At 64.7% G+C, this 55,703-nt stretch carries 56 protein-coding genes (2 of these 56 running past the window's edge); 21 read left to right on the top strand and 35 right to left on the bottom strand.

From position 1 onward, the window contains the following. Window positions 1–1,724, bottom strand: partial view of a transglycosylase domain-containing protein gene (locus CCC_RS14445; protein WP_041041943.1) — the 5' portion only. It extends 397 nt beyond the left edge of the window; 1,724 of the gene's 2,121 nt are visible here — the first part of the coding sequence; its start codon is at window positions 1,722–1,724; its stop codon lies off the left edge, out of view. A gap of 96 nt (window positions 1,725–1,820) precedes the next feature. Between CCC_RS14445 and CCC_RS14440 the strand changes: the two genes are divergently transcribed. Continuing rightward, a complete protein-coding gene (locus tag CCC_RS14440) occupies window positions 1,821–2,024 on the top strand; it encodes a ribbon-helix-helix protein, CopG family (RefSeq protein ID WP_009870954.1) in 204 nt (67 codons plus the stop codon). Between the two features lie 86 nt (window positions 2,025–2,110). On the opposite strand, the gene CCC_RS14435 is transcribed toward CCC_RS14440, so the two are convergent. The 4 genes from CCC_RS14435 to CCC_RS14420 form a co-directional block, all read right to left on the bottom strand. Next, window positions 2,111–3,508: an NAD(P)H-dependent flavin oxidoreductase gene (locus CCC_RS14435; protein ID WP_009870955.1), complete on the bottom strand. Its 1,398-nt coding sequence runs from the start codon at window positions 3,506–3,508 to the stop codon at window positions 2,111–2,113. A 105-nt stretch (window positions 3,509–3,613) separates the two neighbouring features. Next, entirely contained in the window at window positions 3,614–4,321 is a 708-nt protein-coding gene (gene ugpQ / locus CCC_RS14430) for a glycerophosphodiester phosphodiesterase (protein WP_009870956.1), read from the bottom strand. Next, on the bottom strand, window positions 4,318–5,532 hold the full coding sequence (locus CCC_RS14425) for a glycosyltransferase family 9 protein (protein ID WP_041041942.1): 1,215 nt from the start codon (window positions 5,530–5,532) through the stop codon (window positions 4,318–4,320). The genes ugpQ and CCC_RS14425 overlap by 4 nt, the downstream gene beginning before the upstream one ends. A 10-nt stretch (window positions 5,533–5,542) precedes the next feature. Beyond that, the gene (locus tag CCC_RS14420; protein WP_009870958.1) at window positions 5,543–7,030 is read right to left on the bottom strand and encodes an ArnT family glycosyltransferase; all 1,488 of its coding nucleotides are present in this window, start codon (window positions 7,028–7,030) and stop codon (window positions 5,543–5,545) included. Between the two features lie 146 nt (window positions 7,031–7,176). On the opposite strand from CCC_RS14420, the gene CCC_RS14415 reads away from it, so the two are divergent. Next, window positions 7,177–7,521, top strand: a complete 345-nt coding sequence (locus tag CCC_RS14415; protein WP_041042419.1) for a hypothetical protein — start codon at window positions 7,177–7,179, stop codon at window positions 7,519–7,521. 1 nt (window position 7,522) lies between these two features. Here CCC_RS14415 and CCC_RS14410 read toward each other — a convergent pair whose 3' ends face one another. From CCC_RS14410 to CCC_RS14380, 7 genes are read right to left on the bottom strand one after another with little or no spacing between them, the layout of a single operon-like run. Then, entirely contained in the window at window positions 7,523–10,090 is a 2,568-nt protein-coding gene (locus CCC_RS14410) for a nitrate reductase (protein ID WP_236686391.1), read from the bottom strand. After that, window positions 10,083–10,418, bottom strand: coding sequence for a nitrite reductase small subunit NirD (gene nirD / locus CCC_RS14405; RefSeq protein ID WP_009870961.1), 336 nt, complete (start codon window positions 10,416–10,418; stop codon window positions 10,083–10,085). Before nirD ends, CCC_RS14410 begins: the two co-directional genes overlap by 8 nt. A gap of 4 nt (window positions 10,419–10,422) precedes the next feature. Continuing rightward, a complete protein-coding gene (gene nirB / locus CCC_RS14400; RefSeq protein ID WP_009870962.1) occupies window positions 10,423–12,882 on the bottom strand; it encodes a nitrite reductase large subunit NirB in 2,460 nt (819 codons plus the stop codon). Continuing rightward, window positions 12,879–14,102 (bottom strand): CmpA/NrtA family ABC transporter substrate-binding protein, encoded by a 1,224-nt coding sequence (locus tag CCC_RS14395; protein ID WP_009870963.1) that lies wholly within the window; start codon window positions 14,100–14,102, stop codon window positions 12,879–12,881. Before CCC_RS14395 ends, nirB begins: the two co-directional genes overlap by 4 nt. A gap of 12 nt (window positions 14,103–14,114) precedes the next feature. Next, window positions 14,115–14,909 carry an ABC transporter ATP-binding protein gene (locus CCC_RS14390; protein WP_009870964.1) on the bottom strand — a complete coding sequence of 265 codons (795 nt, stop codon included), beginning with the start codon at window positions 14,907–14,909 and terminating at the stop codon, window positions 14,115–14,117. A gap of 14 nt (window positions 14,910–14,923) precedes the next feature. Next, a complete protein-coding gene (gene ntrB / locus CCC_RS14385; protein WP_041041941.1) occupies window positions 14,924–15,784 on the bottom strand; it encodes a nitrate ABC transporter permease in 861 nt (286 codons plus the stop codon). A 14-nt stretch (window positions 15,785–15,798) separates the two neighbouring features. Beyond that, a complete protein-coding gene (locus CCC_RS14380; protein ID WP_009870966.1) occupies window positions 15,799–17,094 on the bottom strand; it encodes a CmpA/NrtA family ABC transporter substrate-binding protein in 1,296 nt (431 codons plus the stop codon). 85 nt (window positions 17,095–17,179) lie between these two features. Here CCC_RS14380 and CCC_RS22210 point away from each other — a divergent pair, with 85 nt between their 5' ends. Further along, a complete protein-coding gene (locus CCC_RS22210) occupies window positions 17,180–17,413 on the top strand; it encodes a hypothetical protein (protein WP_152619784.1) in 234 nt (77 codons plus the stop codon). Between the two features lie 12 nt (window positions 17,414–17,425). Here CCC_RS22210 and CCC_RS14375 read toward each other — a convergent pair whose 3' ends face one another. Beyond that, on the bottom strand, window positions 17,426–18,004 hold the full coding sequence (locus CCC_RS14375; RefSeq protein WP_009870967.1) for an ANTAR domain-containing response regulator: 579 nt from the start codon (window positions 18,002–18,004) through the stop codon (window positions 17,426–17,428). 157 nt (window positions 18,005–18,161) lie between these two features. Here CCC_RS14375 and CCC_RS14370 point away from each other — a divergent pair, with 157 nt between their 5' ends. From CCC_RS14370 to CCC_RS14360, 3 genes are all read left to right on the top strand, one after another. Next, the gene (locus CCC_RS14370) at window positions 18,162–18,755 is read left to right on the top strand and encodes a hypothetical protein (RefSeq protein WP_152619783.1); all 594 of its coding nucleotides are present in this window, start codon (window positions 18,162–18,164) and stop codon (window positions 18,753–18,755) included. A gap of 78 nt (window positions 18,756–18,833) precedes the next feature. After that, the gene (locus tag CCC_RS14365) at window positions 18,834–19,205 is read left to right on the top strand and encodes a hypothetical protein (RefSeq protein WP_009870969.1); all 372 of its coding nucleotides are present in this window, start codon (window positions 18,834–18,836) and stop codon (window positions 19,203–19,205) included. 54 nt (window positions 19,206–19,259) lie between these two features. After that, window positions 19,260–21,401, top strand: coding sequence for a TonB-dependent receptor (locus CCC_RS14360; protein ID WP_009870970.1), 2,142 nt, complete (start codon window positions 19,260–19,262; stop codon window positions 21,399–21,401). Between the two features lie 154 nt (window positions 21,402–21,555). On the opposite strand, the gene CCC_RS14355 is transcribed toward CCC_RS14360, so the two are convergent. Beyond that, a complete protein-coding gene (locus CCC_RS14355) occupies window positions 21,556–22,167 on the bottom strand; it encodes a histidine phosphatase family protein (RefSeq protein ID WP_009870971.1) in 612 nt (203 codons plus the stop codon). A 103-nt stretch (window positions 22,168–22,270) separates the two neighbouring features. Then, window positions 22,271–23,047: an adenosylcobinamide-GDP ribazoletransferase gene (gene cobS / locus CCC_RS14350; protein WP_009870972.1), complete on the bottom strand. Its 777-nt coding sequence runs from the start codon at window positions 23,045–23,047 to the stop codon at window positions 22,271–22,273. Window positions 23,048–23,085: 38 nt separating this feature from the next. On the opposite strand from cobS, the gene cobT reads away from it, so the two are divergent. From cobT to CCC_RS14325, 5 genes are all read left to right on the top strand, one after another. Next, entirely contained in the window at window positions 23,086–24,123 is a 1,038-nt protein-coding gene (cobT, locus tag CCC_RS14345) for a nicotinate-nucleotide--dimethylbenzimidazole phosphoribosyltransferase (protein WP_052473239.1), read from the top strand. Window positions 24,124–24,160: 37 nt separating this feature from the next. Further along, window positions 24,161–24,451, top strand: a complete 291-nt coding sequence (locus CCC_RS14340) for an accessory factor UbiK family protein (RefSeq protein ID WP_009870974.1) — start codon at window positions 24,161–24,163, stop codon at window positions 24,449–24,451. A gap of 395 nt (window positions 24,452–24,846) precedes the next feature. Then, window positions 24,847–25,350: a type III secretion system chaperone family protein gene (locus CCC_RS14335; RefSeq protein ID WP_009870975.1), complete on the top strand. Its 504-nt coding sequence runs from the start codon at window positions 24,847–24,849 to the stop codon at window positions 25,348–25,350. A 60-nt stretch (window positions 25,351–25,410) separates the two neighbouring features. Next, complete coding sequence (gene proC / locus CCC_RS14330) at window positions 25,411–26,202, top strand: pyrroline-5-carboxylate reductase (RefSeq protein ID WP_009870976.1); 792 nt, start codon at window positions 25,411–25,413, stop codon at window positions 26,200–26,202. Between the two features lie 132 nt (window positions 26,203–26,334). Continuing rightward, window positions 26,335–26,772, top strand: coding sequence for a phasin family protein (locus CCC_RS14325; RefSeq protein WP_009870977.1), 438 nt, complete (start codon window positions 26,335–26,337; stop codon window positions 26,770–26,772). Between the two features lie 91 nt (window positions 26,773–26,863). Here the strand turns inward: CCC_RS14325 and CCC_RS14320 are convergent, their stop codons facing one another. The 5 genes from CCC_RS14320 to CCC_RS14300 form a co-directional block, all read right to left on the bottom strand. Further along, on the bottom strand, window positions 26,864–28,513 hold the full coding sequence (locus tag CCC_RS14320; RefSeq protein ID WP_009870978.1) for a sensor histidine kinase: 1,650 nt from the start codon (window positions 28,511–28,513) through the stop codon (window positions 26,864–26,866). A 183-nt stretch (window positions 28,514–28,696) separates the two neighbouring features. Further along, the gene (locus tag CCC_RS14315; protein WP_009870979.1) at window positions 28,697–29,320 is read right to left on the bottom strand and encodes a ParA family protein; all 624 of its coding nucleotides are present in this window, start codon (window positions 29,318–29,320) and stop codon (window positions 28,697–28,699) included. Window positions 29,321–29,355: 35 nt separating this feature from the next. Next, window positions 29,356–30,681, bottom strand: a complete 1,326-nt coding sequence (locus tag CCC_RS14310) for an ATP-binding protein (RefSeq protein WP_041041935.1) — start codon at window positions 30,679–30,681, stop codon at window positions 29,356–29,358. 12 nt (window positions 30,682–30,693) lie between these two features. After that, window positions 30,694–31,377 (bottom strand): response regulator, encoded by a 684-nt coding sequence (locus CCC_RS14305; protein WP_009870981.1) that lies wholly within the window; start codon window positions 31,375–31,377, stop codon window positions 30,694–30,696. Between the two features lie 4 nt (window positions 31,378–31,381). Continuing rightward, window positions 31,382–31,888 (bottom strand): MarR family winged helix-turn-helix transcriptional regulator, encoded by a 507-nt coding sequence (locus CCC_RS14300; protein ID WP_009870982.1) that lies wholly within the window; start codon window positions 31,886–31,888, stop codon window positions 31,382–31,384. A gap of 120 nt (window positions 31,889–32,008) precedes the next feature. Between CCC_RS14300 and CCC_RS14295 the strand changes: the two genes are divergently transcribed. From CCC_RS14295 to CCC_RS14285, 3 genes are all read left to right on the top strand, one after another. After that, window positions 32,009–32,881 carry a branched-chain amino acid aminotransferase gene (locus CCC_RS14295; protein ID WP_009870983.1) on the top strand — a complete coding sequence of 291 codons (873 nt, stop codon included), beginning with the start codon at window positions 32,009–32,011 and terminating at the stop codon, window positions 32,879–32,881. A gap of 152 nt (window positions 32,882–33,033) precedes the next feature. Next, on the top strand, window positions 33,034–34,740 hold the full coding sequence (locus CCC_RS14290) for a methyl-accepting chemotaxis protein (RefSeq protein WP_236686390.1): 1,707 nt from the start codon (window positions 33,034–33,036) through the stop codon (window positions 34,738–34,740). Between the two features lie 86 nt (window positions 34,741–34,826). Further along, on the top strand, window positions 34,827–35,015 hold the full coding sequence (locus CCC_RS14285; RefSeq protein ID WP_009870985.1) for a hypothetical protein: 189 nt from the start codon (window positions 34,827–34,829) through the stop codon (window positions 35,013–35,015). A gap of 4 nt (window positions 35,016–35,019) precedes the next feature. Here the strand turns inward: CCC_RS14285 and CCC_RS14280 are convergent, their stop codons facing one another. Beyond that, entirely contained in the window at window positions 35,020–36,045 is a 1,026-nt protein-coding gene (locus CCC_RS14280; RefSeq protein WP_236686389.1) for an HD domain-containing phosphohydrolase, read from the bottom strand. Window positions 36,046–36,414: 369 nt separating this feature from the next. Between CCC_RS14280 and CCC_RS14275 the strand changes: the two genes are divergently transcribed. Beyond that, window positions 36,415–38,112 (top strand): methyl-accepting chemotaxis protein, encoded by a 1,698-nt coding sequence (locus tag CCC_RS14275; RefSeq protein WP_041041931.1) that lies wholly within the window; start codon window positions 36,415–36,417, stop codon window positions 38,110–38,112. Window positions 38,113–38,285: 173 nt separating this feature from the next. Here CCC_RS14275 and CCC_RS14270 read toward each other — a convergent pair whose 3' ends face one another. Beyond that, on the bottom strand, window positions 38,286–39,488 hold the full coding sequence (locus tag CCC_RS14270; protein WP_009870988.1) for a pyridoxal phosphate-dependent aminotransferase: 1,203 nt from the start codon (window positions 39,486–39,488) through the stop codon (window positions 38,286–38,288). Window positions 39,489–39,693: 205 nt separating this feature from the next. On the opposite strand from CCC_RS14270, the gene CCC_RS14265 reads away from it, so the two are divergent. Continuing rightward, window positions 39,694–40,839, top strand: coding sequence for a tetratricopeptide repeat protein (locus tag CCC_RS14265; protein WP_009870989.1), 1,146 nt, complete (start codon window positions 39,694–39,696; stop codon window positions 40,837–40,839). On the opposite strand, the gene CCC_RS14260 is transcribed toward CCC_RS14265, so the two are convergent. Continuing rightward, complete coding sequence (locus tag CCC_RS14260; RefSeq protein WP_009870990.1) at window positions 40,816–41,247, bottom strand: Hpt domain-containing protein; 432 nt, start codon at window positions 41,245–41,247, stop codon at window positions 40,816–40,818. The genes CCC_RS14265 and CCC_RS14260 overlap by 24 nt on opposite strands. A 6-nt stretch (window positions 41,248–41,253) precedes the next feature. Beyond that, entirely contained in the window at window positions 41,254–41,673 is a 420-nt protein-coding gene (locus CCC_RS14255; RefSeq protein WP_082036630.1) for a response regulator, read from the bottom strand. A 181-nt stretch (window positions 41,674–41,854) separates the two neighbouring features. On the opposite strand from CCC_RS14255, the gene CCC_RS14250 reads away from it, so the two are divergent. Then, a complete protein-coding gene (locus CCC_RS14250) occupies window positions 41,855–42,391 on the top strand; it encodes a hypothetical protein (RefSeq protein WP_009870992.1) in 537 nt (178 codons plus the stop codon). Between the two features lie 72 nt (window positions 42,392–42,463). Beyond that, window positions 42,464–42,688 carry a hypothetical protein gene (locus CCC_RS14245; RefSeq protein ID WP_009870993.1) on the top strand — a complete coding sequence of 75 codons (225 nt, stop codon included), beginning with the start codon at window positions 42,464–42,466 and terminating at the stop codon, window positions 42,686–42,688. On the opposite strand, the gene CCC_RS14240 is transcribed toward CCC_RS14245, so the two are convergent. Beyond that, entirely contained in the window at window positions 42,685–43,083 is a 399-nt protein-coding gene (locus CCC_RS14240) for a 4a-hydroxytetrahydrobiopterin dehydratase (RefSeq protein ID WP_082036629.1), read from the bottom strand. The two genes, CCC_RS14245 and CCC_RS14240, sit on opposite strands and share 4 nt — an antisense overlap. 10 nt (window positions 43,084–43,093) lie before the next feature. Between CCC_RS14240 and CCC_RS14235 the strand changes: the two genes are divergently transcribed. Both CCC_RS14235 and CCC_RS14230 read left to right on the top strand, forming a co-directional pair. Continuing rightward, a complete protein-coding gene (locus CCC_RS14235; RefSeq protein WP_009870995.1) occupies window positions 43,094–43,489 on the top strand; it encodes a metallopeptidase family protein in 396 nt (131 codons plus the stop codon). Further along, complete coding sequence (locus tag CCC_RS14230) at window positions 43,489–44,535, top strand: extracellular solute-binding protein (RefSeq protein ID WP_009870996.1); 1,047 nt, start codon at window positions 43,489–43,491, stop codon at window positions 44,533–44,535. Before CCC_RS14235 ends, CCC_RS14230 begins: the two co-directional genes overlap by 1 nt. Before the next feature lie 4 nt (window positions 44,536–44,539). Here CCC_RS14230 and CCC_RS14225 read toward each other — a convergent pair whose 3' ends face one another. Beyond that, the gene (locus CCC_RS14225; protein ID WP_009870997.1) at window positions 44,540–45,064 is read right to left on the bottom strand and encodes a hypothetical protein; all 525 of its coding nucleotides are present in this window, start codon (window positions 45,062–45,064) and stop codon (window positions 44,540–44,542) included. 80 nt (window positions 45,065–45,144) lie between these two features. Here CCC_RS14225 and CCC_RS14220 point away from each other — a divergent pair, with 80 nt between their 5' ends. Then, window positions 45,145–45,975 (top strand): alpha/beta hydrolase, encoded by an 831-nt coding sequence (locus CCC_RS14220; RefSeq protein WP_009870998.1) that lies wholly within the window; start codon window positions 45,145–45,147, stop codon window positions 45,973–45,975. Here the strand turns inward: CCC_RS14220 and CCC_RS14215 are convergent. From CCC_RS14215 to CCC_RS14175, 9 genes are all read right to left on the bottom strand, one after another. Then, window positions 45,953–48,157: an ATP-binding protein gene (locus CCC_RS14215; protein WP_009870999.1), complete on the bottom strand. Its 2,205-nt coding sequence runs from the start codon at window positions 48,155–48,157 to the stop codon at window positions 45,953–45,955. The two genes, CCC_RS14220 and CCC_RS14215, sit on opposite strands and share 23 nt — an antisense overlap. A gap of 148 nt (window positions 48,158–48,305) precedes the next feature. Further along, window positions 48,306–49,511 (bottom strand): vWA domain-containing protein, encoded by a 1,206-nt coding sequence (locus CCC_RS14210; RefSeq protein WP_009871000.1) that lies wholly within the window; start codon window positions 49,509–49,511, stop codon window positions 48,306–48,308. A gap of 8 nt (window positions 49,512–49,519) precedes the next feature. Continuing rightward, window positions 49,520–49,909, bottom strand: a complete 390-nt coding sequence (locus tag CCC_RS14205) for a bacteriohemerythrin (protein WP_009871001.1) — start codon at window positions 49,907–49,909, stop codon at window positions 49,520–49,522. Next, window positions 49,909–50,754 carry an AAA family ATPase gene (locus CCC_RS14200; protein WP_009871002.1) on the bottom strand — a complete coding sequence of 282 codons (846 nt, stop codon included), beginning with the start codon at window positions 50,752–50,754 and terminating at the stop codon, window positions 49,909–49,911. Before CCC_RS14200 ends, CCC_RS14205 begins: the two co-directional genes overlap by 1 nt. A gap of 253 nt (window positions 50,755–51,007) precedes the next feature. Further along, window positions 51,008–51,358 carry a phasin family protein gene (locus tag CCC_RS14195; protein WP_009871003.1) on the bottom strand — a complete coding sequence of 117 codons (351 nt, stop codon included), beginning with the start codon at window positions 51,356–51,358 and terminating at the stop codon, window positions 51,008–51,010. Between the two features lie 180 nt (window positions 51,359–51,538). After that, window positions 51,539–51,970: a CBS domain-containing protein gene (locus CCC_RS14190; protein ID WP_009871004.1), complete on the bottom strand. Its 432-nt coding sequence runs from the start codon at window positions 51,968–51,970 to the stop codon at window positions 51,539–51,541. 117 nt (window positions 51,971–52,087) lie between these two features. Next, the gene (pgmG, locus tag CCC_RS14185; RefSeq protein ID WP_009871005.1) at window positions 52,088–53,470 is read right to left on the bottom strand and encodes a phosphoglucomutase/phosphomannomutase PgmG; all 1,383 of its coding nucleotides are present in this window, start codon (window positions 53,468–53,470) and stop codon (window positions 52,088–52,090) included. 1 nt (window position 53,471) lies between these two features. Continuing rightward, window positions 53,472–55,100, bottom strand: coding sequence for an alpha-D-glucose phosphate-specific phosphoglucomutase (locus CCC_RS14180; protein ID WP_009871006.1), 1,629 nt, complete (start codon window positions 55,098–55,100; stop codon window positions 53,472–53,474). A gap of 124 nt (window positions 55,101–55,224) precedes the next feature. Beyond that, window positions 55,225–55,703 carry the 3' portion of a UDP-glucose dehydrogenase family protein gene (locus tag CCC_RS14175; protein WP_041041928.1) on the bottom strand. It continues 829 nt past the right edge of the window, so only the last 479 of its 1,308 coding nucleotides appear in the window; the start codon falls outside the window, past its right edge — the gene reads right to left on this strand; its stop codon occupies window positions 55,225–55,227.

The raw sequence follows: 55,703 nt of genomic DNA, 5'->3' as shown, positions 1-55,703 counted from the left end.
ATCATGTCATGCATGCGCGCCAGCGCGGAGGCCGAGATCACCTGACCAAAGCCGCCGCCTTGGCGCTGGAACAGCACCTTGCCGGAAGGATCGGTGATATGGGAGACGCCGAAGGAGGTGACTCCGTATCCGCCATTGGCGAAGGCGGCATAGGCGGTGGTCATCTCCAGCAGAGACACTTCACTGGTGCCCAGCGCCAAGGTGGCGTCGTTCCTGAGGTCAGAGGTGATCCCTAGGCGCCGCGCCGTGGCGATGACGCGCCCGGGACCGACCTCCTCCACCAGACGCACGGCAACGGTGTTCACCGATTCGGCCAGGGCCTGGCGGAGCGTAATGGGGCCGAGATATTTGCCGGTGTAATTGCCGGGGCTCCAATTGCCCAGGCGGATGGGCTTGTCTTCGACCTCGTCGTCGGGGCTGCGGCCCATTTCCACGGCGGTGAGATAGACGAAGGGCTTGAACGACGAGCCGGGCTGGCGCAGCCCCTGCGTGGCGCGGTTGAACTGGCTGTCGTCGTAATCCTTGCCGCCGGTCAGCGCCCGGATGGCGCCATCGGGGCTCATCACCACCACCGCGCCCTGGGAGGCGTTGGCCTTAGCGCCGGGACCGGTGATCATGGTCTTGAGGTCAGCCTCCACCTTGCGCTGAAGGCTGATGTCGAGCGTGGTGTGGACCACGATGTCCTTGCCCGCCACCTCGCCGAACTGATCCAGATTGCCCATCACCCAGTCGGCGAAGTAGCGTCCGGCGGGAATGGGGCGGCGCACCAACTGGGCGGCGCCGGTCACCTGGACGGTGTCGGCGGTCTTCTGGTCGATATAGCCAGCCTTGACCATGTTGGAGAGCACGTCACTGGTGCGCTTGCGCGACGCCTCGGGGTCGTTCAAGGGCGAATAGCGCGACGGCGCCTTCAAGAGGCCCGCCAGCACGGCGGCTTGATAGACATCGACCTTGCGGGCCGAGATATCGAAATAGCGCTTGGCGGCGGCATCCACGCCAAAGGTGCCCGAGCCCAGATAGACCCGGTTGAGGTAAAGCCCCAGGATCTGATCCTTGGAGAAGCGCTTTTCCAGCCACAAGGCCATTAGCACTTCCTGCACCTTGCGCTTCATGTTGCGCTCAGGCGTCAGGAACAGGTTCTTGGCCAATTGCTGGGTGATGGTCGAGCCGCCCTGCACCGTATGCCCGGCCCGCAAATTGACGAACAGGGCGCGCAGCAGTCCGATGGGATCCACGCCCCAATGGCTGTAGAAGCGGCGGTCCTCGGTGGCCAGAACCGCCTGGGCGATGAAAGGCGACATTTCGCCCAGATCCAGGGGCTCGCCGTAAAGATCGCCATAGGCGGCGAAGACTTCGCCCTCCACCGACTGGAAGACCACGCTGGGCCGCCGCGTCTGGGCGGTCATGCGGTCGATATCGGGAAGGTCCAGGGCGTAATAGGCCACCACGCCGCCTAAGCCGATTCCGACCCAGATGGCCAGGGTCAGGCCCCACAGCAGCAGGCGTTTCGCCCATTTGCGGCCCTGGCCGTTGCCGGAACCGCCCTTCTTCGCTGCCTTGGGCTTTCGGGGCTCCTTGGGAGCCCGGGGGTGGGCAGGGGGCGGCGGCTCGCGCGGCGGCGGAGGCTCGCCCCCCGAACCGCTGGGCAACAGCCGGTCGGCGGGGTCGATGGAAAGCTTGAACGGATTGCCAGCGCCCTTGGGGCGCGAAGGAGGAACTGCCATGAGGGCCTTCTACCACGGGGCGGGGGTTGCTCGGAACTGGCAACATCCGTTCATTGGATGTAGAGTCCGCTCGAATTCATCAATGAGGCCCAGATCATGGAAACCCTGTCCGTCGCCGTTCCGCCCGAACTGAAGCAGCGCCTCGAGGCGCTGGCCGCCGAAACCGGGCAGACGCTGGGGGAATGCCTGGCCGTCGCCGTCAAGGAATACGTTGAGAATTGGGAGACCCATCTCTCCGACGTGCACCAGATCGACGAACACGAGGCCCGTGCCGTTCTCAAGGCTGTGGTCAACGACTAGCGCCATGGGGGCCATCCCAACGCAAAACGCCGCCCGGCTTGGGCGGCGTTTTCGTTTGTGGGCCCGGATTGTGGCCGAATTGGGGTCTATTCACCCGTGGCGATACGGTCCACAAGCTGCTTCACGGTCGGGATGAAGCCGTTCTTGTAGAACGGATCAGCGCCGAAGCGATAGGCGTTGTGACCGGCGAACATCAGTTCGTTTTCCACATCGCCGCCATGGCCGATATTCTGCAGGGTCTTCTGGATACAGAAGCTGCGGGGATCGGCCTTCTTGCCGGTGGTCCCGGCCTCGTTCTGGGCCCAGTTGGAGAACATGCACTGGGACAGGCAGCCCATGCACTTGACTTGATCGACGCGGATTTCCTCGGCCTTATCGGGGGTAACGAAGATCAGGGTCGAATCGGGGGTGCGCAGAGCCTCGGTAAAGCCCTCGTTCATCCAGCCCAGCGCGCGGTCGCGGTCATGGGGGGTGACCCAGACGATACGCTTCCTGGCGCCGATGGGCAGCTCGGCCTCGTGGTCGCCGACGCATTCGCTGGAATAGGGGATCTGGTGGTCCAGGCGCTGGCACAGCTCGTTGATGAAGTCGTTCTTCACCGCCGAGGAGTAGAAGCCGGTGGGGCTGAAGTGGTGCAGCAGCACATCGCCGGGCTTGAGAGTCAGCAGGCGCTGCTTCCAGGCGTCGGAAATGGGGCTTTCCTGGGTCAGCAGCGGGCGGGTGCCGTACTGGAAGGCGATGGGGCCCAGTTCGGGATTGCCGATCCAGTCCTCCCATTCCTTCAGCCACCAGACGCCGCCCGCCATGAAGATCGGCACATTGCCCAGGCCGCATTCCACCATGGTCTTGCGCAGCTCGGCGACACGGCCATAGGGAGGTTCGGGCTTTCTCGGGTCTTCGGAATTGGACAGGCCGTTATGGCCGCCCGCCAGCCAGGGGTCCTCGTAGACCACGCCGCCCAGCAATTCGCCGTATTTGTGATAGGCGCGCTTCCACAGGGCGCGGAAGGCCCGCGCCGATGAGACGATGGGGTAGTAGTAGACGCCATAGCGCGCCGCGATCTCGGCCACGCGGTAGGGCATGCCCGCGCCGCAGGTGACGCCGTGGATCAGGCCCTTGGCCCCGTCCAGCACGCCTTCGAGAATCTGCTCGGCCCCGCCCATCTCCCACAGCACGTTCATGTGGATGCGGCCGTTGCCGCCAGCGATGTCATGGGCGATGCGGGCCTGGGCGATGCCGCCCCGGATGCCGTAGGCGATCAGCTCGTGATGTTTCTCGGTCCTGGTCTTGCCGTGATAGACCATGTCGATGCGGTTGCCGTTCTCGTCATAGAGATCGGCATTGACCCCGGAGAAGGTGGCGACGCCACCGGCAGCCGCCCAGGCGCCAGAGCTTTCGCCGTTGGAGACATTGATCCCCTTGCCACCCTCGACCAGGGGCAGGACCTCGCGACCGGAAATCAGGATAGGATCGAGCGGTTTCACGTCAGGGGTAACTCCTCGGGGTGACTACGGCGGGCTCTCCCAGGCCTGCCGATGACGGCACATATATAGCCCTTTGTCGTTACGCGCCACAGTGACGTTACGATCTCATGACGAATGAGGATAATCGCTGAAAATTGCGGCCACGCCCCAGTCTTGCAGCAACCGGGCGCGAACGGGGTCGTTGACCGTATAGGCGCGCACCGCGAGGCCTGCCGCCATGGTCTCGGCGATCTGGGCGGCATCCAACGCGCCATGGTCCAGATGCAGAGCCGTCGCCTCCAGTTGCCCGGCCATTTGGCGCCAGTCGCCGGGCCGATCCTCGGCCAGAATGGCACGCGGCCAAAGGGGAACGATGCGGTGCGCGACCTCCAGGCAAACGGTCTCGAAGCTGGAGATCACGGGCGGCGGTGCCGCATGGGGCCAGACCGAGACAGCCAGGGATAGGGCGGCCAGGGCGGTCTCGGCCTCGCGGCCCCGATCGGGCTTGATCTCCATATTGACCGACAGCCCCAAATCCAGGCACTGGCGCAGCACCTGTTCCAGGCTGGAAATGGGTTCCCCGGCGAAGGCGGGGGCGAACCAGGACCCGGCGTCCAGGCGCGAAAGCTCGGCCCAGCCGTACTCGGCCACCGGGCCGGAGCCGTCGGTGGTGCGATCCAAACTGTCGTCGTGGAAGACCAGGGGAACGCCGTCTTTGGACAGCCGCACATCGAACTCGACCATGGTAAGGCCATGGGCCGCGGCGGCGCGGAACGACGCCAGGGTATTCTCGGGGGCGAGACCGGCCAGTCCGCGATGGCCGATCAGGATCATCCCAGCAAACGCCGCATGGTGGCGTGAACCTGCTCCACCGTGATGGCGCGCATGCAAGCGGGATCGGTGCAAGCCGTGCTGCGGTGGTTCATGGCCGAGACGCAGGGCGAACAGGCCAGCCGGGCGGTGAGGAACTCGGCCTTGTCGTTGAGCGCGCCGTATAGGGCGGGCGTCTCGGGGCCGAACAGCACCAGGGTGGGCAGGCCCACGGGGGCGGCGAAATGGGCCGGGCCGGAATCGTTGGTGACCATGGCCTTGGACAGGGCATAGAGGGGGATCAGATCCTCCATGCGGGTGAACCCGGCCAGATTGACGGCACGGTCCGAGCCTGTGGCTTCGACCAGGGTCTGCGCCTCGGCTTTCTCTGACGCGACGCCGGTGATGATGACGGCGAGAGACTCGTCCTCGGCCAGCAGGCGGCGCGCCACCTCCATATAGCGGTCGTAGGGCCAGCGCCGCAGCGGCATCAGTTCGCTGGCATTGGGGTTGAAGATGACCCAGCGATCCACCCGGCGCAGCACCGGATAGGCCTCGAACAGGCGGGCCTTGAACGCTTCGAGCACGTCAGGCGTCGGGATTACGGGTGCGAGGCGGATCTCCTCGTCGGTGACCAGGACCTTACCGTGGGGCGTGGTGCCCTCGGGCTCGGTCAGGGCATGGACCAGGGCCATGAAGCACTTGGCCACATGCTGGTGCGGGTTGTAGGGCACCCGATGGGTCAGCAACTCGCCGCGGTAAAGTCCTTCGGTATGGAACCGGTGAAAGCCCACCCGCTTGGGCGCGCCCGACAGGAAGGTCAAAAGCGCCGAGAAGCGGGAAAACATCTCCAGGTCGATGGCCGCCATCAGATCCAGCGAACGCATCTTGCCGATCATGCGGATGGTGTCGATGGCCAGGGTGAACAGGCTGTCGGCGCGGATGGTCAGCATGTTCTCGCGCGCGATGGTGCCCATGATGTCCAGGCTGGGGCGGTTCTTGGCGAAGATCAGGAAATAGACCTTGGCCTCGGGGAACAGCGCGCCCGCGCGCTTTAGCGCCGCGTCGGCGATGACGGCGCTGCCCATCTCGGACAGTTCGATGAACAAGATGTTCTTGGCCGATGACGGCGCGGGCGGGCTGAAGAAGCAGCGGATCCGCCAATACAGCGTCATCAGGAAAGCCAGAGGCACCCCCGCCCAAAAATCGATCTGCCGCATTCTGTCGACGTTCACGACCGCCTCGCTAATTCTTGAAGGTGCCCGAGCCATAAGACCCGGCCAGCCAGATTTCATACCGATCGACCACCTTGCCGCCCCAACGCCGTTCCACGGTGGTCAGCAGCGTCAGACTGCGAAAGGACGGGCCGATGTCCTTGAGGGCGTAAAATCCATCCTTGACCACGAACAGTCCATCCCGTCCGGCCAAGGCGGCCACATCGCGCGCATCATACGAAGGAATTCGGGGAAAGCCAGCCGAACCGGTCAGGAAGACGACGGGATGGCCGGGAAGGTAATAGGTCAGTAGACCCGCCACCTCATGCTTGGAGGCAAAGAGGAACGCATCGGGACGCTTGACCCGTTCGGCCTGGACCGCGCGGGCCAACTCGTCCCAACCACCCAGACGGCTCATGGCGTCGGATTTCAGCGGGATGGGAAGGCTTGCCGAGGACATCTGCACATAGGTGGCGGCGACCAGCAGCCCTCCCAGGCCCAGCGCGGCCATCCAGGCTCCGCGCAATATCCGGCCCCAGGACGGGCTCAGACTCACCCAGGCCCCGGCCGTTGCGATGGCGGCGCCCAAATAGGCAGGGCCCGGCCAATGGGGCTGCACCAGACCGCCCAGGCTGTGGCGCAGGAAAAAGACCAATAGGGGGGCGGATGTGGCGCCCAGCAGGAACCATGTGGGCTTTCCGCGACGCCAGCCCGCCCACAGCGCCCAACCCATGCCCCATAGCATGAAACCGAAGATCAGCGGGGTCATCACCCCCAATTGGGTGCCAATGAAGGAGGACAGGCTTTTCAGCGGATCGCTCACCGGCACGTCGAAGGAATGCGACATCTGCTTCTTGATGGAGACCCAATCGTGCTGGGCATTCCAGACCAGCACCGGGGCGGTGCAGGCCAAAGCCAAAACGATGGCGGCCCAGAAATGCGGATTTTTCCACCAGCGCCGGGTCTCGGGAAACAGGGCGAAGACCGCCAGGATGCCGGGAGCGATCAGCACCATGGTGTATTTGGAGGTAAAGCCCAGCCCCAGCGACACCCCCAGTAGGTAAAGCCAGCGTACCCGCCCATCCTCCAACAGCCGGACCATGGCCCACAAGGACAGGGACCAGAACACCAGCAGGGGCGAATCCGGAGTGACGAGGACGCCCGCAGCGGCGAACAGGATGGTGGCGTTGAGAAGGCCCACCACCCACCATCCGGCGCGGATATCTCGGAAAGCAAGGCGGGCGATGTCGAAGGCCAGAACGGTGACGCCCGCGACGGCCAGGATTGCGGGCAGGCGGATAGCCGCTTCGGACTCGCCGAACAGGGCTGTGGTGGCCGCCATCCACCAGGCCATCATGGCCGGATGGTCGTAATAGGACAATTGCAGGCGACGCGACCATAGCCAGTAATAAGCTTCGTCGCCCGATAGCAAGGTGCCGCCCGCCAGCCACAGATGCACCAGCGCGGCCAGCCCGACCAGCCCGGCCAGCAGGATCTTGTCCTTGGATCGAAAGGTCATCGCATCTGGCGCCACGCGGAACTCCGGCTGCGTGGAAAAAGGGGCGACGGGCAAATAGCACGAAACGCCTATCCACTACCAGTCGCCAGCTTGCCGCGTGGTCGGCAGGCCGCTATACCCGAGGAATGATGGATGGAGGATATCAGATGTCGCGTTTCAGCCTTGCCCGGTCGTTTGTTGTGGTTTCGTCCGCCTGTCTGGCCCTGGCGGCGTGCAGCGGCGAGCCCTCGGAATCCGACATGAAGGCCGCTGTCGAGCAGGCCTATGGCAGCGTCAACGCGCAGTTGGGCGGCGTTGGCAAGCTGATCGGCAAGGACCTGTCCACCAAGGTCAAGAGCTTCAAGAAACTGGCCTGCTCCGAGGCCAAGGGTAATCCCGGCTTCGCCTGCGATTTCCAGATGGTGGTCGATGGCCCCTTGGGCGAGAAGACCGAAAATGCCTCGGCCCGTTTCGTCAAGGGCGACAAGGGCTGGGCCATCTTCGGGATGTAGTTCACGCCACCTTGGGAGCGGCCTCGGTCAGGATCGCTCGGATTTCCGGCACGCAGGAACCGCAATTGGTTCCGGCTTTCAGCATGGCGCCGACTTCCGCCGCGCTGGACAGGCGGTGATCGCGGATGGCGGCGCGGATGGCCGAGAGCCCTACATTGAAGCAGGCGCAGACCGTCTTGTCGCGGCCCCGGTCGCCGCCGGGCGGCGCACCGGCCACCAGAGTGGCGCGCTCGTCGCCAGCGATGGCGGCACGGCCGAAGGCGGCGGCCACCCAGTCGGGTGAGAAATCCATGGCCCAGGGAAAGACGAACAGTACCGCATCCAGGCGGCCTTCCACCAGCCGGGCGCCCCGGTAATGGCCGCGATTAGGGTCGAGGAATTCGATCCACTCGCCATCCGTGCCCAGCCATTGCTTGGCGGTTATGGGCCAGTCCTCGCCCGCTTCGCCCGCCAGACGCCAGATGGAATGGGCAGCGCCGCTCGCCTTGGCCCAATAGAAGGATCGGGGCAGGTCCACAGGGTTGCGCGACAGCAGCACGCCATGCCAGGCGGCCTCCAGAGGCTCGACCAAGACGGGGGCCTGCTTCAGTTCGGGCTGGCCCGAATGGGGGTCGGTGGCGGCGTCGATCAGGCTACCGATGACGGCGCTCGACGCGGTTTGGTCGTTCCAGTGGATGGGGGCGAAGACTTCTCCTATGCGCTGGCCGGGGTCAAGGGCCACGCGCAGGACCACGCTGGTCCGGTTCCCCGAGACTCGGGCCAGACCGCCATCACTCAGGCGAAAACGCAGGGCGTCCTTGGGATGAACCAGCAGCACCGGTTCCGGGGCATGGGCGGCCAGCCGGGCCGCGCGGCCCGTGCGGGTCATGGTGTGCCACTGGTCGCGCATGCGGCCCGTATTGAGGATCAGGGGAAAGGCCAAGTCGGCGGCCCGTGCCGGGGGCCTCGGCGTGATGTCGAGCATCCTGGCCTTGCCATCCGCGTGATAGAAGCGGCCATCGGCGAAGAGGCGCGCCGTGCCCTGGCCGGGTGCGCGCACCGGCCATTGAATGGGCTCGATGGCGGCGTAATCGGCGCCCACCAGACCGCTCAGATCAAGATCGCGGGTGCTAGCATTCTCGAAGGCGGTAAGGCGGCAGAACTCGTCGAAGATTTCGCCGGGGCCATTCCAGGCGAAGGCCGGGCCGAAACCCATGCGCCTCGCCACCTGGGTGATAATCCACCAATCGCCTTTCGCCTCGCCCGGCGCGGGCAGGAAGGGACGCTGGCGCGAAATGCGGCGTTCGGAATTGGTGACGGTGCCGTCCTTCTCGCCCCAGGTCAGAGCCGGAAGCTTCACATGGGCCAGACGCGCCGTATCTGTGTTGGCCTCGCATTCCGAGATGACCACGAAGGGGCAGGCCGCGATGGCGGATTTGACCAGATCGGCCTCGGGCATGCTGACCGCCGGATTGGTGCACATGATCCACAGGGCCTTGATCTTGCCCTCGGCCACCGCCTTGAACATATCGACGGCTTTCAGGCCCGGCTTGCCAGCCATTTGGGTCGCGTTCCAGAAGCGTCCGACCCTGTCGATACTGGCTTCGTCAAAGCCCATATGGGCCGCCAGCATATTGGCCAGTCCTCCCACCTCGCGCCCGCCCATGGCGTTGGGCTGGCCCGTCAGCGAGAACGGCCCCATGCCGGGCCGCCCGATGCGTCCCGTCTGGAGGTGGCAGTTGATGATGGCGTCCACCTTGTCGGTGCCCGACGAAGACTGGTTGATGCCTTGGGACCAGACGGTGACGGTCTTTTCCGTATCGGCGAACCAGGAGAAGAACTGAACGATCTGGTCCAGGGGCACGCCCACGTCCAACTGGGTCTCCTCGCCTTTCAGATGGGCAAGCAAACCGTTGAACAGAATGGCGTCCGAACCGGGGCGGATGGCCAGATGCAGATCGGCGCATTCGGCGGTGGCGGTGCGGCGCGGATCGACGACCACGATTCGCATTTCGGGGCGACGCGCCTTGGCGGCCAGGGTGCGCTGGAAGGCCACCGGGTGGCACCATGCGGCATTAGAGCCCACCAGCACCACCAGATCGGCCAGATCCAGATCCTCGTAGCAGCCGGGCACGGTGTCGGAGCCGAAGGCCCGCACATGACCCGCCACGGTGGACGACATGCATAGCCGGGAATTGGTGTCGATATTGCCCGAGCCGATGAAGCCCTTCATCAGCTTGTTGGCGGCGTAATAATCCTCGGTCAGCAACTGGCCCGAGACGTAGAAGGCCACGGAATCGGGGCCGTGCTCCCTGACGGCGGTTGAGAACGTCTCCGCCACCAGATCCAGCGCTTCGTCCCAGGACGCCCTATTGCCGCTGATCAAGGGATGAAGCAGGCGGCCGTCCAGGTCCAGGGTCTCGGCCAGGGCCGAGCCCTTGACGCAAAGCTTGCCGTAATTGGCGGGATGCTCGGGATCACCCTTCACCGTCCATGGCGCGGATTGGTCCAGGCGGGCGGCGATGACGCCGCAGCCGACGCCGCAATAGGGACAGGTGGTGCGGATGATCTCGGGCATCGATTCAGCCATGGGCCACCTTTTTCGCGGTTTCCAGCTTCAGCCAGACCTGACCGTCGACGACCTTGGACTCCACGGGCCGGGTGCAGCCCTTGTCGGGCGCGGTGGCCTGGCCGGTTTCCAGGTCGATGGTCCAGGAATGCAGCGGACAGACCACCACGTGGCCCGAGACGATGCCTTCCGACAGCGGCCCGCCCTTGTGGGGGCAGCGGTTGAACAGGGCGAAGATGTCGTCGTCCGAAGTGCGGAACACCGCCACGTCGCCCTTTGCCGTCTGGACGGTGCGCGCGCCTAAGCGGGGGATGTCGTTCATGTGTCCGATCTTGATCCAGTCCTGCATGGCGTCAGCCCACCTCGGCCAGGGTTTTGAATTCGTGCGCGTCGACTGCGCCTGAGGCCCGTTCGGCCCAGGGGTCCGTTTGCGCGTATTTTTGCGAGAAGAGGAACCGGGCATGGGCGGCCTTGCGGCCTTCTTCATCCTCGACCACGCGTTTGGTCACGTAATCCATGCCGACCCGCTCGACCCAGGGCGCGGTGCGCTCGAGATAGTGGGCTTCTTCCCGGTAGATCTGCATGAAGGCGGCGCAATATTCCAAGACCTCGGCCTCGGTGGCGACGCGGACCAGATGGTCGGTGCCGCGCAACTCGATGCCGCCATTGCCGCCCACCGAAATGTCGTAGCCCGCCTCGACACAGACCACGCCCATATCCTTGATGGTGGCCTCGGCGCAGTTGCGCGGGCAGCCCGACACCGCCAGCTTGACCTTGTGGGGCGTCCACGAACCCCACATCATCTTCTCCAGCTTGACGCCGAGGCCGGTGGAATCCTGGGTGCCGAAGCGGCACCATTCCGAGCCGACACAGGTCTTCACCGTGCGCAGACCCTTGGCATAGCCGTGGCCCGAGACCAGCCCGGCTTTGCCCAGATCGGCCCAGACGGCGGGCAGGTCCTCTTTTCTGACCCCCAGCAGGTCGAGGCGCTGGCCGCCGGTGACCTTGACGGTGGGGATCTTGAACTTGTCCACCACATCGGCGATGGCGCGCAGTTCGGTGGGATTGGTCAACCCGCCCCACATGCGCGGGATCACCGAATAGGTACCGTCCTTCTGGATATTGGCGTGGGCGCGTTCGTTGATGAAGCGGCTTTGATAGTCGTCCACATATTCGGCGGGCCAGGCGCAGAGCAGATAGTAGTTCAGCGCCGGGCGGCACTTGGCGCAGCCGTCGGCATGGCGCCAGCCCAGCGCGGAGCGCACCGCGTCCTGGTTCTTCAATTCCTGGCGCAGGATTTCCTTCCTGACCTCGTCATGGGACAGATCGGTGCAGCCGCACATTCCGGCGGCCTTGGATTCCACCACCTCGCCGGTGACATGGGCTAAGATGGCCTGGACCACCGAGGCGCATTGGCCGCACGACGCCGAGGCCTTGGTGTGGGCCTTGACCTCGTCGAGAGAGGTCAGGCCCTTCTCGGTGATGGCCTTGACGATGGCGCCCTTGGAAACGCCGTTGCAGCCGCAGACCTGGGCGTCGTCGCTCATGGCGGCGACGTTGACCCCGCCCCCATGGCCCTTGCAGCCGGTGTCGGCATAGGCCTGGCCGAAGATCATGCGGTCGCGGATGGCGGAGACATCGGCCTTCTCGCGGATCAGCTGGAAGTACCAGGAGCCGTCGGCCACGTCGCCATACATGACGGCGCCCACCACACGGTCCGACCGGATCACCAGCTTCTTGTAGATGCCCCGGGCGGTGTCGCGATAGACCAGTTCCTCGTCGGCTTCGTCCTGGGCGGCCAGTTGCCCGGCCGAGAACACGTCGATGCCGGTGATCTTGAGCCGGGTCGACAAGGGCGGCGTCTCGTAATGGGCCTCGTCACGGCCCGCCAGGCGCGAGGCGCAGACCTTGGCCTGTTCCCAGATGGGGGCGACCAGACCAAAGATCTGGCCCCGGTGCTCGACGCATTCGCCCACCGAAAAGATGGCGGGGTCCGAGGTGGCCATGTCGTCGCCCACCTCGATGCCCCGGTTGATGTCCAGGCCCGCCGCCTTGGCCAGATCCACATTGGGGCGGATGCCGATGGCGACCACCACCAGATCGGCGGGGATCTCGCGGCCATCGGTGAGCTTGACGCCCTTGGCGCAGCCTTCCTCGGCGCCCATGATCTCCTCGGTCTGGCCCGAGGTGAAGAAGTGCAGGCCGCGCTCGGTCAGGTCCTTTTGCAGCAGGCCGCCCGCCTCCACGTCCAACTGGCGCTCCATCAAGGTGGGCATCAGATGGACCAGGGCCACGGGCATGCCGCGCCGCTTCAAGCCCCAGGCGGCCTCCAGGCCCAGCAGCCCGCCGCCGATGACCACGGCGCGCTGCTGCTTTTCGGCGGCGTCGAGCATCTTCTCCACATCGGCGATATCGCGAAAGGCGACCACGCCGGGCAGGTCGAGGCCGGGCAGGGGCGGCATCAAGGGCTTGGAGCCGGTGGCCAGCAGCAGCCGGTCATAGGTCACCACCAGCCCGGTGGCCGAACTCACCGTCTTGGCGGCGCGGTTGATGGCGACCACCGGATCGCCGGTGTGAAGGGTGATGCCGTTCTCGGCATACCAGGCGCGGCTGTTGATGACGATGTCGTCCACCTGCTTTTCCCCGGCCAGGACCGAGGACAGCATGATGCGGTTGTAATTGGGGTGGGGCTCGGCGCCGAACACCGTGATGTCGTAGCGCGCCGGTGCGATGGCCAGCAGCTCCTCGACGGTGCGCATGCCGGCCATGCCGTTGCCGATGACGACCAGCTTCTGGCGGGGTACAGCGTTCATGAGAGATCTCCTGATTCGGTCATGGCCGTCCGGGGAAGATCGGCGACGCGGGAGGCGAAGGGATCGAACGTGCCGCCGCCCAGCATCAGGTCGGGACCCATTTCCACGGGCTGAGTGGCCTTGAGCAGCGTCCAGGGGGCGGCGTGGGTGCCTTCGGTCTTGTAATCGGTAAGCGGCACGCGAAGGCCCAGACCCAGGGCGGCGACCCGGTAGAGGTCGGGGCGAAACACGTCCTCGGCGGCGGCGCGGGAATCAAGGGCGGCGGGCGCCAGCCCCCAGCGCTTCATCATCTCCAGATACCACATGGCCTGGGACCGCCAGGGGAAATTGGCGGCATGGTTGTGGAAGGTCAGCAGATCCTTGGGCAGGCCGTTTTCGCCCAGGAGAGGCGCCATCAGGGCGTCCACGGGGGCATTGACGTATTGCGGCTGGGCCAGCAGCTCGGCCAGCTCGCAGCGGTTCTCGTCGCACCATCGGGCCGCGCTGATCAAGGCCTGGAGTACCGCCAGATGAGTCTCGGGATGGTCCTCGGCCCAGCTTTGAGTGACGGCGAAGACCTTCTCCAGCCGCCCGGCGAAGATGTCGCGGCTGGTGGCGGCGATGCGCCCCAAATTCATGCGCACCGCCAGACTGCCCCAGGGTTCGCCCACCGAATAGCCGACGATATTGCCCGCCGACAGGAAGGAGATCATCTGGGGCGGCGGCACCACGGTGAGCTGGACGTCCTTTTCGGTGTCGATGCCCGCCGCCTCCATCCACAACCGCAATTCGGCGGCGTGGGGGGAATAGGGATAGACCGTGGCAAATGTCATGGGCGGCTTGCCCAGCGCCTTATCCTGATCGATCACCGCTTTCAGCGCCCGGGCCGAGATGGGCTTGGCGGCCATTGATTCGGGGTCGGCGGCCTGCATGCGCTCCCACAGGGCATTGCCGATGGTGATGGTGTTGCCGCCCAGATTGAGCGCCATTCCCACCGCCATGGAGATCTTCAGCGGCGACAGGCCCAGGCTCATGGCCAGCGGCATGGGGGCCAGCATCTGGGCGCCGTCCAGCGCGCCCACCGCCACCTTGTCGCGGATGGAAGCCCAGGAGGCTTCGCGGGACAACTCCACCTCCAGGCCCATTTCGGCGAAGAAACCGCGCTCCTTGGCCACCACCAGGGGGGCCGCGTCGATCAGCGGGACCATGCCGAGCTTCAGGCGGATCTTTTCCAGGCTCATGGTCGCTCCCCCTCAGGCCGCGTGGCTGGCCGGAGCGTGGCCATGCAGGAAGCGCAGGACCTCGGCCCGCAGGAGGTTGTAATGAGGGTCGGCGGCCAGATCGACGCGGCGGCGCGGACGTTCCAGGTCGATCTTCAGGATCTGCCCGATGGTGGCGGCCGGGCCGTTGTTCATCATGACGATGCGGTCCGACAGCAAGACGGACTCATCCACGTCGTGGGTGATCATGATCACCGTATTGCCCAGGCGGTGATGGATCTCCATCAGGCTGTCCTGGAGATGGGCGCGGGTCAGCGCGTCGAGAGCGCCGAAGGGTTCGTCCAGCAGCAGGACTTTGGGCTCCATGGCCAGCGCGCGGGCGATGCCGACGCGCTGCTTCATGCCGCCCGAGATCTCGCCCGGCTTCTTGTCCTTGGCCTGATCCATGCGCACCAGGGACAGGTTGTGCATGGTCCAGTCGTGGCGCTCGGCCTTGGTCTTGGTCTTGCTCAGGACCTTGTCCACCGCCATGCGCACATTGTCGTAGACCGACAGCCAGGGCAGCAGCGAGTGGTTCTGGAACACCACGGCGCGGTCGGGGCCGGGGCTGTCCACCTCGCGGCCTTCCAGCAGCACGCCGCCCTCGGTGGCTTGAAGCAGCCCGGCGACGATGTTGAGAAGGGTGGACTTGCCGCAGCCCGAATGGCCGATCACCGAAATGAACTCGCCCTTTTCGATGCGGAGCCGGACGTCGTCCAGGGCGCAGAACGACCCCTTGTCGGTCTTGAAGGTGATGCCGACATTCTCGATGGAGAGATAGGCGCTCATGACGGGAATCCTTTCTAGCTCGAGAACTTCTGGCCGATGAAGGTGATCATGCGGTCCAGCATGAAGCCCACCAGGCCGACATAGATCAGGGCCAGGATGATTTCGCTCATCAGCGAGCTGTTCCAGGCATCCCAGATGAAGAAGCCGATGCCCACGCCGCCGATCAGCATCTCGGCGGCCACGATGGCCAGCCAGGAAAGGCCGATGCCGATCTTCAGGCCGGTGAAGATGTAGGGGACGGTGGCGGGAATGACGATCTTGAAGAAGAACTCCAAGGGCGACAGGCGCAGAACGGCGGCGACGTTGCGGTAATCCTGGGGGATGTTGCGCACGCCGACGGCGGTGTTGAGGATGATCGGCCAGACCGAGGTGATGAAGATCACGAAGATGGCCGACGGATCAGCCTGGCGAAAGGCGGCCAGCGAGATGGGCAGCCAGGCCAGCGGCGGTACGGTGCGCAACACCTGAAAGATGGGGTCCAAGGCCCGGTAGGCCATGGTGCTCTGGCCGATCAACACGCCCAGGAACACGCCCGCCACCGCCGACAGGCTAAAGCCCACCGCCACGCGCTTCAACGAGGCGAAGAGGTGCCAGAACAGGCCCTTGTCCACGCCGCCGTGATCGAAGAAGGGATCGACGATCAAGGGCCAGGTGTCGTGCACCACCTTGGCCGGGCCGGGCAGCATGGCGTTGGGGCCGGAACAGGCCAGTTGCCAGATGCCAAGAACCACCGCTAGTCCGATCATGGGCGGCAGGACGCGGCCAGCGATCTCCCTGGCCTTCTTGGTGGCGGCGCTGGGATGCGGAGCCAGCTTGGCCGGGGTGGAGGTGGCGGGATCGGCGGTCACAGGCGGGATTTTTCCAACCATGGTCATGTCATCCTCCTCGGTCAGACCGCCGCGCGCTTGATGGCGAGGCTCTTCAGATAAGCGGTGGGGTTGGCGGGATCGAAGCTCTTGCCGTCGAAGAACTTCTCGATGCCGCGCGAGGTGGAGGTGGGGATCTGCGCGGCCGGGATGGCTAGATCCTTGGCGGCGGCGCGCCAGATGTCCTCGCGGTTGACCTGATTGATCAATGCTTTGGTGTCCAGATCCATGGGCTGGTAGCCCCAGCGCTGGTTCTCGGTCAGGAACCACAGATCGTGGCTCTGGAAGGGATAAGAGGCGAAGTCCTTCCAGAACTTCATGACATGCGGGCTTTTTTCCACCAGACGGCCGTCGCCGTAATTGATGAAGCCCGAGGCTCGCGCGACGATATCTTCCACCGGAACCTTGAACCATTCGCGGCCCGAGACGATCTTGCACATCTCCTCGATATTGGCCTCGCACCACTGGGCGGCTTCCATGACCGCCATGGTGACGGCCTTGGCCGCCTTGGGGTTCTTCTCCACCCAGTCGCCACGCATGGCCAGGCTCTTTTCCGGATGGTCTTTCCACAATTCGCCAGTGGTCACGGCGGAGAAGCCGATGCCCTGATGGGCCAGTTGGTCGTTCCACGGCTCGCCCACGCAGAAGGCCTCCATGGTGCCCACCTTCATGTTGGCGACCATCTGGGGCGGCGGCACCACGATGGTCGAAACATCCTTGTCGGGGTCGATGCCATTGGCGGCCAGCCAGTAGCGCAGCCACATATCGTGGGTGCCGCCGGGGAAGGTCATGGCCACCTTGATCTCCTTGCCCGCCGCCCGGCCCTTGGCCAAAGCGGGGCCGAAGGCCCTGGCCTCGGTGGTGAGCTTCAGGTCCTTATAGGCGTTGGAGACCGAGATGCACTGGCCGTTGGTGTTGAGGCGGGCCAGGATGTTCATGGGCACTTTGGTGTTGTTCTTGGTGACCCGGCCCGCCGCCATCAGGTAGGGCATGGGGGTCAGGATATGGGCGCCGTCGATGCCGCCGCCGCCCGAGCCCAGTTCCAGATTGTCGCGCGTCGTGCCCCAGGAGGCCTGCTTGAGCACCTGCACATCGGGCATGCCGTATTTGGTGAAGAAGCCCTTTTCCTTGGCGATGATCAGCGGCGAGGCATCGGTGAGAGCGATGAAGCCGAACGTGGCGCCCTTGACCTCGGGAGCATCCCCGGCCGCCGCCCAGGCACCGCCCGGCAGGGCGGCGCGGGCGGCGGCCAGCACGGCGGCGGAGGCCAGGACGGAACGGCGGGAAATACCCTTGGTCGAGGTGCTGTTGCTGGTCATGGTCGTCGTGTCCTTGCTGTAGTCAAAACGCAAAAAAGGCGTCCCGCGGCATCACGCATCCCGAGGAGAAAGGGAGCGCAAATCCGTGGAACGCCTTTGTTCCTTGAAAGGCCGGACCGGCATCGTCGCCGGGCTGGCCATCTGTCATTTCGTGGGGCGGGGCCTCGCCATTGAGGGGATCCGCCGTCATGGGCAGATGCAACGCAATCAGCGTGCCAAAGGGGTGAAGTTCCGGCTTTCGGGCATCTGGGATATTGCGGTGCGGCAAAGATGCGCGGACAATGCACAAATTTTAATCTGTAGTTTAGATCCAGATTAAAAAGTGGGCAGGTTAGCCCAGCAGTTCGGCGGCTTCGATGATCTTGTTGGCCACATCGATCAGGCGCTGCTTCTGGTCCATGGCCATGCGCCGCATCAGGCGATAGGCCTCGTCCTCGTCGATCTTTCGGCGTTTCATCAAGATGCCCTTGGCCTTTTCCACCTGCTTGCGCTCGGCGAGCGTGGTGCGCGCCTTGTCCAGCTCGCCGCGCAGGGACTGGAACTGGGCAAAGCGGGCGATGGCCACGTCGATCACCGGACGGACCCGGTCGGGCTTCAGCCCGTCCACCACATAGGCGGACACTCCGGCATCCACGGCGGCCCGGATGGTCTCGGGCTTGCCGTCCTGGGCAAACATCACCACCGGGCGGCCCTGATCTATGCCGACGCGGCGCATGTCTTCCAAGGTGTCGCGGTCGGGCGAATCGATATCGACGATGATGATGTCGGCGGCCAGTTCGGCCACGCGGGCGGGCAGCCCGGCCCCGCTGCCGAACACCGCCACCACGGTGAAGCCTTGGGCTTTCAGCGCGTCGCGGACCATTTCGGCCCGGTCTCTTTCATCGTCCACCACGATGACCCGCAATCCCACATCCTTCCTCGCTGCGCCGTCCGCAAAACAAGCATGTATCATGCCAGTTCCGGTGCCGCTCCGTCTCACACCGAAGTTGGGGGCTTCGCCGGGCATTGCAATGGCTGCCGGGGGGTGCTTAGCTTCACGAGACTGGCGGATGAGGAGCGTGACCGAAGTGACCCGATCGATCTTGGTGGCGGCTCTGCTCGTGGGCCTGGCGGCGGTTCCGGCCCAGGCTGGCGGCAAGAAGGAAGGCGGCAGCAGCGGTAGCGGTGGTGAATCCCAGGGCGCCATGTGGGCCGGTCTGCCGGGGGTGCGCGAGATGTCGGTGGACCCGCCTCAGGTCAGCGACAGCCTGGGTGTCGTGTCGGTCAACGCCACCATGTGGGCCGGTTCCGGCTCGGCCAAGTGCCGGGTCAATTTCACCATCGAGAACTACTCCTCGGCCAATGTGTCCCTGGGTTTTGTCGGCCGCACCTTTGGGGTCAAGGACGAAGTGGTGGACAATTGGGCGGTGAGCGTCGCCACCCTGGCGCCCAATGAGCGCACCGGGCGGCTGTTCTCCTGCGCCCTGGGGGCCGTCGAGTTCATGATGGTTCCCCTGTCCAGCTTCGACTGGCCGCCGGTCAAATGCGTCAACGCCGCCGGGGAGGCCGAGCCCTGTTCGCTGACTCTCAAGATCAAGTCCACCGTCCCCATCATCCTCAAGAAGGAAGAGAAGAAGGACGACGGCAAGGACAAGAAGCCAGAGAAGAAGAGTGGGCACTAACCCCTAGACTTTTGCCAGCCTTGCGACCAAGCCGATCCGATCATAGGGTCGCTGATCGAAAAGTGGGAACTGGTACGCATGTTACCGTGTCCGGTCAGTGGGTGGATCAGGAAGGCCGCGGCTTGGCTGCTGGCCGCCGCTCTGCTCTTGGGCTCGGCCCCGCCGGTTCCGGTGTTGCCGGGCGCCGACGGTCCTGATTCCTTTGTTGCCGCCGACCTTTGCTCCACCGCGCATCAGGAGGCCGATCCCGCCAAGGGTGGCGGAACCGCCCATGATTGCGTCAGCCATTGCTGCGTCCAGACCGGCTCCTATGTGCCGCCCGCGCCGCTGTCCTTGCGGCCGCTCGGCCTTGTCGTAGCCGTTCAGGTTCCGCCGACGCCCTTGCCCGCGCCGGACGAGCCCTCTCTTTCCGTCCACCCCGCCCGCGCGCCTCCGTTCCTCGCCGCCTGACCTCCCGCCCGTTTGATCGGGCAGTCGCAAGCGATTCAGTCTTCGAGGAACATCATGACCTGCCACGCGATTCATCGTGGCGGATACCGGCATGGCCGCATCCGCCTGTTTGCCACGACCTTCCTGACCAGCATCGTTTTTGCCGGGGCTATTCCCGCCTGGGCCGAGGATATTCCCGAGGTGGTGATCACCGCCCCTCGCTTCAGCGTTCCCGCCGAATCCAAGCTGGACGCGGCGGGTGATACCGCCCGGCTGCTGTCGCGCACGCCCGGCTTCAACCTGATCCCCAATGGCGGCGTTTCCAGCCTGCCCGATATCCACGGACTGGGCGACGACCGCCTCAAGGTCCTGGTGGACGGCATGGAGATCACCTCGGCCTGCTCCAACCACATGAACCCTCCGCTCTCCTATATGGACTCCTCCAAGGTGGAGAAGATCGATGTGTGGAGCGGCATCACCCCGGTCAGCGCAGGCGGCGACAATATCGGTGGCGTCATCTCGGTGAAGTCGGCGCCGCCCGTCTTCGCCGGGCCGGGCGAGGGCTATAAGCTGGGCGGGTCCGCCTCGGCCTTCTTCAAGAGCGTCAATACCGGCATCGGCGGTTCCCTCAATCTGCACGGGGCCGATGATTCCTACAGCATCGGCTATGACGGATCTTGGAGCCGGGGGTTGAACTATCAGGCGGGTGGCGATGGCAAGACCATCCATTCCACCCGCTATGAGTCGCGCAACCACGAACTCACTCTCGGCGCCCGCGGCAATGCGGGCCTTCTTGTGCTGAAGGCGGGGCAGCAGGACATCCCGTTCCAGGGCTTCGCCAATCAGCGCATGGATATGACCGGCAACAAGGGCTATCACGGCAACGGCCGCTATGAAGGCGAGTTCGGCTGGGGCAAGCTCGAGGCCAAGGCCTATTGGCAGCAGGTCAAGCATTCCATGGATCAGGCCGCCAACGAAAAGGGCGGTCAGATGCCCATGCGCACCGATGCCACCGATTTCGGCTATGCCGTCAAGGGCGACATCCGGGTTTCGGACAGCAAGACCATCCGCATCGGCCAGGAATTCCACCGATTCATGTTGGACGACTGGTGGCCGCCGGTGGCGGGCAGCGGCGGCATGATGGACCCGCTCTCCTTCAAGTCCATCAACAACGGTACCCGCGACGTGATCAGCGCCTTCGCCGAGTGGGAGGAGAAGTGGTCGCCGCAATGGACCACCCTGCTGGGTCTGCGCAGCGATACGGTGGTGATGAATACCGGCTCGGTCCAGGGGTATGGAACCAGCGCCATGATGAATGGCTCGGAGATCGCCGATTCCAAGCTCTTTAACACCAGAAACCACGGCAAGATCGACGCGAATTTCGATATTACCGCCCTGGTCCGCTACGAGCCCGATGCCAGTACCACCGGCGAATTGGGCTATGCCAGGAAGTCGCGCTCGCCCAATCTCTACGAGCGCTATTCATGGTCGACCACGGGCATGGACAGCCAGATGATCAACTGGGCGGGTGATGCCAACGGCTATGTGGGCAATCTCGACTTGAAGCCCGAAGTGGCCCACACGCTTAGCACATCCTTCGGCCTCCATGACGCGGGCCGCAAGGACTGGGCCGCCAAGGCGACGCCGTACTTCACCTATATCGCCGATTACATCGGAGTGGATTTCGTCACCAACAGAACTTCCAACAGTTCGATTTTCCCGCTGCTGAAATTCGCCAACCACGACGCCATGATGTATGGCATGGACTTCTCGGGCAGCACCTTCGTGGCCCGTGATACCGGCTATGGCGACTTCAAGCTGGCGGGCACCATCGGCTGGCTGCATGGCGAGATGGTCAATACCGGCAAGGCCATGTACCACGTCATGCCCATCAACGGCAAAGCAGCCATCGAGCATGGGCTGGGCGGCTGGACCAACGCCATCGAGGCCCAGTTGGTGGGAACCAAGGCCGGAGTCGATGCCGTGCGCCACGAACCCAAGACGCCGGGTTACGCTCTGCTCAATCTGCGCAGCGGCTATGGCTGGGATGCGGTACAGGTCAATCTGGGCATCGATAACCTGCTGGACAAGCGCTATTACCATCCGCTCGGCGGTGTCGACTACGCCAATTGGAAGCGAAGCGGCAGCACCGGTCAGGTCGGCGCGCTTCCCGCTCCCGGCCGGTCGTTCAATGCTGGGGTGACCGTGACCTTCTAGAGGGACCCGCACCAGATCCCGATGAGTTCGACTCATCGGGATCTGGTTAGGCCCAAGGGGCCGCGCCGCTTATGCGGCGGGAGGCAAGGACGCACAGCGTCCGCCCGCCGTCTGAGGGTGATCCCGATGAGTTCGACTCATCGGGATCCTTGTATCATGCATAGGGCTGGGCGTTGACCATCTCGACGCGCCAGCCCGATGCCGTGGCGTCGAGGCGGGTGAGCGACAGCGGTTTGACCGCGAAACGCAAGGCCTGTTCGGGCTTCAGGTCCAGGGCCACCGCCAGGGCGGCGCGAACCGTTCCGGCGTGAACCACCGCCAGGATATCGCGGCCCGCCTGGGCGGCGGTGATCTGTTCCAGCGAGGCCCGCACCCGTTCCACCATGGCTGCGAAGCTTTCGCCGCCGGGCGGCGTGGCCAGGGCCGGGTCCGCCCAGAAGGCGGCCAGATCGGGGTCTTTGGCCGCTTCCAGATCCATCCACGAACGGCCCTGCCAGCGCCCGAAATCCTGCTCGGCCAGATCGGGCTCGACCATGGGCGGCGGCAGCAACAGCCCGGCAGACTCCAGAGCCCCGGCGGTCTGGCGGCAGCGGATCAGGCCGCTTTCCACCAGGACCGGATTGACGGGCAGGGCACGGGCCAGGGACTGAAAGACCTCGTCTTCCGATGTGTCGCAGGCCACGTCCAGGCGTCCGGTGATACGGCCATGGGGACAGGGAACCGGGGCGTGGCGCAGCAGCCACCAGCGGGTCGCATTCTGGCTCATCTTTTCTGCCCTTCAATCGCCGGGCGGGTTTCTCCGAAACCCTTGGCTTTCCTCCGCTTCGCTTCGGGCGCCTCAATGGCGCCGCGCTTCGCCTTCGCCTCGCTCATGACAGCATTCCCGCGGCGGCCAGCAAGATTCCGATCTCGGTCGCCTGCTGCACGGCGCCCAGCACGTCGCCGGTATAGCCGCCCAGCGCGCGCCGCGCCGTCCATACCACCGCGCCTCCCGCCGCCAGGGCGGCGATCAGGGCGCCCAGCGTTCCAGACAGGCCCAGCCCCGCCAGACAGGCCAGCAGGCCGAGACCGGCGGCGGTGGCGGCGATGGTGGCGTCGGGACAACCTGCCCCGGCTCCCAATCCGTCGCCGCGCGCCGGCCCCATCACCTGCATGGCGGCGGGGATCAGGGCGCGTGACAGGGAACAGGCGGCCACCAATGCGGCGCATTGACTCCAGCCCAGCGGAATGGCCGCCAGGGCGGCGGTCCGAAGGCCGACGGAGAAGATCAGGGCCAGGACGCCGAAAGCGCCCGTGCGCGAATCGCGCATCACCTCCAGACGCTTGTCGCGGTCGCCGCGCGCCCCCAGTCCGTCGGCCAGATCGGCCAGCCCGTCTTCGTGCAGGGCGCCGGTGGCCAGGACCAGGGACAGGACGCAGAGCAGAGCGGCGGCCAGAGGCGGCAGGACGCTTCCCGCCGCCCAGGCGATGGCGCCGCCGCCCAGGCCGAGGCCCAGACCGATCAGGGGAAAGGCGCGCATGGACCGCGCCAGATCACCCATGCCCGCATCAGGCAAGGGCAGTCGGGTCAGGAAGACCGCCGCCAGATGGACGTCGCCCAGCCAGGAGCGCGGCGGAATCTCGTCGATGAAAGGTGACTTGCTCATGGCGATGGGTTATAGGACGGATAAGACGAAACCGCAATATGTTGGGGAGTGTTTCCTTGAACTCGTCTATTTCTAGTATTGCCCAGATACGCTCCCTGCTGGCGAACCTGCCGGGCCCCGATGCGGCGGCTTCAAGCGCCTGGGCGGCGCGCGAACCCCAATTGACCAAGCCGGCCGGTTCGCTGGGGCGTCTGGAAGAGGTCTCCGCCTGGCTGGCCGCCTGGCAGGGACGTCATCCTCCCACCATGACCCGTCCGGTGGCTCGGATCTTCGCGGGCAATCACGGCGTCGCTGCGCTGGGCGTCTCGGCCTTTCCCGCCGAGGTCACGGCGCAGATGGTGGCCAATTTCCGCCGTGGCGGCGCGGCCATCAACCAGTTGTGCAAAACCTTCGACATCGAGCTGGATGTGCTGGCCTTGGAGCTTGACCAGCCCACCGGCGACTTCACCAGGGGTCCGGCCATGGAAGAGCTGGATTTCGTCGATGCCTTCCGTCATGGCATGGATGCGGTGCCCAACGGCATCGATGTTCTGGTCATCGGCGAGATGGGGATCGGCAATACGACACCGGCGGCCGCCGTCTCGGCGGCGCTGTTCGGGGGCGAGGCGGCCGACTGGACTGGGCGCGGCACCGGAATCGAGGGCGGCGCCCTGGCCCGCAAGATCCAGGTGGTGGGGCAAGGCGTGGCTTTGCACAAGGGGCATATGCCGCTCGATATTCTCCGCCGTCTGGGGGGGCGTGAACTGGCGGCCATGGCGGGCGCGGTGCTGGCGGCGCGTTTCAAGCGCGTTCCGGTGCTGCTGGACGGCTATGTCACCACGGCGGCGGTGGCCGCCCTGGAGGTGGAGTGCAAGGGCGCGCTGGACCATTGCATGGTCGGCCATGTCTCGGTGGAGCCGGGACACAAGCGGCTGCTGGCGGCCTTGGGCAAGACAGCGCTGTTCGATCTGGGCATGCGCCTGGGCGAGGGGTCTGGAGCCGCGCTGGCGGTGGGGGTTCTCAAGGCGGCGGCGGCCTGCCATGCGGGCATGCACACCTTCGCCGAGGCCGGAGTCAGTGACAAGGACGGGTCATAGGCCCATAATAGAACTTCGTTTTTTCCAAGAGGCCATCATGCAAAGCCAGAAACCCTTCTTCGATGATCTCGCCCGTGTCGCTTCCGGTGCGCTGGGCGCGCTGTCCGGCCTGCGGGCCGAGATGGAGGCCATGATCCGCCAGCAGTTCGAGCGCTTCACCGCCAGCCTGGACATGGTGCCCAAGGAGGAGTTCGAGGTGGTGCGCGCCATGGCCATCAAGGCCCGCGAGGAAAACGAGGCCCTGGCCGCCCGCGTCGCCGCGCTCGAGGCCGCCTTCGTCGCCGCTCCTCCCGCCAAGACCAAAGCTGCGCCCAAACCCAAGGCCTGAGGTCCGCGACGTTACTCCCACGCCCCAGCGGGGCGTGGTAGGCCCAAGGGGCCGCGCCGCTTATGCGGCGGAAAGCCAAGGGCGCTCGCGCCCGCCCGGCGCCTGAGGGGCGGCATACTGATCCCCAAGGGGCCGCGCCGCTTATGCGGCGGAAAGCCAAGGGCGCTCGCGCCCGCCCGGCGCCTGAGGGGCGGCGTACTGATCCCCAAGGGGCCGCGCCAAAGCGGCCGCTTCACTTATCCACATGATTTCATAAATACTCCGCAAATAAAGCCTTGCGCCTGCTATTGGCGTTTGGTTAGGCTACCCCTTGTGTAAATTCTGCGGGCGCGAACACAACCGTTTGATTCAAGCCGGTGGAATCGACGGCCGCCATGCCAAGGGAGGGCGCAGGCATGACCTTGACCGCCACGTATCAGGAAGAGCCCCAGATCAATCCCGTCGATCTTGTCGAGCAAGTCGTCGCCGCCAACGACTGGGCCTTTGACCGTCGCAATGACGAGGAATTGGCCGCCGAAGCGCCTGGCCAGTGGTGTAATTACAGCCTTTATTTCGCCTGGCGCGAAGATATGGGGGCCATGCACTTCACCTGTGCCTTCGACATGAAGATTCCGCCCGCCCGCCGGGCCATGGTCCACGAATTGCTGGCCACCTTGAACGAGAAGCTGTGGCTCGGCCATTTTGGCCTGTGGGATGACGAGGGTGTGCCCATGTTCCGCCATACCTCGCTGCTGCGCGGCGGGGCGGGTTTTTCGCCCGAGCAGGTAGAGGATCTGGTCGATATCGCCGTCACCGAGTGCGAGCGCTTCTACCCTGCCTTCCAGTTCGTCATCTGGGGGGGCAAGACCGCCGCCGAGGCCATCGCCGCCTCGCTGCTGGAGACCGTGGGCGAGGCTTGACTTCGCTTATCTCCCCGTGCCATGCCACGCCCCTGGCATTGGTGCGAGGGAGGTTTTTCCATGACCAAGATTCTGCTGGTCGGTTGCGGCAAGATGGGTTCGGCCATGCTGGCGGGCTGGCTCGAGCGCGGCACGTCGCCCGGTGACGTGGTGGTGGTCGAGCCGTCTTGCCCCGATCTGGGGTCGGTGCGGGTGGTTGCCTCCCATGCGGCGATCCCAGAGGGTTTCGTCCCCCATGTGGTGATCTTCGCCGTGAAGCCGCAGGTGATGGCCGATGTGGTGCCGCCCTATGCCCGCTTCGGAACCTCCCTGTTCCTGTCCATCGCCGCGGGCAAGACCATCGCCTTCTTCCGTTCGCTCCTGGGGCCCGACGCCGTCATCGTGCGGGCCATGCCCAATACCCCCGCGGCAGTGCGGCGCGGCATCACCGTGTGCTGCGCCGAAGCCTCGGTACCGGCGCAGGCCCGCGACCTGTGCGGGTCGCTGCTGGAGGCGGTGGGAGAGGTCGGCTGGGTCGATGACGAGGCGCTGATGGATGTGGTGACCGCCGTCTCGGGCTCGGGCCCCGCTTATATTTTCCTGCTGGCCGAAGCCATGGAGGCGGCCGGTTTGGCCCAGGGCCTGCCGCCCGCCCTGGCCGAACGCCTGGCGCGGGCGACCGTGGCGGGGGCGGGGGAATTGCTGCGGCTATCTTCGGAAACCACGCAACAACTGCGCCAGAACGTGACGTCGCCGGGGGGGACAACGGCGGCGGCACTTGCGGTGCTGATGGCTGAAAAGAACGGTATTCCCGGGCTGATGAGCGAGGCGGTGGCGGCCGCAACTCGCCGTGGGCGAGAACTTGCCGGTTAGTCTGTTCGTTAGGGGCGAGTAGGCATTTTGTTAATATCCGGTGAACTACGCACAACTCCATTTGACTCGAAGGCGCTCCCTCGCTTATCTTGCTGCACCGCAACATAGAACACCCAAGGTTGGAGATATAACATGGCCGCCAAGCAGACTGAGCAGTTCTTCGATTTCGACGTGTCCAAGTATCTGGGCGACTTCAAGGTTCCCGGCGTGGACGTCGAGACCATCGTCGCCAATCAGCGCAAGAATATCGAGGCCTTGACCCAGGCGAACAAGCTGGCCTTCGAGGGCCTGCAGAACGTCGTGAAGCGTCAGGTCGAGATTCTGCGTCAGACCATTGACGAGGTTGCTCAGGTTTCCAAGGACTTCGCCGAGCCCGGTTCGCCCCAGGACAAGGCCGCCAAGCAGGCTGAATTCGCCAAGGACGCCTTCGAGCGCGCCCTGGGCAATGCCCGTGAACTGGCCGAGATGATCGCCAAGGCCAATTCCGAGGCTTTCGACCTGCTGAACAAGCGCTTCACCCAGAGCCTGGACGAGGCCCGCGAGGTCTTCACCAAGGCTGGCAAGAAGTAAGCTTTCCGTCCGTTCGGACAGAAATGGCGATGGCCGCCCCTGACTGGGGGCGGCCATTTCTTTTCGGGGGCCTGTTCGCCGCCGGTCGGCGTTATGGCAAGGGACGAGACAGAGGCAAGCTGATCGTGACCGTGGTGCCGCGTCCCGGAATGCTGGTGACTGACAATGTCCCGCCCAGTAATTCGGTCAGGCGCTTGGACAGCGGCAGACCCAGGCCGGTTCCGGCCTCCCGTCTGGCCAGATCCGAATCGTTTTGCCCAAAGGGGGTCAAGGCCACGGCGATTTCCTCTTGGGTCATGCCGATGCCGGTGTCATTGACGGTCAGGGCCAACTGGCCACTGTCGCACTCCGCCTCCAGGATGATCCGCCCGCCCTCGGGGGTGAATTTGACCGCGTTGGACAACAGATTGAGCACAATCTGGCGCAGACGGCGGGAATCGGTCGTCACCATAAGGTCTTGGTCAGGTCCGGCCAGGGCAACGGAGATGTTCTTGGACTCGGCCTTGGCCCGCACGATTTCCAGGCATTCCGTGATCAGCAGCGCCAAGGGTGTCGGGGCCAGGGCGATCTCGGTCGATCCGGCCTCGATCTTTGACAGGTCGAGAATGTCGTTGATCAGCGACAGGAGGTGACGGCTCGAGGTTTGGACATGGCCAAGATAGTCCTGGCAGCGCGACTGGCAGGTATGACCCGGAATCCCCACCAGCAGCGCATCCGAGAAGCCGATGATGGCATTCAGCGGCGTGCGCAGCTCGTGGCTCATATTGGCCAGGAAGGCGGACTTGGCGCGGTTGGCGGCATCGGCCTCACGGCGCGAGCGGGCCAGTTCGCTCAAGGTGCGGTCCATGCGCTCCAACTGACGGGCCAGGAACAGGGCCAAGGCGCCGATGATCAGCCCGACCAGAAGGGCCGACGCGACCAGAGTCATGCTGTGGAGGCGCCATTCCCTCAACTGCGCTTCCTGGTCGTGGGAGGCGACGGCGATGACCGGATGACTGGAAGCCTTGTGGAAAGCGTAAAGCCGTTTGCGTCCATCCAGGGGAGAGAGGATTTCGCCGCTTCCTTCGGGCGCGGTCCTTGCTGTTTCAAAGGCCGGTTGTCCCGCCAGCGACTTGCCCACATAGCGGACGTGATCAGGACTTCTGGCCAGGATGGTGCCGTCAGGCGAAACCAGCAGGGCGGAATCGCTGGAGTCGGGGGCGGCCGCGTCAAGGATGGAGGCAAGCTGTTCCAGGTTGATGGTGGCGGCCACCACTCCGGCGAAGGCGCCATCGGGCGTTTCGATCCGGCGGCTCAGCACCATGATCCAATGGTCGTCATTGCGGCTCTGGATCACTCCGCTGACATACAAGGTGCTGGGCCCGCCATTGCGGTGATGCAGGAAATACGGACGGTCCGAAAGATCGATGGCTCTATGGGGATCGGGCAGGTTGGTGGCCAGCCGGGACATGCCGTCGGGGCCGATGACCAGCAAGGCGCGGGCGGTGGGGGCCTGGGCCAGTTGGCGGCGCAGGAATTGCAGCAATCGGCTGGGATCGTCTTGCCGCGCGGCGATTTCGGCGGTTCCCATCAGAACTTTGTCGATGGAAAGGAAGGTGGAGGCCGCCACTTCCGCCAGGAGGTGGGAGGTGTGCCTCAATTCGTTATCGGCGTCTCGGAGTTCTTCACTGCGCGAGGAGATGACCGAAAACAAGGTGCTGCCAACCAATGCCGCCAGGAAGACGACAATCAGCCCCCCCATCAGGAGGCGAATCCGACGATATGTCGGCACGTATATATCGGGAACGGGTGGGAGATGGGCAAGGGTAGGGGGCAAGTGCGCCAATCTCCGTCATTATGCGTATGGCGGAGAGTCTAGCCTATGATTGGGGCTGACGGAATTGATGAAACCGAAAATCAATAGCGATGCGGTTCAACCGGAGGGTCAACGCCCTTCGATCAAGGCCAGAAGCGGTTCCCATTCGGCGGCATAGGATCTGGCGCGGCGGTCGCCAGCTTCGATCACCGTCGAACCCGCAGCGGCGACGGCGGTGTAGATTTGGCTGTCGCGCAGGCGGGCGACCACGGGAAAGCCCAATCCGCCGAAAAATCCATCCAGATGGTCGCTGGCCTTGGTGCCGGGGCGCAGGCGGTTTCCCACCACGGCCACCACACGCTTGTTCTTGCGCACCGCTTTGACCTTGGCGAGGCGCTCGAGGAAATGGGCGGTGGCATCCTCGTCAAAGGCGCCGGGCAGAACGGGGACCACGACCACTTCCGAGATGCCGATCAGGTCCTCCACATCCTTGTGATGCATGGCCGCCGGGGCGTCGATGACCAGCCGGTCGAGGCCCTTAGGCGGCGAGCCGACATCCTTGGACCAATCCAGGCCGGTGATGGGGGCTAGGCCCGCCGGGCGGCGGCGCAGCCAGTTGAGGCTGGATCTCTGACGGTCGCAATCGGCGATGGCGGTGACCAGTCCCTGGCCCGCGAAGGCCGCGGCGATATGGGTCGAAAGGGTCGTCTTGCCGCAGCCGCCTTTGATATTGCCTACCAGTACAGTCTTCATGACCCGTTTCCCCTAAAACCGTCAGGCGAAATCTATCACAAGGGCAGCCGTACGCGCGCCCGCAATCCGCCGAGCGGCGAGTCTTCCAGCACCACGTCGCCGCCATGGGTGCGCACGATATCGCGCGCGATGGTCAACCCCAGCCCGACGCCGCCGGTCGCCAGATTGCGCGAGACCTCCAGGCGGGTGAAGGGTTTGAAAACCTCTTCACGGCGGTCGGGGGGGATCCCGGGGCCGTCATCATCGATCAAAACCTCGGCCGCCTCGGCGCGGCGTCCCACCCGGACCCAGACATGACCGGCATAGCGCGACGCGTTGCCGATCAAATTGCCCAGCGCGCGGGCCAGGGAATCGGGGCGCAGCGGCATGACGATCTCGCCTTCGTGATGCAGGTCGATGACGCTGCCCTGGCGGCGGAAGCGGGTGACCACCTCGTCCACCAGGGCCCGCAGATCCACCTGTTCCGGCTGTTCGCTGCCTTCGCCGCGGGCGAAGGCCAGATAGCCTTCGACCATGCGTTCCATTTCGGCGACGTCCTCGTCCAACTCGGCGCGCCCGTCCATGTCGCCCATGATGGCCAGTTGCAGCTTCATGCGGGTGAGCGGCGTGCGCAGGTCGTGGGAGACCCCGGCCAGCATCTCGGTGCGCTGCTGGATCTGGCGCTGGATGCGCTGGCGCATCAGATTGAAGGCCTGGGCCGCTTGACGGACCTCGCGCGCGCCTTCCGGCTTGAAATCGGCCACGTCCTGGCCCTTGCCGAAACGGTCGGCGGCCACCGCCAGCTTGCGCACGCTGCGCACCTGATTGCGCATGAACAAGGTGGCGATGCCGAACAGCAGCATGGCGGTGCCCAGCATCCACAGGATGAAGACATAGGTGGTGGAACTGAACAGCCGTTTCTTGGGGGCGAAGACCTCCAGCATGCCGTCGGACAGTTGTACGCGGATGACCACTTCGCGCTCCAAGGTCTCCGCGTCGATACGGTAGGGGCGCTGGACCCGCTCGTCCAGGGCCTCGGCCAGGGCGCGTTCGAGGAAGCTGCTGGGCGCGCCCTTGGGCTGGTTGGGCAGGATGGCGTCGGGCAGGAAACGGGTGTCCAACTCCATCTTGTTGGCGGCGATGGCGAGGATGACGCCCCGCTCCGGAACGCCGGGAAAGGCGCGCATGGATTCGATGATATAGCCGATATCACCCGCCAGCCCCTTGGCCAGGCGCTTGGCGACGGTCTCCCAGTGGCTGCCGTAGAAGACATAGGCCGAGACCAGTTGCAGCACCACCAGCGGCATGACGATGATCAGCAGCGAACGTCCCAGAAGGCCCTGGGGCGCCAGACGCTTCAGCCAAAGGCCCATTTGGGGCATGGAGCAGCTTCCTCAGTCGGGGCGCAGCATGTAGCCCATGCCGCGCACTGTCTGAAGATAGCGCGGCATTTTGGGGTCGTCCTCGATCTTCTTGCGCAATCGCGTCACCTGGACATCGACGGTGCGGGGATTGGCCGAATTTCCCGTCCGTGCGGCCAGATCATCACGCGACACACCCTGGCCCGCCACTTCGGCCAGGATGGACAGAAGATCGCGTTCGGCCTGGGTGATGTGGACGGGTTGACCGTCCTGGCGCAACTCGGCGCGGCCCATATCCCAGACGAAGGCGCCCAGGCGGAGTTCATGGGCCGGTTCCGGCTCGTCGCGGGGGCTGCGGCGCAGAATGGAGGCGACGCGCAGCAGCAATTCGCGCGGTTCGAACGGTTTCGACAGATAGTCATCGGCGCCCGATTCCAGGCCCCTGATGCGGTCGTCCACCTCGCCGCGTGCCGTCAACAGCAAGATGGGCAGGGTCTTGCCTTCGGCCCGGAGCGAGCGGGTCAGCGACATGCCGTCCTCGCCCGGCATCATGACGTCGAGGACCATCATGTCGAAGGCCAGGCCCGCCATGCACTGGCGCGCCTCGGCGGCATCGGCGGCGGTGGCCACCAGATAGCCGTTGTCGGAAAGATATTTGCGCAGCAATTCCCGCAAGCGCCGGTCGTCATCCACCACCAGGATGTGGGCGTCGTCCATGGCCCTAGCCCCCCCGGCGCAGTCCGGGGGCGCGGGCGGGGAAGCGGCCGCGATCAGCCTCGTCCACCAGGCCCAGCATCACCTTGCGGAAGCCCTCCACCGCCTCGGCCCCGGCTTCGCGATAGGTTCTGGCGATGCGGGCGCGCTGACGCTCGGTCAGCAGGCGTTCCAGTTCCACGCCCTTTTCGGTCAGTTCCAGCAGGCGCTGGCGGCGATCACGCAATCCGGGGCGCTGGACGATGAATTTCTCGGTGACCAGCTGACCCAGCACGCGTGACAGGCTCTGCTTGGTGATCCGCAGAATCTCCAGCAAATCGCTGACCGTGATGCCGGGATGGCGGCCGACGAAATAGATGACCCGATGATGGGCGCGGCCAAAGCCGTACTCGCCCAGGATGGCGTCGGGCTCGGCCGTGAAGTCGCGATAGGCGAAGAACAGCAGCTCGATCCCCTGACGCAGTTCCTCCTCGCGCAGGAACAGCGGGTTGATGCCGGTCTTGATGTCGCTCATGATGCGGTTACGTCAGTCATGTTGACATATATGGCCTATAAATGTTACGCCATGCAAGAGAGATTGGTAATTTTCCAACCTCACGCCCTGCTGCCACCTCATAATTGGAACGGAACGACCATGTCAGTCCTCCCCTTCGACGACCGCGACGGCTTCATCTGGTTCGACGGCAAGCTGGTCCCCTGGCGCGACGCCAAGATCCACACGCTGACCCATGGCCTGCATTACGGATCTTGCGTGTTCGAGGGCGAACGGGTGTATGGCGGCAAGGTGTTCAAGCTGCGCGAGCATTCCCAGCGCCTGATCGATTCGGGCCGCATTCTGGGCTTCGAAGTGCCGTGGACGGTGGAAGAGATCGACGAGGCCACCATGGCCACCGTCAAGGCCAACAATATCGTCGACGGCTATGTCCGTCCGGTGGCCTGGCGCGGCAGCGAGATGATGGGTGTCGCCGCCCAAAGCTCCAAGATCCGCTTTGCCGTGGCCACCTGGTCCTGGCCCAGCTATTGGAGCCCGGAAGCGCGCATGAAGGGCATCCGTCTCAACGTCTCCACGTGGAAGCGTCCCCATCCCGAGACCGCTCCCACCGCCTCCAAGGCCGCCGGTTTGTACATGATCTGCACCATGAGCAAGCATAAGGCCGAGGGCGAAGGATACGAGGACTCGATGATGCTGGACTGGCGCGGCCAGGTCGCCGAGGCCACCGGCGCCAATATCTTCTTCGTGTATGGCAAGGAACTGCATACGCCGACCCCGGACTGCTTCCTGAACGGCATCACCCGCCAGACGGTGATCGACCTTGCCAAGAAGCGGGGCATCACCGTGGTGGAACGGGCCATCTTCCCGGAAGAACTGGCCAAGGCCTCCGAGTGCTTCCTCACCGGGACCGCCGCCGAGGTGACACCTGTGCGCGAGATTGGGTCTTATACATTTACGCCGGGGGATATAACCCGGCAGTTGATCGCTGACTATGATGCATTAGTACGTTCGTAATATCTCTGTGGTCGCGGCGCCCGCCGTTTTCCTGTGTCATGCGAAAACCCGGTATTTTCTTTTCCCGACTTTCGTAATAGTCTTCGCTGGGGAATCGGAATGGGCGCTGCGGTCGGATCGGGTCGGCCGCGTTGAAACGGATGGGAGTTTCCGTGTCGTACGCGTGGCGGAACTTGCGGCTGTCCAGCCGCTTCATGCTGATCGTAGGGGCTGGCGTTGTTTTTCTGATCGCCGCCGTGGTCCTCACGATTGCCCGGTTCGAGCGCGCCGAAATGGAGCGCCAGTTGCGGCAGCTTTCGGCCAACGAGATGACCTCGTTGCATGCGCTGATCCTCAACGTCATGGCCAAGAGGCCGGAGGATGCCGACAATATCGGCATCACGGTTTTCAACAACTGGTTCGATTCGCGCAATATCCACTATCCCGGCAAGGTGTGGAGCGCCTGGGGCCCCAAGGTCGCCGCCTATATGAAGGAGGCCGACCCGGACAAGCCCGCAAAATTGCCCAAGGACGACATCGACCGCGAGGCATTCGACACCAAGGTGGCGGTCGGCCGCTTTGACGGCGGTTTCTACCGGTATTCCCTGCCCATCGTCCTTGGCGTCACCGATGGCGCAAAGGAAGAAGTGTGCCACGCCTGTCACGGCGGCATGGGCATGGTCGATGGCGATGTCATCGCCGTGCTGTCCTCCACGTTGTCCACGTCTGAATCCGAGGCCCGGCTCAACCAGGTGCTGACCTGGCTGGTGGTGGGCGGCATCATTGCCACCATCCTTGCCGTCTTCGGCGTCCGCCTGATCCTCAAGCGCATCATTGCCGATCCCATCGAGGATATGACCGTGCGCATGGAGCAGTTGGCGGGCGGCGACACCTCCGTTTCCGTCCCGGCCCTCGAACGCCAGGACGAGGTGGGCGACATCGCCCGCGCCGTGCAGGTCTTCAAGGACAACACCATCGCCAAGCAGAAGATGGAGGGCGAGGCGCAGGCCGCGGCCGCCGCGCGGGAACTGCGCATGCATCGCCTGGAAGATCTGATCGCAGCCTTCGACAAGGCGGTGACGGCGGTGCTCGATTCCGTCTCGGCTTCGGCGCAGCAGATGATCCAGACCGCGCGGAGCATGGTCGAATCCGCCGATCAGGCCCTGGAACGGGCCAATTCCGCCGCCCGCCAGGCCAGCGAGGCCAATCAGAACGTCAGCACCGTGGCGTCCGCCGCCGAGGAGCTTTCGTCCTCCATCAGCGAGATCGCCCAGCAGGTCGGCATGTCCAATCAGGTGGCGGTCTCCGCCACCAAGGAGGCCGACTCGGTCAATACCCGCGTTCAGGGTTTGGCCGGAGCCGCCGATAAGATCGGCGAGATCGTCGAGATGATCACCGGCATCGCCGAGCAGACCAACCTGCTGGCGCTCAACGCCACGGTGGAGGCGGCACGCGCCGGCGAGGCGGGCAAGGGCTTCAACGTGGTGGCGTCGGAAGTGAAGAATCTGGCGCGCCAGACGGTGGGCGCCACCGAGGACATCGCGTCCCAGGTCAATACCATCCAGCAGGAGACCGACAAGACGGTCCGTGCCATCCGCGGCATCAACACCACCATCTCCTCCATGGACGGCATCACCACCGCCATCGCTTCGGCCATCGAGGAACAGGGTGCCGCCACCCAGGAGATCGCCCGCAACATCGACCATGCCGCCTCGGGCACCAAATTCGTGTACGAGAACATCAATGCGGTGACCCAGACCATCCACGAGACCGACCAGTCGGCCAAGAATGTGTTGGGAGCGGTGGAGACTTTGCAGCGTCAGGCCCAGACCCTGCGGGCCGAGGTGGATCGCTTCCTGAGCGGTATCCGCGAGGTATGACCTGGACGCAGATGAGGGGGCGGTGTTTCCGCCTTCCATTTTCGAGCGATTCCAGGTAACTCTATGGGCCTTGACCGGGGGTATCCATGAGCCTGCCCAAGACCGTTTTGGAATGTCCGAATTGCCAGCAGAGCAGTGATCACCGTGTCCATTCCTATGGAGACGGCACCGCCATCGTCTGGTGCGGTTCCTGCCATAATCCGCGCGAACTGCTGATGGCGCAGTTGCGCCGCCAGGCCAAGCGCGGCGCTGCGGCGGTCATTGCCGCCGAGTAGCGGGCTAAAGCTGCGGCGCGGGGTCCTCGTCGAGGATGCTCGCCCCTTTCTCCTCCACCACGTCGATGCAGGCCTGGACGACCGCAGGGTCATAGCGGCTGCCCGAATGTTCGCGCAATTCGGCCACGGCCACATCCAGCCCCAACGCGGGCCGGTAGGGACGATGCGACGAGATGGCCTCCAGCACGTCGGCCACGGCGATGATCCTTGATTCCAGGATGATCTCGTCACCCTTCAGGCCCAGGGGATAGCCGCTGCCGTCCAGCCTTTCATGGTGCTGGCGGATCATCTCGGCCACCGGCCAGGGAAACTCGATATCCTTCATGATCTCCCAGCCCATCTGGGGATGCATGCGGATGACCTTGTGAACCTCGACAGATAATTTGCCGGGACGGCTGAGAAATTCGGCAGGGATGTGAATCTTGCCGATATCGTGCAGCAGACCACCTGTGCGCAGCCCCTCGACAACCATTTCCGACAGACCCATCCGCCTGCCGATGGCGGTGGACAATTGCGCCACCCGCCGCTGATGGCCCGTCGTATAGGGGTCGCGCATCTCCAATGTCAGCGACAGCGAGCGGACCGTCTGAAGCAGGACGCGTTTCAGGCGTTCGGCGGTGGTGCGGCGCTCCTCCTCCACGGCCTTGCGTTCGATGGCGTAAAGGATGGTGCGGCGGATCAGATTGCCGTCCCCCTGGCCCTTGACCAGATAGTCCTGGCATCCGTGCTGCAGGGCCAGCAAGCCCATGGATTCATCGTCCAGTCCGGTGCAGATGACGATGGGCAGCGTGGGGGCGGCGGCCCGAAACCGTTCCACCGTCTCGATACCGTGGGCGTCGGGAAGGGAAAGGTCGAGAAGAACGGCGTCTGGCGGCGCGGCCTCGGCCTTGGCGATGGCGTCGCCCAGGCAATCGGCCCGGCGGCACATGATGCCGCCCACCTCGCTCAGGAGCAACTCGATCAGGCGGGCATCGGCGGGATTGTCCTCGACCACCAGCAGGTCCACCGCCCTCGATCGCATGTCGGTCATTTCCTGATCCCGCTTCAGATGCATCGAAAGGGGTCCCGTCAGAGGGGAGTCGGGCCAAAGCCCGGGCCACTCCATTGTTGTGGCACAATGTGTCGGGGATGTTAAGGGGGGTTGAGTCGCCCCTGCTCTGCTGATTATGCATTATGGCATAGGGGTGGCAAAATGTGTTTGAGGAACCAGGCTTGGTGTCAACGCCATGAAAGTGCAGTTTATTCTAATTCCGAAGTGAAAAGACAATCGCGGGGAAGCTCGAAATCTTATTAAAAAAGGCTTAACCTAGACCTAAAGTGATAGGCTTGGTTATCGGGCTCGGTACGTCCCGGAGTCTCCCGGAGGGGGCTTTGTGGCCGGTTCTGAAGGAGGTTCGCCATGGGTGGGATGAAGCTTGGAATTGGTGGCAAGATCTGGTCTCTGGTTGCCTTGCTGGTGGTTGGACTGGGACTGCTTGCCGTTCAAAGTCTGTCCTCGACCCGCGAGACCCTCATGGATGATCGCCGCCAGGCGCTGCGACAAGTCGTGGATTCCGCGGCCAGCGTGGTCGAAAGCTTCCGTGCCCGTGCCGCCAAGGGCGAGTTCAGCGAGGAACAGGCCCAGCGCCTGGCCAAGGACACGCTGCGCGGCTGGCGTTATGGCAACAATGATTACGTCTTCATCAACACATACGACATGCGTCCGCTGATGCATCCCATGCGTCCCGAGATGGAAGGCCAGGACCAGTCGGAAATGAAGGACCCCAAGGGGGTCTATGTCACCCGTGCCATGAACGATGTGGCGCAAAGCCCCGCCGGGTCCGGTTTCGCCAGCTATCACTGGGCGCGGGTGAAGGACGCGCCACCGGTTCCGAAGCTGGTTTACGTCGCCAATTACCGCCCCTGGAATTGGGTTCTGGGGACTGGCGTATACATCGACGACATCGACGAGGCCTATCGCGCCAAGGCTGTTGATCTGGGGGTGAAAGCCGCGATTTTGGGGCTTCTGGCCGCCGTGGTGGCGGTCTTGATTGCGCGCTCCATCACGGGGCCCCTGGGGGGGCTGGTGAACCGCATGAGGGCCTTGGCCGATGGCGATACCGATCGGCAAGTGGAGGGGACGGGGCGCAATGACGAGATCGGGTCTTTGGCCCGTGCCATGGAAGTCTTCCGGGGGAATGCCAAGGAGAACCGCCGCCTTCTCGACGAGCAGGAGCAGTTCAAGAACACCGCGGCAAAGGAGCGCAGCCGGGCGCTGCAAGACATGGCAGAGGGACTGGAACACCGGGTCAAATCGGCGGTGGATGCCATCAATCAGGTGGGCCAGCGTCTCAACGGCGCTTCCCAGGCCATGACCCAGACCGCCGACCAGACATCGGAACAGACCAGCGCCGTGGTTGCCGCCACCGAGCAGACCTCCTCCAATGTGCAGACGGTCGCATCGGCTGCCGAGGAGCTGAGTTCTTCGGGCAACGAGATCACCCGCCAGGTGGCCTTGACCGCCGATATCGCGCGGGCCGCCGCCGAGGAGGCCGAGCAGACCAACGCCATGGTCGCCGCCCTGGCCGCCGCCGCTGGCCGAATCGGCGAGGTGGTGAAACTGATCGATGCCATCGCGGGCCAGACCAATCTTCTGGCGCTCAACGCCACCATCGAGGCCGCGCGGGCGGGCGAAGCCGGAAAAGGCTTTGCCGTGGTGGCGGGGGAGGTGAAAACCCTGGCCAACCAGACCGCCAAGGCGACCCAGGAAATCACCACCCAGATCGCCGCGGTGCAGACGGAGACCACCCGCGCGGTCGCCGCTATCCGCCATATCGGCGAGACCATCAACAAAGTGGATGAGGCAACGTCTTCCATCGCCAGCGCGGTGGAGGAGCAGAACGCCGCCATCCACGAAATCACCCGCAGCGTCCAGGAAGCGGCGCGTGGCACCCGCGAAGTGTCCGAGCATATCGGCCGTGTCTCCGACGGGGCCCGGACCTCCAAGTCCGCCGCCGAGGAAGTGGCTGGCTCCGCCCGCGACATGGTGACCCAGAACGGGACGCTCACCCGCGAGATCGACGGCTTCCTGCGCGAGATCAGGACGCAGGCGGCCTGATCCGGGCGGAGGTGAAACGGCAAGGGGCGGTTCCTCGCGGAACCGCCCCATTATTTTGCCGTTAGGCCCATGGGGCCGCGCCGCTTATGCGGCGGAAGGCAAGGACGCACAGCGTCCGCCCGCCGTTTGAGGGCGATCCCGATGAGTTCGGCTCATCGGGATCTGGTGTGCGGCTACTTCAGGCTTTCGCAGAAGCGCTTGATGCGCTCGGCGGCCTTGGTCAGCGCGGCGTCCGAGGTGGCGTAGGAGATGCGGAAATAGGGCTCCAGGCCGAAGGCCGCGCCCTGAACCACCGCCACGCCCTCGGCCTCGAGCAGCGCGCCGACGAAGTCGGTGTCGCTGTTGATGACTTTGCCGTCGGGGGTCTTCTTGCCGATCACGCCAGCGCAGGACGGATAGACGTAGAAGGCGCCTTCCGGGGTGCGGCAGGTGATGCCGGGGCACTGGTTCAACAGGCCGACGATCAGGTCGCGGCGGCGCTTGAACACGGCGGCGTTCTTCGGGATGAAGTCCTGGGTGCCGTTCAGGGCCTCGACCGAAGCGGCCTGGCTGATGGACGAGGTATGGGTCACCGACTGGGACTGGATCATGTTGATGGCCTTGATGATGGCCACCGGCCCGGCGGCATAGCCGACGCGCCAGCCGGTCATGGCATAGGCCTTGGACACGCCGTTCATGGTCAGCGTGCGGTCATAAAGCTTGGGCTCCACCTGGGCGGGGGTGCAGAACTTGAAGTCGTCATAGACCAGATGCTCGTACATGTCGTCGGACATGATCCACACATGGGGGTGCTTGACCAACACGTCGGTCAGCGCCTTCATCTCATCCCAGGAATAGGCCGCGCCCGTCGGGTTGGACGGCGAGTTCAGCACCAGCCACTTGGTCTTGGGCGTGATGGCCGCTTCCAGGTCGGCGGGCTGCAGCTTGAAGCCCGCGGCCTCGGGACAGGGAACGAAGACCGGCTTGCCGCCGAACATCAGGGCGATGTCGGGATAGCTCACCCAATAGGGGGCGGGCACAATCACTTCGTCGCCGGGATTGATGGTGGCCATGAAGGCGTTGAAGATCACGCCCTTGCCGCCGACGCCCACCGTGACCTGATCGGCGGTGTAGTCCAGGCCGTTCTCGCGCTTGAACTTGGCGGCGATGGCGTTGCGCAGGTCCACGGTGCCAGCGGGGGGGCCGTACTTGGTCAGGCCCTTGTCGATGGCGACCTTGGCCGCGGTCTTGATGTTGTCGGGGGTGTCGAAGTCGGGCTCGCCCGCGCCCAGGCCGATGACGTCGCGGCCTGCGGCCTTCAGTTCGGCGGCCTTCTGGGTCACCGCGATGGTCGGGGACGGCTTGATGGCGGAAAGCCTGTCGGCGATGAACGGCATGGGTCGGGTCCTCGAAGAAGATGAGAGAATTCGCGGGGGGCGAAGGTACGCGCGCGGGCGCACGAGTGCAAGGATGATCCTGATTTTGTGATAGAATGGCTGATCGGAATGGAGCGTTGGACCAAGGTCGAAGCTCCGATTGCCTTACCGCTTGGGAAGTGGAATCATGCGCGCCCGACATCCAGATTGTGGAAAGTGCCGTTTCATGAGGATCGCCGCTTCCGTCGCCGCATTGCTCGCCCTCTCCTTGCCCCTGGCTGAAGGCGCCGGGGCGGCGACCAAGAAGGCGGCCAAGCCCGCCGCCGCCGCCGAGGCGCGCCACGCCAGTCTGACGGCCCTGGCCGCCAATGGCGACATGGAAGCCCAGTATCAGTTGGCCCTGGCCTATCGCGATGGCGGTCACGGCCTCAAGCCCGATGCCCGGACAGCGCTGGTGTGGTTTACCCTGGCGGGGGCCGGGGGGCATGCCGCCGCCGCCGTCGAGGCGGCCAAGGCCTTCGAGACCGGCAAGGGTGTGACGCGCGACCTCAATGCCGCGGGAAACTGGTGGTACAAGGCCGGAACCCTGGGCGATGCCCATGCCCGCAAGCGCTGGGTCGAACTGTTCGTGGACGGCGAGGTTCACGCCATCGGCAGCCATGACGGCATTTCCTGGCTGGCCGATGCCGCCGAAGGGGGCGATCTGCGGGCCATGATGGGGTTGGCCGATGTGCTGGAACGCGGTCACGGCGCGCCTCCCGATCCCGATCAGGCCGAGGCCCTTTATCGCCGCGCCGCCCTGCTGAAGGGCGATCTGGAGGCCCGCTTCCGCCTGGGCCGCCTGTTGCTGTCGCTTCCGGCCCAGTGGCGCAATCCGGCCGACGAGGAATGGAACCTCAAGGACGCCGAGCGCAAGAGCCTTCCTTTCGGCGCGGTATGGTATCCGGTAAAGCCGCCCAATGCCGAGGAGGGCAAGGCGGTGCAACTGCGTCCCGGCATCAACGAGGGCGAGCGTTGGCTGCGTTCTGCCGCCGCCAAAGGCCATGTGGAGGCTCAGTACCTGCTGGGTTCGGCCAAGGTGAAGGGTATGGAACTGCCCATGGACATGGTCGAGGGCGTGGCCTGGCTGGAAGCCGCCGCCGTCCAGGGCCATGCCGAGGCTTTGCTTGCCTTGGGCGATCTGGCGGCCAAGGGGCAGGGCTTCTATGTCAAGGACCCGGTGCGCGCCTATGTCATGTACGAGCTTGCCGCCGCCCAGGGCGAGGAAAGCGCCAAGGCCGCCCGTGACGCCATCGCCAAGGCCATGAACCCGCGCCAGTCGGGCCGGGCCCGTCAGCTGGTGCAGGAATTACGGGATCTGTCCGGGCTCTGACGGCAGTTCCGCCACCAGGGCGCGGCCGGCCTCGCCGCCGTCACCGGCCATGCGCTCGGTGATGATGCGGGCCATGGCGTTGCCCAGTCGCGCCATGCAAGACACGTCCTGGGGGGTGGGGGCCGGACGGCTCTCGATCATCCGGCATAGCCGGTTGCCCAGTTCGCTGACCAGGGGATAGCCGAATGTGGCGGCCTGGCCCTTCATATCGTGGCTGATGGTGAACAGTCGGGGCAGCAATTGGGCAAGATCGGCCTGGGATGCCTGGATCTCGTCCAGGCAGGCACGCATCCGGGCGGCGTCGGCCTCGGCCCATTCCAGATAGCGGCCGGACAGCCCGGCCAGGGCGGCTTCGGCGCGGGCCAGGGCTTCGGGAGATAATTCGGGGAACTTGCCGTCACCGGCCATGGGGAGCTATTCCGCTGCCTGTTCCGTCGATTCGCCGCGCCGACGATCCTGTTCGATCAAGTCGGTGGCCCGCGCAATGATTTCAACGGCGGAAATGGGCTTGGCGATGATGTCGTCGATGCCGGTCTCCACTGCCGATTCCAGCACCGCATGGTGCAGGGACGGGCTGATGGCCAGGACCGGCACATCGGCCCGGCCGATTTCTCCCCGGCGCAGGCGGTGGACGAACAGCACGCCCTCGGTGGGGTCGTCGGACCAGTCCATGATCACCAGATGGGGGGAGTGTTCGGCCACCAGGGCGACAGCCTGTTGCGGAGTGCGGGCCTCGATCACCTCATGGGCGGGCACGGCCCCCATCAGGGTGCCGATCAGCCGCCGCATGTGCGCATTCGGCTCAATGATCAGGACGCAGACTCGGCGCGTCATTTTTATCCCAACCCCTCTCCTGGCCCGGAAGGCGCATGCCGCGAGCGCCACTCCGGTCAACACCCTAACATCGGTCGAGTGCTATGCGGAACCGCGTCTCTAGTATTAGGTAGTTTCCGGGCGTGGGAAAAAGGAAAGGAAGGGGCTTGCCTAAAGGTGCTGTCGGCGCAACCATGGGGGCATGATGAAGAAGCTGTTTTCACTGGGCGCCGCCGTCCTTGCCGCCCTTCTGGGCGGATGCGGCGATGGCCCTTCGACCGTGCCGGGCGGCTATCGCAGCGCCGCGACCTGGAGTACCTTCTTCTCCGCCACCGCATCCGGTCCCTTGCTGCTGGAAGTGCACGGCAATCCCTTCGGTGTTGGGGCGGGCGAATTGCGGGCCGGGGTGGCGAGGGCCATGTCGGCGGCCATTCCCGCCCGTCCCTTTACCATGACCCACGATGCCCAGGCGGCGCCGAATCCGAAGATCCGGGTGGTGGTCGCCCTGGGGGCGCCTGCCTCCCTGGACGCTGCCGCGCTTTGCGCTGGCAATGTGGCGACAGCCTTGGCCCAGTCCGATGGCGGGCGGGTGGAATTGCTGGCCGCGTTCTGCGACGGCGCCTCCTTGCTGTCCTCGGTGCGCGGCTGGGTGGTCAAGGTCGATGGCCCCGAGGACGCCCGTTTCCGCCAATTGCTGGGCCAGGTCATGCGGGAACTGGCGGGCGATCCCCAGCCTTAGAATCCTGATCGTGACATTTCCTAAAGAATGCGTTAACGTGACTGTCTAACGTTCAGCCAGAAAGGCAGGACCATGGACGCATCATCCGTCGGCGCCGGGAATTCGGTGCTTTACCTTCAGCGTGCGCAGGCCGGGTTACAGGCCCCCCTGACCGCTGCCAAACAGGAAGAGAACGCGGCTCTAGCCGTCGCTCAGGTGCTCACCCAAGGTGGGCAGCCAGCGCAGCAGGCCGCCGCCGTGGCCGAGTCCGTCGCCAAGAGTGGCGCGGTGGGCCAGGTGCTGGATATTTCGGTCTAGGCAGTTCCGCCGGACCCGGCACGACTGGCCGCGCCGTTGATGGCGCGGGCCAGATCGATGTCCTTTTGCGTCACTCCGCCCGCGTCATGGGTGGAAAGGGTGACGTCTATCCGATTCCAGACATTGAACCATTCCGGGTGATGATTCATCTTCTCGGCGGCCAGGGCGACTTGGGTCATGAAGGCGAAGGCCTGGGCGAAATCCGCGAAGCGCAGCGAACGCGCGATGGCGTCTCGCCCCTCGGCCTCGGTCCAGCCGTCCAACGTGGCCAGGGCGGCCTTACGCTCGTCGGGGCTTAGCCTGGCGATCATGGCGGTCTCTCCTTTTTTGTGTGCTGTTGTGAAGAGTGGGGACCCCTGGTGCCGGGCGCAAGGACAGGGTAGATTCTGATTCATGAGCAGAGTCATGCCCCACCATAGCGCCCCCCCCACCCTGGCCGATCTGGAGACCATCGCCCAGGCGGCTTTCGCCGATATTCCCGAGGAACTGCGCCTTTACGCCGCCGATGTGGTGATCCGCGTCGACGACTTCCCCGACGAGGAGGTGGAGCGCGAGATGGACCTGGAAAGTCCCTTCGATCTGCTTGGGCTTTATCGCGGATCGGCCATGGACATCCACGCCTTCGGGGGCGTTCCGGGTGATGTGGATATGATCTTTCTCTATCGCCGCCCCATCCTCGATTACTGGTGCGAGACCGGCGAGGATATCTCCACTCTGGTCAAGCATGTGCTGATTCACGAGATCGGCCATCACTTCGGACTGTCCGACGAGGATATGCAGCGTATCGAGGACGAGGAGTGATGATGCGGCGCCTGCTGGTTCTGCTTGCCGTTCTCCTGCTTGCGGGGGTCGACACGGCGGCCAGCGAGTTGCGGGTTCTGACCCGGTCGTCCTATCTTTCGCCGGAATTGCTGCGCAAGTTCGAGCGCGAGACCGGCATCACCGTGAACCTGACCGTGGTGGCCGACCACGATCAGGTGGTCGGCGGGCTTATCGGGGCGAAGTCGGGCTTCGACATCGCCTTTTCTCCCGATTACCGCGTGGGCCAATTGATCCGCGAGGGGCTGATCGAGCGGGTGCTGGCCGACCGGCTCAACGGGTTTTGGAATGTGGAGGACCCCTGGCGGTCCCGATCCTTCGATCCGCGCAACGAATACACCATTCCCCATCAGTGGGGGACCACCGCTTTTGCCGTGGACACTTCCATTCATCGCGGCGATATCGATTCGCTGCGCCTGCTCTTCGATCCCCCGCCCGAGATCGAAGGCCGGATCGGTCTGCTCGATGACGGCGAGATGGTCCAACTGGCCCTGATCTATCTGGGCGAGGGGCGCTGCACCATGGACGAGGGCAAGCTGGAAAAGGCCTCTCGCCTGCTCGAGCCGGTCGTGGCGCATAGCCGGCTGGTGCCCGTCGACCGGGTGATGACGGTCTTGACCGATCCCGCCATGGTTCTGGTGGTGGGCTGGAACGGTGACGTCATGCGGGCCAGGGAAAAGCGGCCCAGCCTGGCCTATGCCTATCCGCGGGAAGGCAATCTGGTGTGGACCGATGTGGTGGTTGTGCCGCGAAATCCGCCGAACCGGGCCAATGCCGTGAAGTTCCTGACCTTCATGCTGCGGCCGGAAAACGCGGCCCTGGATTCGAGCTTCAACGGTTATGCCAACATGATCCGCGGCAGCGAGCGCTTTCTCCTGCCATCGGTGCTGAGCGCGCCGGAACTGGTGGCGCCATGGCCCGCCAAGGTGGGTTTTCTGCCCTCCTGCGTCGAGGCGGCGGAACGGCGTCACGACGAAGTCTGGACGGAGGTCAAGCGCCGCGCCAAGGAGACGGCCACCGTGCCCTGAACCCTCAGTCCTGGGGATGGAGCGGCGTTCCCTGGGGCACCTTGATGCGCAGGCCGGGCGAGGGGATTTCGGCGATAAAGCGCCCCTGTTGCAGTTTGGCGCGCCGCTGCAGCAGGCGGGCATGGGTGACCAGCAGGGCCGCCATGTTCAGGGAAAACAGGACGAAACTGGCCCGCATGGCCGCGTCTCCCAGGGGCGCCATCAGAGGGATGGCGAACAGCAGGGGCAGCAGCGCATAGAGAAACGTGTCGCGCCAACGCCGCATGTAAACCACGGCGGAGGCCAGAACCGCCACGGGCGAGACCAGGACGAGATCAACCTTGGCGCGCAGCACCACCTGGGCCGCCACGGCGGCATAGGCGGGGGGCAGTCCCTCGAAGGCGGCGATCAGGGCCAGGCCGTCGCTGCTGGGGGTGAAACTGGCGCGCAGGGCGCTCGTCGGCCATTGTGCACGGGGTATGGCTGGGCGGATCTCCTTGTATACGGCTCGGGAGAATTCGGAATCGGGACGGAGAAGTTCGCTGACCATGAGCCTCGGAGCGATCCATTAAGGTTGTCAGCCTACTGTGCCATGATGCGGGTTTGGGAGCCAGCGGCTTGGGGAGCGACATGATGCTTGGACGGTTGCTGGTCACGATGCTCTTGCTGGCGGGCGGCGCGGCAATGGGCGGTGAAACAGCCGTGAGCGAGCGGGCCGTGGAGATGGAAAGCCGTCCGGGGGTCGTCACGGCCTACTACCTGGCGGTGCCAGCCGCGCCACCGGTGGCGGCGGCCATACTCTTCACCGGGGGCGAAGGCAGTGTCGGCGTCCGGCCCGGTATGGAGATTGCCGAACCGGTGCCATTCGGGCGCGGCAATTTCCTGGTGCGGACCCGCCGGTTGCTGGCCTCGGCGGGCATCCTGGTGGCCACCATCGACGCTCCCTCGGATCAGGGGGGGGGCATGACCACCAGCTTCCGGTTGTCGGACGAGCACATGGCCGATATCGCCGCCCTGGCGGCGGTGCTGAAGCGCGAAAACGGGGGCATCCCGGTATGGCTGATCGGGACCAGCATGGGCACATTGTCGGCGGCGCAAGGGGCGGCCCGTCTGGGTGATCGGGTGGATGGTCTGATTTTGACGTCGTCCATCACCCGCGGGCATCGCAAGCATTCCTACCCCCCCAATGGCGTTCTGGGTTTGGGATTGGATGAGGTGACCATTCCTGCCCTGGTCGTGGCCCATGCCGGGGATGCCTGCGAGGTGACCCCTCCTGCGGATGCGCCACGGGTGGCCGAGGCCTTGGCGAAATCACGGCGGCGCGACCTGTTGATGGTCGAGGGCGGAGCCGAGGCCCGATCCGGGGCCTGCGAAGCCATGTCGCCCCACGGCTATTTCGGGCGCGAGCAGGAGGTGGTTGCGGCCATGGCCGCGTTCATCACCCGGCCGGATCGGCGCTAAGCACCCGATCGCGGGGGAAGGTCACTGTGACCGTGGTGCCTTGGTTGGGGCGGCTGGCGATGGCGATGGTGCCGCGGTGCATTTCCATGATGGCGGCCACCATGGGCAGTCCCAGGCCGGTGCCCTCGTGGCGCCGCGCGATGCGGGCGTCCACCTGGACGAAGGGTTCCACGGCCTGACTCATCTCCTCGTCGGTCATGCCGATTCCAGTGTCGGAAACGTGAAGCGCCAGGCCGCCATCGGTGGTGAGATTGGCGGATACGCTCACCGATCCCCCATGGGGGGTGAATTTTACCGCATTGGCCAGCAGATTGATCACCACCTGGCGGATGCGCCGCTCATCGGCCAGAATCCGGGGTAGGCTGGCGGGAATATCGCTGTGCAGGTCCAGACGGGCGGCCGTGCCGCGATCACGCAGAAGGCGGATGGCGGCCTCGACCACGGGCGCGATTTCCACGGGATTTTCGTCAAGTTCCATCCGTCCCGCCTCGATCTTGGCCAGATCCAGGATGTCGGTGATGATGCCCAACAGATGGCGCCCGGACGCCGCGATATCGCCGGCATATTCGCGGTATCGCTCGGGGATGGGTCCCAAAACCTGGGAATACATGGTTTCGGCAAAACCGATAATGGCGTTGAGCGGGGTACGCAGTTCATGGCTCATCCCGGCCAGGAAATCGCTTTTGGCGCGGCTGGCGCTTTCCGCCTGTTCCTTGGCGGCCAGGAGCTGGACCTCGGCCTGTTTACGCCGCTCGATATCCTCGGTCACGCCGATCAGATATTCCACCCGCCCGTCGCGGCGCAGAGCCGACAGAGTCAGATTGACCCAGGCGATAGAGCCATCCTTGCGGATATAGCGCTTTTCCGTGGCGAAGCTCTGAATGTCTCCGCGGATCATGGCGGCGATTTCATCGGTCGCCAGGATGCGGTCCTCGGGATGGGTGATGCTGAGGGTGGAGCGGCCGATCAGTTCCTCGGGCTCATAGCCCAGCATGGAGGCGAAACGGCGGTTCATGCGGATGAAACGCCGGTCGGGGGTGGAATGGCTCATCCCCACTGCCGCCTGATCAAAGGTGGCGCGGAAGCGGTCCTCGCTATCGGCCAACCGGGCCTCGCGTTCGTTCAACGCGCCGACCATGGTGTCGAAGGTGTCGCCCATCTCGCCCACTTCGCCGATCCCGCCACCGGCCTGCGCACTCATGTCGCCAGCCCGCACCCGGCGCATGGCGTCGGCCAGGCGGCCCAGCGGCAGGAACAAGAGCCGCCGGCTGGAATACCACAGCAGCAGCACCACACCCGATCCGGCGATGCCGAAAGCCATGATGGCCATGCGCAGGAACTGGCGTTCCGGCCCGCCCAGCATATCCACCGGCACGGTAACTGCCACAATGGTCTCGGGCGCCATGCGGCCCAACGGCGCGATGCCGAAGACCGATGTTTCGCCGGTGATGGAGGTGGCGGTAAAGGACCCGGCGGTGCCCCTGGCGGCCGCTTCGCGCAATTCGGGAACGGGGGTCACGGTGGGGCCGGGCTCGGGCAAGGGCGGCACCCGCGCCAGGACGGTGCCGTCGGATTTCAGGACCAACAGGCGGGCGCCTTCGGGCAGGACGGGCGGCGCCACCGCCCGGGCCAGGTGATCGAGCGAACGCGCGGTGGCGATCACGCCGCGCGGCGAGCCCATCCAGTCCAAGATGGGATAGGCCATGGGCAGGGCGGCGCGTCCCTCCTTGAGCAGGACATAGGGCGCGGTGGCGAAGCCTCCGCTTTCCAGGCTGCCGCCGATATGGGGACCCTTGGCCAGCCAGGTGATGTCGGTTCCCTGGGAAATGCTGCACCCCACCTTTCCCGAGGCGTCCGTGCGCAGAAATCCTTCATGGCCTTCGACGGCCAGCAGGAAATGGCGGTAGTGGCTGCCGCATTCGTCGTCTTCGGGGTCGGTGGCCAGGGCGGCCAGTGCCTCGCGCGAGCTTTCCAGGCCGCGGTTATGGATGGCGGCGGCCATGCGCGCCAGGGCTTCCACCTGGGCGCCAGCCGCTTGCAGGGTCAGGGTTTCGACCAGTTGGGTGATGATCGCCAATGTGCCGAGAAAGATGGCGGGAACAAGACCCAACACCACCACCTGGAAGAGGTGGCCGCGCGCTCCCCCCAGCCATGTCAGGGTTCGCTTACCCCCGTCGGCCATCCGGTCCCATTCTCCCCATAGAACAGTCAGCGGGTGCAGGCTAGCACATGACTGCCGCAGACCAATATCGGCTATCCGTCATTAGACCATCGGGCGTTAAAAATGACGCAGGATCGTCCGGTTCATGGTTGTCTCCGCTGGGCGACCGTCAGACCCGGATGGAATTGCGGTTCAGATCCCGCATGGCGCCGTCGATGCCTTCCAAGGTCAGCGGATGCATGCGCCCCCCCATCAGTTGGCCGATAAGCTGGGTGGAATGGGTCCAGTGCCAGCGGGCCTGGGGCGCGGGATTGAGCCAGACGGCGCTGGGCCACTGGTCCAGCAGGCGGCGCATCCAGACATGGCCAGGTTCTTCGTTCCATTCCTCCACCGCGCCGCCCGGCATGGTGATCTCGTAGGGGCTCATGGCGGCGTCGCCCACGAAGATCAGCTTGTAATCGGACGGGTAGGTGTGGATGACGTCCAGGGTATTGGTGACATCCTGGTGGCGGCGGCGATTGTCCTTCCACAGGCCGGAATAGGGGCAGTTGTGGAAATAGAAGTGTTCGAGATGCTTGAACTCGGAGCGCACCGCCGAAAACAGTTCCTCGCAGATGCGCACATGCTCGTCCATGGAGCCGCCGATATCGAGCAGCAGCAGGACCTTGATCTTGTTGTGGCGCTCTGGCCGCATCTGAAGATCAAGCCAGCCGCCCGCCCGCGCCGTCGAGGTGATGGTGCCGGGCAGGTCCAGTTCGGTGGCGGCGCCTTCGCGGGCGAAGCGGCGAAGCCGACGCAACGCCATGCGGAAGTTCCGCGTGCCCAGTTCGATGCCGTCGTCGAGATTCTTGTAAGTGCGCTCGTCCCACACCTTGACCGCGCGGCGGTGCCGCGATTCATGCTGGCCGATGCGCACGCCTTCCGGGTTGTAGCCATAGGCGCCGAAGGGGGAGGTTCCCGCCGTTCCGATCCATTTGGAGCCGCCCTGATGGCGTTCCTTCTGTTCCTCCAGGCGTTTTTTCAGGGTCTCCATCAGCTTTTCGAAGCCGCCCGCCGACTTGACCTGTTCCATCTCTTCCGGCGTCAGGTGCTTTTCCGCCAGCTTTCGCAGCCATTCCTCGGGGATGGCGGCTTTGAGCGCGGCGGCCAGTTCATCGCTCTCTCCCACCACGCCGTTGAACACCCGGCCGAACACCCGGTCGAACTTGTCCAGATTACGCTCGTCCTTCACCAGGCATGAGCGCGACAAGTAGTAGAAGGTATCGACGCTCATCTCGGCCACGCCCTCGGCCAGCGCTTCGAGCAGGGTAAGGTACTCCTTCAAGGTGACCGGCACCTTGGCGTCGCGCAGCTCGAGGAAGAGGGTGAGGAACATGGTGGGGCTCAGCCGCCCTTGGCCCGGGCCCAGGCGGCATAGCGCTGGTCCTCGATCAGGATATGGCCTTTCAGCCAGGTCCACAGAAAGTCCTTCAGTCGGGTGTCGCCCGCGTCGAAGGGGCTGTCGCGGTATTGGCGCAGCATGTCGGCCACCTGATCGGCGAAGTCGTCGTGCTGGACGCGATGGGCGTCCAGGCCAGGAAAGCCGATGGCGTCCAGATGGGTTTCCTCGCGCTCGAAATGCCCGGTGGTGTAGTCGAGGACGGCGTTGAACAGTTCCATGAAATCGGGGGCGGCCTGATCCAGATCGTTGATCATGCGAATCAGCTTCTGGTGATCCTTGTCGAGGGCGGCGTCATCCACGCTCATGGCCTCGGTCCAGGCGATGACGGCCATCAGCGTCCCTCCCGCCGGCTGAGAAAGGCCAGCCGCTCGAACAGGTGCACATCCTGCTCGTTCTTCAGCAGGGCGCCGTGCAGCTTGGGGATCAGGGTGCTCTTGTCCTTGGCGCGCAGATCGTCGGGCGACAGATCCTCGGACAAAAGCAGCTTGATCCAGTCCAGCAATTCCGACGTGGACGGCTTCTTCTTCAGCCCCGCCACCTCGCGGATGTCGAAGAACACGGTCAGCGCCTCGTGCAGCAGGGCCGGTTTGATGCCGGGATAGTGCACGGCGACGATGCGCTCCATGGTCTCGCGGTCGGGAAAGCGGATGTAGTGGAAGAAACAGCGGCGCAGGAAGGCGTCGGGCAGTTCCTTCTCGTTGTTGGACGTGATGATCACCATGGGACGCTGCGCCGCCTTGACCACCTGCTTGGTCTCATAGACATGGAACTCCATGCGGTCCAGTTCCAGCAGCAGGTCGTTGGGGAACTCGATATCGGCCTTGTCGATCTCGTCGATGAGCAGGACCGGCGGGGCGGGCGCGTCGAAGGCCTCCCATAGCTTGCCCTTGACGATGTAGTTGGAGATATCGTGGACGCGGGCGTCACCCAGTTGGGAATCGCGCAGGCGCGCCACCGCGTCGTATTCATAAAGGCCTTGCTGCGCCTTGGTGGTGGACTTGACATGCCATTGCAGCAAAGGACGGCCCAGCGCCTTGGCCACCTCGGCGGCCAGAACGGTCTTACCGGTTCCCGGCTCGCCCTTGATCAGCAGGGGGCGTTCGAGTTTGAGCGCGGCATTGACGGCGACCAGCAGGTCTTCGGTCGCCACATAGCTATCGGTACCCTTGAACGACATGGACTCACTCCTTCTCCATGGGAAAGGTAGGTGCCTTGCTCAATTCGGTCAAGGAATGCGGATTTGAAATGGGCAAAGAAAAAGCCCCGGCCTTGGGAGGGAGGCCGGGGCTTGTATCCGTCGTCGCCAATGTCCGGAAGCAGCGGGATGGGGGGGAGAGCCCCGGACATTCAAAAGGGCGGCGGCGGGGTCTTATCCGATCCAGGTCCGTCGAAAGGTGGGAGGAACCTTGACGGACCCTTAAGGGATCGGATTAAGCGGCAACCTTGGTCAGCGCGGCGAAACGGGCCTGGATCGGCTCGACGGCGGCGGTGAGAGCAGAGGTCGACAGCTCGGCCAGCTTGCGGCCGTCGGCGATGGCGCTCTCGATGGACTCGCGGGCCAGCTTGCCCTGCAGGTCGGCGAACTCGGCCGGGCTCTTCACGGAGAACAGCGCCTTGACGGCGGCGTCAGCCTTCTTGACGTTCTCGGCGATCAGGGCCTGCTGAGCCTTGGCGATCTCTTCGAAGGCCTTGACGGTGGCGGCGCCCGACTTGGCGAAAGCGTCGGCATTGTCCTTGCCCAGGGAGACGAACTTCTCGAAACCGTCGATCTTGAAAGTCATGTGCGTGATCCTTATCAGAGGTGAGGCGCGTTGTGCGCTGCAACATGACGCCAATCTAACAGACCCATGCCGCAGCGCAACATAAATTTTGCACTGCAACATAACTGTCGTGCATGGGGGGGATGCAAAAAAGCAAACACCCCCGGAAACCTGAGTTTCCGGGGGTGTTCAGGGAATTTCTTACCGCGTGGCGGCGACGTCGCGCAGTACGTTCATTTCCATCTGGGCTTCGGTCAGGCGGAAATTGACCGCGTCGCCGATAGAGACGATACCGATCAGTTCGTCCTTTTCCAGCACCGGCAGGTGACGGATGCGGCGTTCGGTCATCACGCCCATGATGGTCTTGACACTGTCGCCGGGGGTGCAGGTGACCACCGGGCTGGACATGACGTTGCGCACCGGCATTTCCAGGGCGGCCTTGCCGTACTGGGCCAGGCCCTTGACGATGTCGCGCTCGGACAGCACGCCCTGCAGCTTGCCCTTGGCGTCGCAGACCACGGCCACACCGACCTTCTTGTTGGTCAGCAGCGCGGCGGCGTCGGCCACCGAATGCTCGGGGCGGATGGTGAAGACGACGCTGCCCTTGGTCTTCAGAATGGATTCGACGGACATAGCTGGTCCCCCTTCGTCGTTTGGATATTGACTATTGCAGTGGGGTGACCGGTCACAGACCCCCTACCTTCGAATGAGAACAGTCTGGAGCCGGATTCGAAGAAATTCAAGCCACCATCAGTAATGACCGAGACTCACCCCGCTGGCGGAAAGCTGGTCGGCCAGGGTCTGGCGCAGCGACTTGAGGCCCTCGGGGCTGGACGCCTCGCAGCGGGCCACCAGAACGGCCTGGGTGTTTGAGGCGCGCAACAGCCACCAGCCGTCCTTGGTGTCCACCCGCACGCCGTCGATGGCCGAGAAGGTGGCGCCCTCGGCCTCCAACCTTGCCTTGACCTCGGCGACCACGGCGAATTTGCGCTCCTCCGGGCAGTCGAAGCGCAGTTCCGGGGTGTTGACCATGTGGGGAAGTTTGTCGCGGCGCTGGCCGATGGTCATGTGGTCCCAACGCGCCACGATGCCCAGCAGGCGAATGGCGGCGTAAAGGGCATCGTCGAAGCCGTAATAGCGGTCGGCGAAAAAGATATGGCCGCTCATCTCGCCCGCCAGGGGCGCGCCGGTCTCGGCCATTTGGGTCTTGATCAGGGAATGGCCGGTGCGGCCCATGACGGCATTGCCGCCCATGCGCCGCACCTCGTCGAAGAACACCTTGGACGCCTTGACATCGGCGATGATGGTGGCGCCCGGCAGGGCCTTCAGCACATCCTCGGCCAGGATCACCAGGATCTGATCGCCATAGAGGATGCGGCCTTCCGCGTCCACCACGCCGATGCGGTCGCCGTCGCCGTCGAAGGCTAGCCCCAAATGGGCGGATTCGGTCAGCACCTTGTCTTGCAGCGCCACCAGATTATGGGGCTCGGTGGGGTCGGGATGGTGATTGGGGAAGTGGCCGTCGATCTCGCCGAACAGCACGGTATGGGTGCCGGGCAGGCGCTTGACCAGGGCGTGCAGCACTTCGCCGGTGGCGCCGTTGCCGCAATCCCAGACCACGCGTAAATCACGCAGGCCATCATAGTCCTGGGCCAGGCGGGAAACATATTCCTCGAACACCGAATCCTCGATGGCCTTGCCTTCGCCCGCCGCAAAGTCTCCGGCGCTGGCGATGGCGCCCAGGGACAAGATGTCGGGGCCGAAGAAAGGCTTGCCCGCCAGAACCATCTTGAAGCCGTTATGGTTGGGCGGATTGTGGCTGCCCGTCACCATGATGCCGCCATCGGCCTCCCTCACCTTGGCGGCGAAGTACAGCATGGGGGTGGGGCCACGCCCGATGCGCCGCACCGTGCAGCCCGCCGCCATCAATCCCTTGGTCAGCGCCTCGGCCATCTCTGGGCTGGACAGACGTCCGTCCCAGCCCAGCGCCACCACATGGCCGCCATTCCTGCGCACACGGGTGCCGAAAGCTTTGCCAATGGCTTCGGCATCGGCGGCGAACAGAGTCTCGCCCACGATGCCGCGGATGTCGTATTCGCGCAGGATGGTGGGGTGGAAAGTGTGGGAGGTCATGTCAGGTAATCACCGTCGGTTCCGTCCGCCCTGTCCTGGCCTCGATCTCGGCCAGATCGCGGGCGATCTTGATCAGGTCGGCCAGGGCTATCTGGGGATCAAGGTGGTGCTTGGAGGCATCGGGTTCAAAGCGCTCGATATAGACGCGGAGCGTGGCGCCCTCGGTGCCCGTGCCCGACAGGCGGAAGACCACGCGCGAGCCATCTTCGAACACGACGCGGATGCCTTGCTTCTTGGACACCGAGCCGTCCACCGGATCGGTATAGGAAAAGTCGTCGTTGAAGGCGACGGTATAGGCGCCCAGCTTTTGCCCCTTCAGCGAGAGCGAGCGCAGATGCTCCATCAGCCCCTCGGCGGCGGCCGAATCGATGCCCTCGTAATCGTGGCGGGAATAGACGTTGCGGCCATATTCCCTCCAATGCGCGGTGACGATGTCGGCGACGCTTTGCTTTCTGACGGCCAGCACGTTCAGCCAGGCCAGCACCGCCCACAGCCCGTCCTTTTCCCGCACATGGTCCGAGCCGGTGCCGAAGCTTTCCTCGCCGCAGAAGGTGGCAAGGCCCGCATCGAGAAGGGTGCCGAAGAATTTCCAGCCGGTGGGGGTCTCGAAAGACGGGATACCCAGTTTGGCGGCCACCCGGTCGGGGGCGGCGCTGGTGGGCATGGAGCGCGCGATGCCCTTCAATCCCTTGGCATAGCCGGGACACAGCGTGGCATTGGCGGCCAGCACGGCGAGCGAATCGGACGGCGTCACATAGAAGTCGCGGCCCAGGATCATGTTGCGGTCGCCGTCACCGTCGGATGCCGCGCCGAAATCGGGGGCGCCCGCTCCGGTCAAGGCCTCCACCAGATCATGGGCGTGGACCAGATTGGGGTCGGGATGGCCGTGGCCGAAGTCTTCCAAGGGCACACCGTTCATCACGGTGCCTTTGGGCGCGCCCAGACGGCGCTCCAGGATCTCGGTGGCATAGGGGCCGGTTACCGCGTGCATGGCGTCGAACTTCATGCGCAAGCCACCGGCGAAGGCGGCGCGGATGGCGCCGAAATCGAACAGGCTTTCCATCAGTTCGGCGTAATCGGCCACGGGGTCGAAGACCTGGACCTCCATGCCGTCCAGAGTGCGGCTGCCCAGGCTGTCCAGATCCACATCCGCCGCCTCGGTGATCTTGTAGGACGTGATCACCTCGGTACGGGCATAGATGGCTTCGGTGATGGACTCGGGCGCCGGGCCGCCAGCCGGGATGTTGTACTTGATGCCGAAATCCTCATCCGGGCCGCCGGGATTATGGCTGGCCGACAAGATGATGCCGCCGAAGGTCTGGTATTTGCGGATGACGCAGGATGCCGCCGGGGTGGACAGGATGCCGCCCTGGCCCACCATCACTTTGCCAAAGCCGTTGGCGGCGGCCATCTTCAGGATGGTCTGGATGGCGGTGCGGTTGTGATAGCGCCCGTCGCCGCCCACCACCAGGGTCTTGCCGGTCACCTCCCCGATGGAATCGAACACCGCCTGGACGAAGTTTTCCAGATAGTGGGGTTGGGCGAAGACCTTGACCTTCTTGCGCAGCCCCGACGTGCCGGGCTTTTGGCCGGAAAAGGGGGTGGTGACGATCGTCTTTGCTGCGGCCATGGCGCTGGGCTCCCTCCCGACAAAACTGCTTCGCCGTTGATGGCCGATGGCGGGGCGGGTGTCAATGTCCTCAAATGAGAAAGGCCGGGACAGAGCCCGGCCTTTTCCCAAACGGTGAGAAACGCTACGGCCGCCCGATGCTGGTATAGGCAAAGCCCATCTCGGTCATTTCCGATGGTTCGTAGACGTTGCGCAGGTCGACGATGCTGGGCTGGGCCAGCAGGGACTTGACCTTCTTGAAGTCCAGCGCGCGGAACTCGTTCCACTCGGTGATGATCACCGTGCAATGGGCGCCCGGCATGGTGGCATAGGCGTCCTTGCAGTATTCGACACCGGCGGGAAGCAGCTTCTTGGCCTCTTCCATGCCCTCGGGGTCGAAGGCCTTGACCACGGCTCCGGCCTCCATCAGGGCGGCGACGATGTCGATGGAGGGCGAATCGCGCATGTCGTCGGTATTGGGCTTGAAGGTCAGGCCCAGCACCGAAACCGTCTTGCCCTTTACCGAACCGCCACAGGCGGCGACGACGCGTTCGGCCATCTGCTTTTTGCGGGCCTCGTTGACGGCGACCACGGTCTCGACGATGCGCAAGGGCGCGTCATAAT

The organism is Paramagnetospirillum magnetotacticum MS-1, assembly GCF_000829825.1.
In the GTDB taxonomy this organism is placed as follows: domain Bacteria; phylum Pseudomonadota; class Alphaproteobacteria; order Rhodospirillales; family Magnetospirillaceae; genus Phaeospirillum; species Phaeospirillum magnetotacticum.
The sequence above is the reverse complement of the archived record's forward strand: the minus strand, read 5'-3'. Positions and strand labels throughout refer to the sequence as shown.

Excerpts from the sequence above, each read along its gene's own strand:
- CCC_RS14440 (WP_009870954.1), top strand. The coding sequence starts at position 1,821 with ATGGAAACCCTGTCCGTCGCCGTTCCGCCCGAACTGAAGCAGCGCCTC.
- ugpQ (WP_009870956.1), bottom strand. The coding sequence starts at position 4,321 with ATGATCCTGATCGGCCATCGCGGACTGGCCGGTCTCGCCCCCGAGAAT.
- CCC_RS14420 (WP_009870958.1), bottom strand. The coding sequence starts at position 7,030 with ATGACCTTTCGATCCAAGGACAAGATCCTGCTGGCCGGGCTGGTCGGG.
- CCC_RS14415 (WP_041042419.1), top strand. The coding sequence starts at position 7,177 with ATGTCGCGTTTCAGCCTTGCCCGGTCGTTTGTTGTGGTTTCGTCCGCC.
- CCC_RS14410 (WP_236686391.1), bottom strand. The coding sequence starts at position 10,090 with ATGGCTGAATCGATGCCCGAGATCATCCGCACCACCTGTCCCTATTGC.
- nirD (WP_009870961.1), bottom strand. The coding sequence starts at position 10,418 with ATGCAGGACTGGATCAAGATCGGACACATGAACGACATCCCCCGCTTA.
- nirB (WP_009870962.1), bottom strand. The coding sequence starts at position 12,882 with ATGAACGCTGTACCCCGCCAGAAGCTGGTCGTCATCGGCAACGGCATG.
- CCC_RS14395 (WP_009870963.1), bottom strand. The coding sequence starts at position 14,102 with ATGAGCCTGGAAAAGATCCGCCTGAAGCTCGGCATGGTCCCGCTGATC.
- CCC_RS14390 (WP_009870964.1), bottom strand. The coding sequence starts at position 14,909 with ATGAGCGCCTATCTCTCCATCGAGAATGTCGGCATCACCTTCAAGACC.
- ntrB (WP_041041941.1), bottom strand. The coding sequence starts at position 15,784 with ATGACCATGGTTGGAAAAATCCCGCCTGTGACCGCCGATCCCGCCACC.
- CCC_RS14380 (WP_009870966.1), bottom strand. The coding sequence starts at position 17,094 with ATGACCAGCAACAGCACCTCGACCAAGGGTATTTCCCGCCGTTCCGTC.
- CCC_RS14365 (WP_009870969.1), top strand. The coding sequence starts at position 18,834 with ATGTTACCGTGTCCGGTCAGTGGGTGGATCAGGAAGGCCGCGGCTTGG.
- CCC_RS14360 (WP_009870970.1), top strand. The coding sequence starts at position 19,260 with ATGACCTGCCACGCGATTCATCGTGGCGGATACCGGCATGGCCGCATC.
- CCC_RS14355 (WP_009870971.1), bottom strand. The coding sequence starts at position 22,167 with ATGAGCCAGAATGCGACCCGCTGGTGGCTGCTGCGCCACGCCCCGGTT.
- cobS (WP_009870972.1), bottom strand. The coding sequence starts at position 23,047 with ATGAGCAAGTCACCTTTCATCGACGAGATTCCGCCGCGCTCCTGGCTG.
- cobT (WP_052473239.1), top strand. The coding sequence starts at position 23,086 with ATGTTGGGGAGTGTTTCCTTGAACTCGTCTATTTCTAGTATTGCCCAG.
- CCC_RS14340 (WP_009870974.1), top strand. The coding sequence starts at position 24,161 with ATGCAAAGCCAGAAACCCTTCTTCGATGATCTCGCCCGTGTCGCTTCC.
- CCC_RS14335 (WP_009870975.1), top strand. The coding sequence starts at position 24,847 with ATGACCTTGACCGCCACGTATCAGGAAGAGCCCCAGATCAATCCCGTC.
- proC (WP_009870976.1), top strand. The coding sequence starts at position 25,411 with ATGACCAAGATTCTGCTGGTCGGTTGCGGCAAGATGGGTTCGGCCATG.
- CCC_RS14325 (WP_009870977.1), top strand. The coding sequence starts at position 26,335 with ATGGCCGCCAAGCAGACTGAGCAGTTCTTCGATTTCGACGTGTCCAAG.
- CCC_RS14320 (WP_009870978.1), bottom strand. The coding sequence starts at position 28,513 with ATGGGGGGGCTGATTGTCGTCTTCCTGGCGGCATTGGTTGGCAGCACC.
- CCC_RS14315 (WP_009870979.1), bottom strand. The coding sequence starts at position 29,320 with ATGAAGACTGTACTGGTAGGCAATATCAAAGGCGGCTGCGGCAAGACG.
- CCC_RS14310 (WP_041041935.1), bottom strand. The coding sequence starts at position 30,681 with ATGCCCCAAATGGGCCTTTGGCTGAAGCGTCTGGCGCCCCAGGGCCTT.
- CCC_RS14305 (WP_009870981.1), bottom strand. The coding sequence starts at position 31,377 with ATGGACGACGCCCACATCCTGGTGGTGGATGACGACCGGCGCTTGCGG.
- CCC_RS14300 (WP_009870982.1), bottom strand. The coding sequence starts at position 31,888 with ATGAGCGACATCAAGACCGGCATCAACCCGCTGTTCCTGCGCGAGGAG.
- CCC_RS14295 (WP_009870983.1), top strand. The coding sequence starts at position 32,009 with ATGTCAGTCCTCCCCTTCGACGACCGCGACGGCTTCATCTGGTTCGAC.
- CCC_RS14285 (WP_009870985.1), top strand. The coding sequence starts at position 34,827 with ATGAGCCTGCCCAAGACCGTTTTGGAATGTCCGAATTGCCAGCAGAGC.
- CCC_RS14280 (WP_236686389.1), bottom strand. The coding sequence starts at position 36,045 with ATGACCGACATGCGATCGAGGGCGGTGGACCTGCTGGTGGTCGAGGAC.
- CCC_RS14275 (WP_041041931.1), top strand. The coding sequence starts at position 36,415 with ATGGGTGGGATGAAGCTTGGAATTGGTGGCAAGATCTGGTCTCTGGTT.
- CCC_RS14270 (WP_009870988.1), bottom strand. The coding sequence starts at position 39,488 with ATGCCGTTCATCGCCGACAGGCTTTCCGCCATCAAGCCGTCCCCGACC.
- CCC_RS14265 (WP_009870989.1), top strand. The coding sequence starts at position 39,694 with ATGAGGATCGCCGCTTCCGTCGCCGCATTGCTCGCCCTCTCCTTGCCC.
- CCC_RS14260 (WP_009870990.1), bottom strand. The coding sequence starts at position 41,247 with ATGGCCGGTGACGGCAAGTTCCCCGAATTATCTCCCGAAGCCCTGGCC.
- CCC_RS14255 (WP_082036630.1), bottom strand. The coding sequence starts at position 41,673 with ATGACGCGCCGAGTCTGCGTCCTGATCATTGAGCCGAATGCGCACATG.
- CCC_RS14250 (WP_009870992.1), top strand. The coding sequence starts at position 41,855 with ATGATGAAGAAGCTGTTTTCACTGGGCGCCGCCGTCCTTGCCGCCCTT.
- CCC_RS14245 (WP_009870993.1), top strand. The coding sequence starts at position 42,464 with ATGGACGCATCATCCGTCGGCGCCGGGAATTCGGTGCTTTACCTTCAG.
- CCC_RS14240 (WP_082036629.1), bottom strand. The coding sequence starts at position 43,083 with ATGAATCAGAATCTACCCTGTCCTTGCGCCCGGCACCAGGGGTCCCCA.
- CCC_RS14235 (WP_009870995.1), top strand. The coding sequence starts at position 43,094 with ATGCCCCACCATAGCGCCCCCCCCACCCTGGCCGATCTGGAGACCATC.
- CCC_RS14230 (WP_009870996.1), top strand. The coding sequence starts at position 43,489 with ATGATGCGGCGCCTGCTGGTTCTGCTTGCCGTTCTCCTGCTTGCGGGG.
- CCC_RS14225 (WP_009870997.1), bottom strand. The coding sequence starts at position 45,064 with ATGGTCAGCGAACTTCTCCGTCCCGATTCCGAATTCTCCCGAGCCGTA.
- CCC_RS14220 (WP_009870998.1), top strand. The coding sequence starts at position 45,145 with ATGATGCTTGGACGGTTGCTGGTCACGATGCTCTTGCTGGCGGGCGGC.
- CCC_RS14215 (WP_009870999.1), bottom strand. The coding sequence starts at position 48,157 with ATGGCCGACGGGGGTAAGCGAACCCTGACATGGCTGGGGGGAGCGCGC.
- CCC_RS14210 (WP_009871000.1), bottom strand. The coding sequence starts at position 49,511 with ATGTTCCTCACCCTCTTCCTCGAGCTGCGCGACGCCAAGGTGCCGGTC.
- CCC_RS14205 (WP_009871001.1), bottom strand. The coding sequence starts at position 49,909 with ATGGCCGTCATCGCCTGGACCGAGGCCATGAGCGTGGATGACGCCGCC.
- CCC_RS14200 (WP_009871002.1), bottom strand. The coding sequence starts at position 50,754 with ATGTCGTTCAAGGGTACCGATAGCTATGTGGCGACCGAAGACCTGCTG.
- CCC_RS14195 (WP_009871003.1), bottom strand. The coding sequence starts at position 51,358 with ATGACTTTCAAGATCGACGGTTTCGAGAAGTTCGTCTCCCTGGGCAAG.
- CCC_RS14190 (WP_009871004.1), bottom strand. The coding sequence starts at position 51,970 with ATGTCCGTCGAATCCATTCTGAAGACCAAGGGCAGCGTCGTCTTCACC.
- pgmG (WP_009871005.1), bottom strand. The coding sequence starts at position 53,470 with ATGACCTCCCACACTTTCCACCCCACCATCCTGCGCGAATACGACATC.
- CCC_RS14180 (WP_009871006.1), bottom strand. The coding sequence starts at position 55,100 with ATGGCCGCAGCAAAGACGATCGTCACCACCCCCTTTTCCGGCCAAAAG.